The organism is Chitinimonas lacunae, from assembly GCF_042650885.1.
GTDB lineage: Bacteria > Pseudomonadota > Gammaproteobacteria > Burkholderiales > Chitinimonadaceae > Chitinimonas_A > Chitinimonas_A lacunae.
This window is the reverse complement of sequence record NZ_JBHSBU010000003.1, coordinates 1-57,671: the sequence shown is the minus strand read 5'-3', so window position 1 is coordinate 57,671 and position 57,671 is coordinate 1. Positions and strand designations below refer to the sequence as shown.

General features: G+C 56.9%; 33 protein-coding genes and 5 pseudogenes (1 of these 38 running past the window's edge). 23 read left to right on the top strand and 15 right to left on the bottom strand.

The genetic code is table 11. The annotated features are described in order from the left end of the window. The 6 genes from ACFOW7_RS21615 to ACFOW7_RS21590 form a co-directional block, all read left to right on the top strand. Positions 1-637 carry part of the coding region annotated (locus tag ACFOW7_RS21615) for a type VI secretion system Vgr family protein (protein ID WP_378168622.1) on the top strand (this coding region is incomplete at its 5' end). 545 nt of the annotated region lie to the left of the window's left edge, so 637 of the 1,182 annotated nt are shown. A gap of 15 nt (positions 638-652) precedes the next feature. Next, positions 653-1,672, top strand: a complete 1,020-nt coding sequence (locus ACFOW7_RS21610) for a DUF2169 family type VI secretion system accessory protein (protein ID WP_378168620.1) — start codon at positions 653-655, stop codon at positions 1,670-1,672. 13 nt (positions 1,673-1,685) lie between these two features. Next, on the top strand, positions 1,686-6,617 hold the full coding sequence (locus tag ACFOW7_RS21605; protein WP_378168618.1) for an RHS repeat-associated core domain-containing protein: 4,932 nt from the start codon (positions 1,686-1,688) through the stop codon (positions 6,615-6,617). A gap of 16 nt (positions 6,618-6,633) precedes the next feature. Further along, on the top strand, positions 6,634-7,239 hold the full coding sequence (locus tag ACFOW7_RS21600) for a hypothetical protein (RefSeq protein WP_378168616.1): 606 nt from the start codon (positions 6,634-6,636) through the stop codon (positions 7,237-7,239). A gap of 260 nt (positions 7,240-7,499) precedes the next feature. Continuing rightward, a complete protein-coding gene (locus ACFOW7_RS21595) occupies positions 7,500-8,432 on the top strand; it encodes an IS5 family transposase (protein WP_378168613.1) in 933 nt (310 codons plus the stop codon). Between the two features lie 659 nt (positions 8,433-9,091). Beyond that, entirely contained in the window at positions 9,092-9,526 is a 435-nt protein-coding gene (locus tag ACFOW7_RS21590) for a hypothetical protein (RefSeq protein ID WP_378168611.1), read from the top strand. Between the two features lie 171 nt (positions 9,527-9,697). Here ACFOW7_RS21590 and ACFOW7_RS21585 read toward each other — a convergent pair whose 3' ends face one another. From ACFOW7_RS21585 to ACFOW7_RS21570, 4 genes are all read right to left on the bottom strand, one after another. Then, on the bottom strand, positions 9,698-12,784 hold the full coding sequence (locus ACFOW7_RS21585) for a type I restriction endonuclease subunit R (protein ID WP_378168609.1): 3,087 nt from the start codon (positions 12,782-12,784) through the stop codon (positions 9,698-9,700). Between the two features lie 7 nt (positions 12,785-12,791). Next, on the bottom strand, positions 12,792-14,099 hold the full coding sequence (locus ACFOW7_RS21580; protein WP_378168607.1) for a restriction endonuclease subunit S: 1,308 nt from the start codon (positions 14,097-14,099) through the stop codon (positions 12,792-12,794). Between the two features lie 7 nt (positions 14,100-14,106). Continuing rightward, positions 14,107-14,727: an N-6 DNA methylase gene (locus ACFOW7_RS21575; protein WP_378168605.1), complete on the bottom strand. Its 621-nt coding sequence runs from the start codon at positions 14,725-14,727 to the stop codon at positions 14,107-14,109. A gap of 133 nt (positions 14,728-14,860) precedes the next feature. Further along, complete coding sequence (locus tag ACFOW7_RS21570; RefSeq protein ID WP_378168603.1) at positions 14,861-15,193, bottom strand: hypothetical protein; 333 nt, start codon at positions 15,191-15,193, stop codon at positions 14,861-14,863. A 508-nt stretch (positions 15,194-15,701) separates the two neighbouring features. On the opposite strand from ACFOW7_RS21570, the gene ACFOW7_RS21565 reads away from it, so the two are divergent. Continuing rightward, positions 15,702-15,968 carry a hypothetical protein gene (locus ACFOW7_RS21565; RefSeq protein ID WP_378168601.1) on the top strand — a complete coding sequence of 89 codons (267 nt, stop codon included), beginning with the start codon at positions 15,702-15,704 and terminating at the stop codon, positions 15,966-15,968. Positions 15,969-16,276: 308 nt separating this feature from the next. Next, positions 16,277-17,749: a hypothetical protein gene (locus ACFOW7_RS21560; RefSeq protein ID WP_378168599.1), complete on the top strand. Its 1,473-nt coding sequence runs from the start codon at positions 16,277-16,279 to the stop codon at positions 17,747-17,749. A 697-nt stretch (positions 17,750-18,446) separates the two neighbouring features. On the opposite strand, the gene ACFOW7_RS21555 is transcribed toward ACFOW7_RS21560, so the two are convergent. Then, positions 18,447-19,627 (bottom strand): IS3 family transposase gene (locus tag ACFOW7_RS21555; RefSeq protein WP_378168597.1). Its coding sequence is split into 2 segments (ribosomal slippage): positions 18,447-19,360 and positions 19,360-19,627, totalling 1,182 coding nucleotides; the frame shifts between segments, so codons are not numbered across the junction. A 1,981-nt stretch (positions 19,628-21,608) separates the two neighbouring features. Here ACFOW7_RS21555 and ACFOW7_RS21550 point away from each other — a divergent pair. The 4 genes from ACFOW7_RS21550 (at position 21,609) to ACFOW7_RS21535 (ending at position 38,162) form a co-directional block, all read left to right on the top strand. Continuing rightward, entirely contained in the window at positions 21,609-36,920 is a 15,312-nt protein-coding gene (locus ACFOW7_RS21550) for a polymorphic toxin-type HINT domain-containing protein (RefSeq protein ID WP_378168595.1), read from the top strand. An 11-nt stretch (positions 36,921-36,931) separates the two neighbouring features. After that, the gene (locus ACFOW7_RS21545) at positions 36,932-37,354 is read left to right on the top strand and encodes an SMI1/KNR4 family protein (RefSeq protein ID WP_378168592.1); all 423 of its coding nucleotides are present in this window, start codon (positions 36,932-36,934) and stop codon (positions 37,352-37,354) included. After that, complete coding sequence (locus ACFOW7_RS21540) at positions 37,347-37,667, top strand: hypothetical protein (protein WP_378168590.1); 321 nt, start codon at positions 37,347-37,349, stop codon at positions 37,665-37,667. Before ACFOW7_RS21545 ends, ACFOW7_RS21540 begins: the two co-directional genes overlap by 8 nt. A 93-nt stretch (positions 37,668-37,760) precedes the next feature. Then, on the top strand, positions 37,761-38,162 hold the full coding sequence (locus ACFOW7_RS21535) for a helix-turn-helix domain-containing protein (RefSeq protein ID WP_378168588.1): 402 nt from the start codon (positions 37,761-37,763) through the stop codon (positions 38,160-38,162). On the opposite strand, the gene ACFOW7_RS21530 is transcribed toward ACFOW7_RS21535, so the two are convergent. Both ACFOW7_RS21530 and ACFOW7_RS21525 read right to left on the bottom strand, forming a co-directional pair. Beyond that, a complete protein-coding gene (locus ACFOW7_RS21530; protein ID WP_378163322.1) occupies positions 38,074-41,043 on the bottom strand; it encodes a Tn3 family transposase in 2,970 nt (989 codons plus the stop codon). The genes ACFOW7_RS21535 and ACFOW7_RS21530 overlap by 89 nt on opposite strands. A gap of 2 nt (positions 41,044-41,045) precedes the next feature. Next, entirely contained in the window at positions 41,046-41,606 is a 561-nt protein-coding gene (locus ACFOW7_RS21525) for a recombinase family protein (RefSeq protein WP_378163324.1), read from the bottom strand. Positions 41,607-41,877: 271 nt separating this feature from the next. On the opposite strand from ACFOW7_RS21525, the gene ACFOW7_RS21520 reads away from it, so the two are divergent. Continuing rightward, positions 41,878-42,144 (top strand): hypothetical protein, encoded by a 267-nt coding sequence (locus ACFOW7_RS21520; protein ID WP_378168586.1) that lies wholly within the window; start codon positions 41,878-41,880, stop codon positions 42,142-42,144. 250 nt (positions 42,145-42,394) lie between these two features. Here ACFOW7_RS21520 and ACFOW7_RS21515 read toward each other — a convergent pair whose 3' ends face one another. Next, positions 42,395-42,907 (bottom strand): GNAT family N-acetyltransferase, encoded by a 513-nt coding sequence (locus ACFOW7_RS21515; protein ID WP_378168584.1) that lies wholly within the window; start codon positions 42,905-42,907, stop codon positions 42,395-42,397. Between the two features lie 176 nt (positions 42,908-43,083). On the opposite strand from ACFOW7_RS21515, the gene ACFOW7_RS21510 reads away from it, so the two are divergent. From ACFOW7_RS21510 to ACFOW7_RS21495, 4 genes and pseudogenes are all read left to right on the top strand, one after another. Beyond that, on the top strand, positions 43,084-43,344 hold the full coding sequence (locus ACFOW7_RS21510) for a DUF3761 domain-containing protein (protein ID WP_378168582.1): 261 nt from the start codon (positions 43,084-43,086) through the stop codon (positions 43,342-43,344). A gap of 409 nt (positions 43,345-43,753) precedes the next feature. Beyond that, positions 43,754-44,761 (top strand): annotated as a pseudogene (locus ACFOW7_RS21505) (IS30 family transposase). A gap of 59 nt (positions 44,762-44,820) precedes the next feature. Further along, on the top strand, positions 44,821-45,204 hold the full coding sequence (locus ACFOW7_RS21500; RefSeq protein ID WP_378168580.1) for an immunity 22 family protein: 384 nt from the start codon (positions 44,821-44,823) through the stop codon (positions 45,202-45,204). A gap of 88 nt (positions 45,205-45,292) precedes the next feature. After that, positions 45,293-46,258 (top strand): annotated as a pseudogene (locus ACFOW7_RS21495) (IS5 family transposase). Here ACFOW7_RS21495 and ACFOW7_RS21490 read toward each other — a convergent pair. Continuing rightward, positions 46,215-47,165: an IS481 family transposase gene (locus ACFOW7_RS21490; RefSeq protein WP_378168578.1), complete on the bottom strand. Its 951-nt coding sequence runs from the start codon at positions 47,163-47,165 to the stop codon at positions 46,215-46,217. The pseudogene ACFOW7_RS21495 and the gene ACFOW7_RS21490 sit on opposite strands and share 44 nt — an antisense overlap. A 654-nt stretch (positions 47,166-47,819) precedes the next feature. Between ACFOW7_RS21490 and ACFOW7_RS21485 the strand changes: the two are divergent. Continuing rightward, positions 47,820-48,185, top strand: a pseudogene (locus ACFOW7_RS21485) (transposase); the annotation flags it as partial. Here ACFOW7_RS21485 and ACFOW7_RS21480 read toward each other — a convergent pair. Then, the gene (locus ACFOW7_RS21480) at positions 48,181-48,426 is read right to left on the bottom strand and encodes a helix-turn-helix domain-containing protein (protein ID WP_449252247.1); all 246 of its coding nucleotides are present in this window, start codon (positions 48,424-48,426) and stop codon (positions 48,181-48,183) included. The pseudogene ACFOW7_RS21485 and the gene ACFOW7_RS21480 sit on opposite strands and share 5 nt — an antisense overlap. 41 nt (positions 48,427-48,467) lie before the next feature. Next, positions 48,468-48,785, bottom strand: coding sequence for a type II toxin-antitoxin system RelE/ParE family toxin (locus ACFOW7_RS21475; RefSeq protein ID WP_378168574.1), 318 nt, complete (start codon positions 48,783-48,785; stop codon positions 48,468-48,470). A gap of 287 nt (positions 48,786-49,072) precedes the next feature. Between ACFOW7_RS21475 and ACFOW7_RS21470 the strand changes: the two are divergent. The 3 genes and pseudogenes from ACFOW7_RS21470 to ACFOW7_RS21460 all read left to right on the top strand — a co-directional run bounded on the left by ACFOW7_RS21470 (position 49,073) and on the right by ACFOW7_RS21460 (position 51,276). Continuing rightward, positions 49,073-50,044 (top strand): annotated as a pseudogene (locus tag ACFOW7_RS21470) (IS3 family transposase). Between the two features lie 155 nt (positions 50,045-50,199). Continuing rightward, a complete protein-coding gene (locus tag ACFOW7_RS21465) occupies positions 50,200-50,433 on the top strand; it encodes a zinc ribbon domain-containing protein (protein ID WP_378168572.1) in 234 nt (77 codons plus the stop codon). A gap of 660 nt (positions 50,434-51,093) precedes the next feature. Further along, entirely contained in the window at positions 51,094-51,276 is a 183-nt protein-coding gene (locus ACFOW7_RS21460) for a hypothetical protein (RefSeq protein WP_378168570.1), read from the top strand. 441 nt (positions 51,277-51,717) lie between these two features. Here ACFOW7_RS21460 and ACFOW7_RS21455 read toward each other — a convergent pair whose 3' ends face one another. The 4 genes and pseudogenes from ACFOW7_RS21455 to ACFOW7_RS21440 form a co-directional block, all read right to left on the bottom strand. After that, positions 51,718-52,845 carry a replication initiation protein gene (locus ACFOW7_RS21455; RefSeq protein ID WP_378168568.1) on the bottom strand — a complete coding sequence of 376 codons (1,128 nt, stop codon included), beginning with the start codon at positions 52,843-52,845 and terminating at the stop codon, positions 51,718-51,720. Positions 52,846-53,078: 233 nt separating this feature from the next. Beyond that, a complete protein-coding gene (locus ACFOW7_RS21450; RefSeq protein ID WP_378168566.1) occupies positions 53,079-54,056 on the bottom strand; it encodes a ParB/RepB/Spo0J family partition protein in 978 nt (325 codons plus the stop codon). After that, entirely contained in the window at positions 54,043-54,885 is an 843-nt protein-coding gene (locus tag ACFOW7_RS21445; RefSeq protein ID WP_378168565.1) for a ParA family protein, read from the bottom strand. The genes ACFOW7_RS21450 and ACFOW7_RS21445 overlap by 14 nt, the downstream gene beginning before the upstream one ends. A gap of 412 nt (positions 54,886-55,297) precedes the next feature. Then, positions 55,298-55,632: pseudogene (locus tag ACFOW7_RS21440) on the bottom strand (Tn3 family transposase); the annotation flags it as partial. Positions 55,633-55,972: 340 nt separating this feature from the next. On the opposite strand from ACFOW7_RS21440, the gene ACFOW7_RS21435 reads away from it, so the two are divergent. Then, a complete protein-coding gene (locus ACFOW7_RS21435) occupies positions 55,973-56,428 on the top strand; it encodes an AP2/ERF family transcription factor (protein ID WP_378168563.1) in 456 nt (151 codons plus the stop codon). A gap of 187 nt (positions 56,429-56,615) precedes the next feature. Beyond that, positions 56,616-57,671: type VI secretion system Vgr family protein (locus ACFOW7_RS21430; RefSeq protein WP_378168561.1), on the top strand; the 1,056-nt coding region annotated here is incomplete at its 3' end.

The window sequence follows — 57,671 nt, the reverse complement described above, 5'->3', positions numbered from 1 at the left end:
CCGCACCGAAACCGTGGATCGCGACGAAACGATCACCATTCACAACCACCGCAAAGAGCGGGTGGACCATAACGAGACGATTTCGATCGGCGACAACCGCACCGAAGATGTCGGCAAGAACGAAAAGATCACGATCGGCCAGAACCGCACCGAGGACGTCGGTCGGAACGAAACCATCACGATCGGCAGCAACCGTACCAAGACGGTCAAGGCGAGCGAAAAGATGAAAATTCGCCGCAACCAGAACATCAACATCGGGCTGATGAAGACGGAAACCATCGGCATGGTCTCGATGAAAAACGTCGGCATCGCCCAGATGACCAATATCGGCGTGGCTTACAGCCTCAACGTCGGCGCGACCATGAACACCGTCGTCGGCAATACCTCAAACGAGCAGGTCGGCCAGACCAAGGGCGTCAACGTCGGCAAGATGTTCAATATGGAAGCCGGAAAGATGATGCGTCTCACGGCCGGCGAACAGATGACCCACAAAGCTGGCGAAGCCATGGTGCTCGTCTGCGGCAAGTCCAAGATCACGCTCGACGCCGATGGCACGATCACGTTGCAAGGCGTCAGCATCAAGATCGAGGGCAGCGAAGTCGTCGATGTCGACAGCAAACTGATCGACCTCAACTAACAGGCGGCCCCGACCATGACACGCATCGTCGGCTATAGCCGTCTTCCTTTGCTTGCCTATGAACATCATTATCGTCCTGACGAGCCGTCACACTGCCTGGTGATCAAGGCGGTGTACCAGTGGGACGACGAAGGCCATCTGACGCTGCTGCCGCGCCAACCCGACTGGGTATTGCAAGACCAGTTCGAAGGGGAACCGTACCGCAGCAGCTTGCGCGTGCAGAGCGATCTGACGCCACGCAAACCGGCTACCGACGTCACGGTCGTCGGCAAAGCCCGGCCGCGTGACGATAAGCCTGTGCCGGCGTGGCTCGCGGCACTCGAAGTCGGTCCGATCAAGAAAGTGCTGCGGCTGACCGGCCCGCGCGCCTGGCGCTGGCGCCTCACGGGCGGCTGGAAGCTCGATGCACCCGAGCCGACCGAAGCCGTGCCGCTGTGCTTTGAACTCGCCTATGGCGGTTTGGTGGAGACCGCAACGGGTCGGCAGGTCTTTGAGGCCAATCCCTTGGGACGCGGGTTTTGGGGCGAGGCGGAACCCCCGCGCGATCAAGCGCATCCTGCCGCGCAGATCGAATCTCCAGATAACCCAATACAATCCATTTCTAAAATAGCCCGTTCTGTATCTTGCAGCCCTCTGGCGGATTTTTTTTCTGATCGATGCCAGTTCGCGGGAACGCCTACGGATGACCCTACGCCTCCCGACGATTTCCAACTCGACTTCTGGCAAAGCGCGCCGCTCGACCAGCGTGCGGTGCCGTATCTGCAAGGCGGCGAAGTGCTGCGGCTGATTGGCTTCACCCCTAACGGCGAGGTGCGGTTGAAGCTACCGCAGTACCGCATGCGCGCGATTCTCAAGTGGACCGATACCCTCCGCGAGACCCAGCTACTCGACCTCGACACGGTCCAGGTCGATCTCGACGCCCGAACCTTGAGTCTGCGCTGGTATACCGCGATACCGTTCGACGAGCAGCTCGAAGAAATCGCGGTGCTGGACACGATTGATCTCCTCGCCGCCTCGCGCGCCGAGAACGCCTGAGTCGGGAATTGTTATGGGTCATTCCATCAAAGCCGAAAGGCGCAAAGAGCATTTCGCGGTCGTGTTGGGGCCGCTGTTTCGCGCAGACGACCACTACAGTCAACGTCGGCTGCCCACCGTCCCGGCGGTGACGTTCGAGGCTTCGGAGAAGGTCGCCAAGAACGTTCAGGGCAACAGCTACGCCACCATTGTGCAAGACACGGTCTGCCTGGGCACGCCCAAGGGGGATGTCTTTTTGCCGGGCGAGTGGAGCGAAAGCGAGCGCTCGGATAAGCGCTTCGTCTGTTTCCATGGTCACTACGGCCTGTACCTTCCCAAGGGCAACGGTCCCGGCATTCCCGCCGCGATCAACTGCGGCGTGCTGTCGGGCGATGGCGTGGATTGCCTGGGTGACTTGGAGGACGTGCTCAAAAAGCTGATGGCCAAGCTGGAGAAGGAACTCCAGGACAAAGACAAGTTTCTGCGCGAGATGGTCGGCGGCTTCAAAGCCGAGATGGATGCGATTGCCGACGGCTATGCCCAGATTCTGGACAATCTGCAAAGCCCCGGTTTCTGGGGCGGGTTGTGGGATTCGGTGCGGAAAATGCCCGGCAAGCTCGCTGATGCTGCGCAGGGGGCGTATCAGTCAGCCAAAGCCGCGGCACAGCAGGCGGGTCAGATTTACGATGCCTTAAAGGAACTGAGTCCCGAGCAGATCAAGGAAGCGATTCTCGACTGGTTGTTGGAGCTGCTCAATGAGATTGCCTGTAAAGCCAAATCGCTGCTCGAGGACCTGATCAACAGCAAGGATAGCCTGGGCAAGATGCTGGGCGGGATGCTCGGCAATCTGACGGGGGAGGTGGCCGAAACCGCGGCGCTGGCCGCGGTCACGGCCGCGACGGCCGGCGCGGCGGGGCCGCTGGCGGTTTCCATCAAAGCGCTGCGACTGTCGAGCAAGGCCGGCAAGATGGCCGGGGCGATGGGCAAGTTCAAGAATCCGCTGGCCCACCTGAGCAAGACGGCCGAACGCGTTCAGAAGGGGGCACGGCAGGGGAAGGACTGGGTCAAGAAAAAGCTCGAGCAGGTCAAGCGGAAGAATCGGGATGATTCCAATCAGGGCCATGCTGACGCCGGCACCGCCTGTCCGAGTTGCCCGACAACAGACTCGCCTGTTAACCCCGTACTTGGTTGTAAGGTTTTTGCCGATGATCGGACGGTGGATTTTAATCTTCCGGGCACTCTGTCATTCGCCTGGCAGCGTAACTATGCCTCGAATAACCCAGAGATAGGTCTGTTAGGGCAAGGTTGGCGTTTGATGATCGAGCTGGAGCTGCGCGTTCAGCGCAACGCGCCAATGCTGATCGACCAGTTTGGGCGCGAAATCCGTTTCGCCGAATTGGCCGTCGGCGGCCAGACCTTCCAGCCGTTCGAGCAACTGACGCTGCATCGCGACAGTGAAGTCAGTTGGCGTCTGGTGACGCCAGAAGGACTGACCGCGCTGTTTGTCGGTTTGCCCGACGGCTATCGCCACCCGCTCTCTGCCTTGTTCGACCGCAACGGCAACCGCATCGATATCCTGCGCGAGCCACTGACCGGCTTGCCGCGCGAGCTGCATACGGCGACGCGCCGTTACCGCTTCGACCTGGTGCCGACGGCCCAAGGCACGCGGCTGGGCGCGGTGTTCGAGCTGCCGCAGGACGGCGAACCGATTCCCTGGGTCCACTACACCTTCGATCCCGTCCATGGCGATCTGCTGAGCGCGACCAACGCCGACGGGGTGACGCCGCATCGCTACCGCTATAAAAACCATCTGCTGACGGCGTATGCGACGGCGGCCGAAGTCGAGCATCAGTACGTCTACGACCAGTACACGCCTAAGGGCAAAGTGCTGCGCTATCGCTCCAGCGAAGGTCAGCAGCTTGATTTCGCGTACCGCGACGACCACACGGTCGTGACGAACCTCGACGGCGCCAAGACCACCTACCACTTCAACGCGGCAAGGCGCTGGACCGGCACCACCGAACCTGACGGTGCCAAGACCGACTTCCAGCTCGACGGCTTTATGCGCCCGACCGCCACGGTCGACCCCCTGGGCCGCAAGACCAGCCAAGTGCTCGATGGCCTGGGTCGGCCCATCCTGATGGAGGATGCGACCGGGGCGGCGACCTATATCCGCTACCACCCGGTCTTTGGCGAGCCGATTGCCGTGGTCGATGCGGAGGGCAACACCACCGAATTCGACTACGACGCGCGCGGCAATCTGGCCTTCGTCCGGGACGCCGCCGGCGCCGTGACGCGCTACGAATCCAACGCCCAAGGTCTGCCCGAACGGATCATCGACCCGCGCGGCGGCGTGACCCAGCTCGCCTGGGATGCGGAAGGCCGGCCGCTGGTCCATCGCGACTGCTCGGGCCAAATCACCCGCTACGACTACGACAGCGTTGGCCAACTCGCCGCCGTCACCAACGCGCTCGGCCAGGTCACCCGTTATCAGCACGACCGGATGGGGCGACTGCATCGCGTCCAATACCCCGACGGCGCGCAAGAGAAGCTGTCCTACGACCTGCTGGGCCGATTGACCGAGTACCGCGATCCACTGGGGCGGACCACCCGCTACCACTTGCGTTCGGACGGCCAGCCTGTGGAGCGGATAGAGCCCGATGGCAGCCGGCTGGGCTATCACTACGACCGGCTGGGGCGCTTGTCGCGGCTGGTGAACCAGAACGGCGCCGCGTATCGCTTCGACTACGATCAAGCCAGCAACCTCATCAGGGAAACCGGCTTCGATGGCTTGGTAACGCGCTACACCTACAATCGCGCCGGTGAATTGATCCGCCGCGATGGTGCTTCAGGCAGCGTGGCCTACGTCCGCGATGCAGCGGGGCGGGTGGTCGAGCAGTTCAGCAACGACGACCGGGTGCGTTTCGACTACGACCGTTTGGGGCGCATCACCTCGGCGCGCAATACAGTCAGCCGCCTGGTGTTCGGTTACGGCCCACGCGGCGAATTGACGGCGGAAACGCTGACGGTGGCCGGGCAAAGTTTCACCATCACCCACCGCTACGACGGCTTCGGCCAACGGATCGAAACCACCACGCCGCAGGGCCGCAAGCTGGGCGTGCTCTACAGCGGGCCAGGGCGCTGGCATGATTTGCTGCTCGATGGCGAAAGCCTGTGCGCGGTCGAACGCGACGCCCTGCACCGCCCCATCGCCCGCCGCCAAGGCCGGCTGACCACGACCATGACCTACGATGTGGCCGGGCGACTGACCAGCCAAGTTGGCGTGTTGGACGGCTTGGCGGTGATCGACCGCCACTACCAATGGAACGGTGCCGGCGAGTTGCTCAGCCGCAGCGACAGTCGTCGCGGCACGACCCACTACGAATACGACCGGCTGGGACGCTTACTGCGAGCGGTCTCTCCCCATCACGACGAACGTTTCGCTTTCGACCCGGCGCATAACCGCATCGATCTGGCGGCGAGCCGTCGTTATGATGCTGAGCGGGCCCAGGCCGAAACGCTGCCTGAACGGCTGATCCAGCGCCATCTGCTCAACGAGGCACTCAACGATCCGGACTGGAACCCGGTGACGCATCCGCTGCCTGACCCAGCGACTTGGCAGGCGGCGCAGACGAGAAAACGCCAGGAAGAAACGGGGGTGCTGGGCCGTTACCTCGACAATCGCGTCAAAGTGATGGGCGACACCGTCTATGTGTATGACGCGGCGGGTCGGGTAGTGGAAAAGCGTAAGCCTGGGGACGTACTCAAGCTCACGTGGGACGACCAGGATCGGTTGATCCAAAGCGAACGGATTCGGGAACAGGGTAGCCAGATCACCCAGTACGCCTATGATCCGTTCGGGCGGCGGGTGGTGAAGCAGGACGAGACGGAAACCCGCTACTTCGTCTGGAGTGACGATGTGCCCTTGCAGGAGTTGATTCCGGATGAGGCGGGGTTGACGGTGAAAACCCACGTCTTCGAGCCGGAGAGCTTTGTTCCGGTCGCGCAGATCGTCGAGCGGTATGGTCCGCAGCCGGTCAAACCGGTGTTGCCACGTGAGGTGGTGGCGGGCCATCAACCGACGCCACTGCCTGTGGTGGCGGACCCCAATCATCGTTGGCAGAAGCTTCTATTGGGTCAACAGGAAGAGCTAAAACAGATTGATCCGGAGCCAGAACTTAGCCCAGCTCAGTCTTATCGTCTGCAGGTGTTTCATGTCCATTGCGATCATCTGGGCACGCCCTATGATATGACTGACCCGCAGGGGCGGTTGGTATGGGCGGCGGATTATAAGGCGTGGGGAGAAATAGCCCGGTTAGCCGCACTTGAAGGGATTGAGCAGCCGTTTAGGTTTCAAGGTCAATACTCAGACCAAGAAACTGGATTCCATTACAATAGACATCGTTACTTCTCTCCAGAAACTGGGCTCTTCGTTACCTCAGACCCCATTGGGCTAAAGGGTGGGTATAACTTTTATCAATACGCCCCCAACCCAAATATCTGGATAGATCCAATTGGATTGGCAAAGTTATTCCAATTAGGTACTTATGGTGGCCTCAATGGTTCAGACCACGTGGGCGATGACTTACAGGCGCATGAATTAATTCGGCACAAATTTCTTGAGACGCAAGGATTTGCTGTGGGAGATTGTCGTATGTCAGACAACCCATCTATTGCACTAGACCTTGATCACCACACAAGAGGCCCAGAAAAAGACACCAGAGGGATCGGTGGAGCACATTGGCACGAAAAAGAGATTCGCCGAGACCATTATCAGTTAGATAAGAATCAATTTGCCACCTCCATAAAAAGAGAGCTAGACATTACGGCTGGGGGCCTAAGAAAAGCCGGTGTACCGGCTAGTCGTGTTAAGAAATTAAGAAAACAAGCCGAACGTTTTTATCGAGACTTGAAAAAATCCAAAAAAGCTTGTAACACACCAGCTACGCCGACCGCCACCCCTTAACTAGAAAGAGGAAATCATGCAAATTCAAGAAATAGTATTAGATGCTCAAACTAGTTGTTTTGAGGCGAAGCTAGGTGGAGGGGCCTTAATTGCGGAGAGCGATTGGCCTAAGAATCCTGACGGAGACAATCTCACACTGATTCTTTCTCTACCCTGTAAATGGCTCAACAAAATCATTAATACTTCGTTGCCAGAGGAATACTTCCTGTCAGTTTTTTCTACTTACCTACCTAAAGATTATTTTATTGACAAAATTACATATAGTGGAGACCCACAAGAGCTATTGGACATAAAGGCAGGATACACCAAGGTTGTTCTACATAGACCAATGGCAAAAGAAATCAATTTGTCAGAGTACCCTATTGCAGAATCCGCTATAAAAGTTTTTCCAAAGTCGATTGAGGAGGGTTGTGTTCCTCTCCTTTCTTTCTTCTCTGAAGAGAAACCACGTATGACACAAAATAAAAATATGGAATTGAGTGGACTAAGATTTGTTTGTCAAATATATGCAGGAAGGCTGCCTCAAGCACTAGAAGGTATTTTTGATCTTTCTGATGCGGTCGGTTACCTGTTTCTGGATGAAAGCAATAATAACGGACTGTTTTTTGTTCAAACAGCTTAGAGCCTGTTATGAACTATGGCTGCGACCAGCGCCACACCTTGATCTAACCCCAGGGCAATTGCACTCGGATGTCATAAAGGGATAAGTCCAAGCATCGTTGAGCGGATATCGTCGTCCCAAGCGGCGCGCTTGCGTTTCTTGCTGGGCCCGCCTTTAAAAGAATCCGAGTTATCGGAACGGGTGAGGTTGAGGACGATCTTGCGTGGCTTTGTTGCATAACCCCGCCCTGCCAGACTTGACGCGGGTTGTAAGCTAGTCGGATGAAACCGCCGAAGCCCCGCTACCGCACGACGAACTGGTCTGAGTACAACCGCAGCCTGCAAGCGCGAGGCGATCTGACGATCTGGTTCTCGCCGGACGTGGGGTGGCACGGCAACGAGCGTGAAGGCCAGGTTGGCGCGCCGACCCAGTACCGCGATCAGGCCATCCAGATCATGCTGACGCTGAAGGTCTTGTTCCAGCAGGGTTTGCGGCAAGTTCGTGGGCTCACCTGCAGCCTGGTGCGGCTGATGGCCTTGGATTGGGTGGTGCCCTGCTTCAGCACGGTCAGTCGGCGCCAGGCGAGCTTGTCGGTGCAGATTCCGGTGCGCCGCAGCCCAGAACCCTTACATCTGTTGGTAGACAGTACCGGCATCAAGATTCACGGCGAAGGCGAATGGAAGGTCAAGCAGCATGGGCCCGAGTATCGACGCGGCTGGCGCAAGGTACATCTGGCGATCGACGCACAAACGCAGGAAATTCAAGCGGTGGAAGTGACCGACCAACGCCAGGCGGACGGTCCGCAGATCGAGGAACTGCTGTCGCAACTGCCGCCCGAGACGGTGCTCAGCAGCGTGGGCGGCGACGGCGCCTACGACAGCCGGCGCGTCTATCGCGCTGTGTACGCACGAGGTGCTGAATTGCTGGTGCCGCCGCGACGGGACGGCAAGCCTTGGCGGGAACATGCCGCTTGGGCCACGAGCCGCAACGACAAGCTGGCGGCGATCAAGCGGCTGGGGCGGGTGATCGGGAAGCACTGGAGTGGCTACCATCGGCGCAGCTTGGTGGAAACCGCGATGCATCGCTTCAAGCGGCTCGGCGAACGGCTGCTGTCCCGCCGGCCGAAACGGCAGGTCGCGGAAGTCCATGTGCGCTGCGCGATCTTGAACCGCTTCGTCCAGCTCGGCATGCCCAAAACCGTGGCTCACGCCTGAAATCCATCTGGGGTTGGGGGGCTCAGTTTGAGATTGGGTTATGCAACAGAGTCAATTGAATTCGCCCCCCTTCGCCCACTGGGTGGATCGATCCGCTAGGTTTAAATCGAAAGACTCCACTCCAACGTGCAGCCGATCAGGCGCAATGTGCCGGCAAAGATCACAAGGTTATTGCCGAAATTAAAGTCAACAAGTACCGTCAGATCGACTTCAGCCGCAGCTCACACGGTAAGCTCCATCCAGAATTACGTAAAGCGCTAGACTCAGTGCCTGAGTCAGAACGCGAACCTTGGCACGGCCATTGTGCTGAAATCGGTTGTATTAATAAACTGTTGAAGCGTGGTATAAAACTCAACGGTGGCACTTCAGAAGCACTCAATCTCGGTAACACTGGACGAGGCCATGGCACACAGAAACCGGTGTGTCGGAGCTGCGCGGTAGTGTTAAACTATTTTGATCTATGCGATCTTTACGAATCACCGAAGAGAGAATGACCATGTCAGTCTCTCAAGTATCGCTAACGGTGCGTATTAAACTTTTGGTAAAACTTACACAGCCTCGGAATTTTTATAAAGAACTTAAAGTAAGAATTTTACGAAAGCTAGAGCCTGTTATGCATTCTTGCTGGAATCCGTCCCCTATACTTACAACATGATCCGATGAAAACTGCTCATAACGCAACGTCTGCTCCCTGGGAAAATAGAGATCTTTACCAACATCTAGATTCAGCTGACGCTTACCGTAAATTTATTGATTTTCTGCTCGATGCCATAGTTTTCATTGAGGACGATTGTCCTCCTGTCGCACAGCGTGCCTTAGCGACAGCGCGCGATTACTGGAACAATAGCGCGACGGAAGCCCAACTTACTCAAGCTCGGGTTGAGTGCATCCGTTATCTTCAAGCTAAAGACGAGATGCGTAATCCGCAGAAAAAGGAATTCCAACGTGTTCGGGCAGTGCTCTTCCTTCTTTATGCCGAACCCCGCTCTGACGACATCGCTGAACTGGCGCAGTGGTTTGTGATGTTTATGAAAAATTGTGGCAGTTCAGTCAGCCAGCTAGGCAAAATGTTTGAGGTGGCTTTCTCAAACTAAGTGTTTAGTACCACCAGGAGAGATCGCGAGAGCTGGACCGAGCAACTACAACGGCAAGGGCAGATCCAGCTCTACCAAGTATTGGTTCTACTATCACTCATGCAGTGATCGACTCGGCGGCATCATAAGATCCGTATGAGGGCTTCGATATCACCTATTACCACACTCGCGTCAAGCCCACGCCTCACCAAGCGCCTGCGCCTGCTTCAACACCAACTCCACTGCACCATCCTGCATATCTGGCGGGTATTTGTACTTGCGCAAGATGCGCTTCACCATCAAGCGCAGCTGGGCGCGCACGCTCTCGCGTGCCGACCAGTCCACAGTCATGTGCTTGCGCAGGTTCTCGGTCAGTTCGTGGGCAATCTTCTTCAGCGTCTCGTCTGAGAGCTCGCGCACGGCGGATTCATTGTTGGCCAACGCGTCGTAGAAGCGGATTTCATCCTCGGTGAGGCCCAGCTGCTCACCACGATTGGCGGCAGCGCGGAATTTCTGCGCCATCTCGATGAGTTCTTCGATGACCTGCGCGGTCTCGATGGCGCGGTTCTGATAGCGGGTCACCACGCTGGCCAGCAGTTCGGAGAACTTCTTCTCCTGCACCACATTGCCGGCAAAACGACTTTTGATTTCGCCTTCCAGCAGACGCTCCAGCAGTTCCACCGCCAGGTTGCGCTCAGGCAGATTACGCACTTCGGCCAGGAAGGCCTCATCGAGAATGCCGATATTCGGCTTGTCGAGTCCGACCGCTTCGAACACATCCACGACCTTCTCGGACACAACCGCCGAGTTGATAATTTGCCGGATAGCGTGGTCGCGTTCCTCGTCGGTTTTCTTCTTGTCGCTCAGCTCGCGCTTGGTGAGGATGACCTTCACGGCCTGCATGAAGGCGACCTCCTCGCGAACCGCCTTGGCATCCTCCAGCGTACAGCACAGCGTAAAGGCCTTACTCATCATCAGTGCCGTATCAGCAAAGCGCTTCTTGCCGTCGTCCAGGCCCAAGACATGGTTGGCTGCGCCGGCCAAGCACTTGTGGCCGCCGGTGAGAAAACCGCTGTAGTCATAGCCATGGAGCATGCCTCGCAGGATGTCGAGCTTCTCCGCCAGCAGGGCATAGGCTTCGGCCGCATCCACCGTGGGGCGGCCACGTCCATTGCTCGCGGTGTATTCCTTGAGCGCGCTTTTCAGCTCATTGGTGATGCCGATGTAATCCACCACGAGCCCACCCTGCTTGTCCTTAAACACGCGGTTGACGCGTGCAATGGCCTGCATCAGGTTATGGCCCTTCATGGGCTTGTCGACGTACAGCGTATGCACGCACGGGGCATCGAAGCCGGTCAGCCACATGTCACGGACGATGACCAGGCGCAGGGGATCGGCGGGGTCTTTGAAGCGCTTTTCAAGACGCTTCTTCACCTGGCCACTGTAGATGTGCGGCCGCAGCAGCGCCTTGTCGCTGGCTGAACCTGTCATGACGATTTTGATAGCGCCCTTTTCGGGGTCTGCATCGTGCCAATCCGGGCGCAGCTTGATGATAGCGTCGTAGAGGTGGACACAAATCTCGCGGCTCATGGTCACGACCATGGCCTTGCCGTCCTGTGCCTTGTTGCGCTCCTCGAAGTGGGCCACCAAGTCAGCAGCCACTGCAGCAACCCGTGGCTCGGCGCCGACGACCTTCTCCAAGGCAGCCCAGCGGCTTTTGAGCTTAGCCTGCTGGCCGTCTTCCTCGTCTTCGGCCAGCTCGTCAACTTCCTCGTCGATATGGGGCAGCTCTTCGGCTTTGAGGGAGAGTTTGGCCAAGCGCGATTCGAAATAGATGGCGACCGTTGCGCCATCCTCCTTGGCCTGCTGCATATCGTAGACGTGGATGTACTCGCCAAACACGGCGCGGGTATCACGGTCCTCGCTCGAGACCGGTGTGCCGGTAAAAGCCACGAAGGTGGCGTTAGGCAGCGCATCGCGCAGATGCTGTGCGTAGCCGACCTGATATTTCTCCTGGCCAGGCTTGCCCTTCAATTCCGCTTCAAAACCATATTGGGTGCGATGGGCCTCATCGGCGATAACGACGATATTGTTCCGGTCCGACAGCACCGGAAAAGTATCTTCATCCTCACCCGGCATGAACTTCTGGATGGTAGCGAACACGATGCCGCCGGAGGGGCGGTTGGCCAGCTGTGTGCGCAAATTCTGCCGCGTGGTGGCCTGTGTGGGCTGCTCGCGTAGCAGGTCTTGCGCCAGGGAGAACACGCCAAACAGTTGCCCGTCCAGGTCATTCCGATCGGTGATAACGACGATGGTCGGGTTCTCCATCGCCGCTTCCTGCATCACGCGCGCCGCAAAGCAGGCCATGGTAATGCTCTTGCCGCTGCCTTGCGTGTGCCAGACCACGCCGCCCTTGTGACTGGCACCGGGGCGGGAGGCCGCCACCACATGCTGAATGGCCACCCGTACCGCGTGGAACTGGTGGTAGCCGGCGATTTTCTTGACCAGTTGGCCGTCATCCTCAAACAGCACAAAGAAACGCAGGTAGTCGAGCAGGTATTGCGGCGCCAGTACGCCACGAATCAAGGTTTCCAGCTCACTGAACGCACCCAGCGGGTCGAGCACACTGCCATCGATGGTACGCCACTGCATGAAGCGCTCGGCATTGCTGGAAAGCGAACCCAGACGTGCCTGCGAGCCATCCGAGATGACCAGTACCTCGTTGTACTGGAACACATCCGAAATCTGCGCCTTGTAGGTCTGAATCTGCTCGTAGGCTTTCCAAATGTTGGCATTGGCATCGGCCGGGTTCTTCAACTCCAGCAACACCAGCGGTAGGCCATTGACGAACAGGATGATGTCCGGCCGGCGTGTGTGCTGCGCGCCCTGAATAGAGAACTGATTCACCGCCAGCCATTCGTTGGACATCGGGTTGGCCCAGTCCACCAGGCGCACGAAATCACCGCGCGTCTCGCCATCCTTCTGGTATTCGACCGGTACGCCGGCCACCAGCAGTTGATGGAAGCGCCGGTTGGCCGATAGCAGCACAGGGATGGCCAAGTCGCGCACCTGCTGTATCGCAGCTTCTCGTGCCATGGGCGGCACCTGCGGATTCAACCGTGCAATCGCCGCCCGCAGCCGCTCGACCAGCAGCACTTCGCGGTAATTGGCCCGCTCGGCATTCGTGCCATCGGGGGCTAGGTCGGGGCCGAAATGACGGAGGTAGCCGACCTCGGCCAGCCAGCCTAGTGCTTCCTGTTCGAGTTGGTCTTCGGTCATGGTGTCTTTAGGCGGTGAGCACTTCGGCCTGGGGCAGGCGGAGTTGGCCGGAAATCAGGCGTGGGAGGAGCGCATCCCGAACTGAGGAAAGAGCTTGAATCCGCTTTGCATTGCTAAATATCTTGGTAACCAAGGGCGCCGAGAGTTCATCAAACCTACTAAGCACTTTGTCGCTTGGCACCAGCAGTCTTTGCTCTTTAACGTCAGCCTGATTGATTCCTGGGATTGCCGCTTTGCCGCCTCGATGCTTGAGTTCGTGCATGATTGAATCGCTCCACAACCAAAGATAGAGGAACGTTTGATTAAAAGGAGGATTCAATCTCACCCTAAAGACGTGCTCGTTAATCCCACAGGTTTCGAATGGAAATCCGTCGCCGAACATCGATACGCGGGGCAAGAATACCCCTGGCTTTCCTCCGTCCTTGTAGAGCAAAACGTCATGTGACTCTAGTGCGCCGGATTTCATCTTTTCGAAAAACTCCTCGGAGACATACTTAGTCTTTGAGTAATCGAACTGGCCAATTCGTGTAATGCTTTCCGCCCCGATACTGGGGATACCCTCTTCAATAGCACCAACACCACCCTTTGGTCTTCTTCCCGTCTCAAGTACCGACAACCAACTCCCCAAACTGTCAAATCGCCACCCTTGTGGTACGGGTTCCGACTCTTCAAACCGATCGGGAAACAGCGCAGCGGTGGCTTCATCCATGCCTTCAGGCGCACGGCCTTCCTGCTTGGCTCGGACGGGGTCGAAATCGACGAACCAGGACTTGAACAGCGCCTGCGCGATGGCTTCCAGCGTGGCATTGGTTTCGCGCAAGAGAGTGATGCGGTCATCGAGGCCAGACAATATTGCTGCAGCAGCTTTTCGTTCATTTGGTGGTGGAGACGCAAACTCATATGCGGCAATCGACTGCCAAGAAACACGCTGACGGCCTGATGTGCCTTCCATACGACTGATCGCGTACTCCCGGAAAGCAGGAGTTCGGCAGAGGTAATATATGAAGTCGTTTTCGGCCGGATTCTTACCACAAAGAACAATGAATTCAGTCGACCCCTCGCCGACAACAAAGTCATCCAAGCATCTAACTTGTGCTGTTTTACCGTTCTCAAGGCAAGGCGTAATTCGTGCAAGTAGCGTGTCGCCATTTCTAAAGTGCGCTCCAGCACCCTTGGCCTCACGCCTCAACACACTGTCCACGCCAATGTCTCGTGAGCATTGAGGAAGCGCGGCCATTTCCACAAAAGGTACGATGTCCCCCTTACGCACCTTACGCGGTGGGTTTATCTCAGCAATTTGGTCCAGACGCATCATTGGCCACTCAGAACTCATACCCCAGCCCCCTCAGCTTCTGCCGAATCAACTGGTCCAGTTCTGCACCCTTTGCCATCTGCTCGCCCAGCTTCTCGGTGAGCTTATGCATCTTGTCAGCAAAGGCTTCGTCGTCGTCTTCGACTTCCTCGACACCCACATAGCGCCCCGGCGTAAGGACGTGGCCGTGCTCGGCAATCTCGGCCAGCGTCACGCTGCGGCAATAACCAGGGATGTCGGCGTAGACCTCGGCACTGTCGCCCCGCCATGCCGCCACGGTGGCAGCAATACGATCAATGGTCTCTTCGGTGAGTTCGGCCTGCACACGGCTAATCATGCGGCCAAGCTTGCGGGCATCAATGAACAGCACTTCGCCCTTGCGGAGGGTTTTCTGCTTGGCCAAGAACCATAGGCAGGCAGGAATCTGCGTGTTGAAGAACAGCTGGCCGGGCAAAGCCACCATCACTTCCACCACGTCGGCATCGACCATGGCGCGGCGGATGTCGCCCTCGCTGTTCTGGCTGGAACTCATGCTGCCGTTGGCCAGTACGATGCCGGCACGGCCGCTGGGCTTGAGGTGATACAGCATATGTTGCAGCCAGGCGTAAGTGGGCGCGAAGTAAACAGCCATTTTATCCAAGTTGGCAGATTCACGGGTTTGCCACTGCTTGCCGAGCAGGTAGCGGCAAAGCGCACTAAAGCTGCGACAGCGGCAGATAGCAGGCCGCAACGCTCAGCCAGTGCGACATTCATGGTTAGCGGTCCTACTCAGCGGCTTGACGCTTAGCTAGCTCTTTATCGGCATAAGCGTTGGCATCGCTAGCTAAGGCGATGGGGAAGCGAATGTCGCCCTTGGCGTGGTGCTCCACCATATAACGGATGGCCAGCAGTTCACGCAGCACAGCATCCAGCGCGGGGGCGCTATAGGCATCGCGGAGGCGTTCAACCCCCTTAGTGATCTCGTCAGCCGCCAAGCCCTTGGCGATAAGGTACATACAGTATTCCGACAAGTTCATGCGCCGCTCACCGGCCCATTGCTGCAACTGGGCCTTGGTGGCGGGATCAGCGTAGATCGAGATGGGTAGAGATTTGCGCATAGGCAGACTGGGCTTACGTTAACAATGAATGTCAGTATAAATCTGCTTGTAGCCTACCACTGCAGGCTGTTTTATATCACTAGTGAATTTACGATAAAGCCATAGTGACATTCACCGCTGAGTCCGTAGCAATGCGGTGTCACGAGCCGCAACGCCGTTGCGTGATGTGTGATGGACATGAGATGGACATGAAGGGGCGCGGGTCTCCCGCAATATCAGCCAAAATATTGATTTAATAGGATTTTTATCAAACACATAGATTTTACGAGTCGACTGTTCTAGGTGCGTTCGTAGAACAGACCTAGAACAGCGGAGGCAGCAAAAAAGCCGGGGCGGGGGAATCCGGCACCGGCTCGAAGCCGGGGAAATCGTGGTCTGTCCCTATGGTTTGCAAACTACAAGACCTGACCACTTTGGCTTATATCCGGATGACAAGGTACGTCGACGGAAAGTAGACGGCATCCCGGTACAGGTCATCGAGTACAGCCTAGCCAGGCCCAGTGGCGAATTGACCCGCTATCGCCTGCTGATCACCTTGCCATTGGCCGAGACCTCTCCAGTTGCCGAGCTGGCGGCGTACTATCACGCGCGTTGGCAGGTCGAGGCAATGGTCGAGCAGCTCAAGCCCCATCTGCAGCAGGGACGCCGCACACTACCGTTCAAGACACCCGAACTGGTGCGACAGGCGTTCTATGGCTGGGTGCTGACGCCCTACGCTGTACACTGGCTGATGCATCAGGTAGCAAGCGAGCATCGAAGTCATCATGGTCAATGATCGTTTGTGGGACATAGGCAGTTATTGAGATGTATCCAACCCCTGTCCGGCGTCTTTCCCCCCAGGACGGGCAGGAAGCAGGTGCTGGTTTCATAAGTGACTAGCGGTGAGTGCGTGTTGGCGAGCTGTGCGTACCATTGCGCCTAGGCAGAGGAAGCTACGGAACTCACCTTACGCCTGACACGACCTTCGCTACCCGCGAAGGCAGAAAAAGATGGCCAGAGCAGACAGAATTCAGTTCGGAACAAAACGCCAGATCGTATTGCTACCCTCTCTGACTGAACCTGAGTTCGCCAAAGGAGAAGTCATTGACCACACCACGTCATAACAAAAAGATCGGCCTTGAAGGCCTTGGCTATCGAAGCCGTCATTTCGATCAGCTTATTGAGCAGACCTGCCCTGCGTTCAACACGCTCGCCTCTCACGAAAAGGCCTATTTAGCTGCCGTGTTATGGGGGTGTGCCCTCCGGCGCAATGATCATCGGCGAGGGGAGAATGGACTCGTTCAGTTTCCTTGGGAGCAGAAGCAAGAGATATTCGGCAGCGCCAAGCGGTTCAACGAGATCAACGCAGCCCTGAACTGGTTCATGCTGAAAACCCGCGCCATCATTGGGAAGCGAACACAAGGCTGGGCGCTGACCACCACCAGCAAGAAGCTGATCGATCACTATGTACAGCGTGCTCGACAACCTCACGCTACCGCCCCAGAGAAGTCAACGACAGGCCTCATCAATGCAGATGGCACGGCTTATCGCCTACAGTCCGACGGCATCAGCTCGAAAACCCGAACAGGCCGAACCGCCAAGCATCCCCGCCATCTCATCAGCGCCGCCGTCCCGATCAATGATGAAGCGCTACAGGCCTTCGACGAAGCCGCGAGTATGTGGCTGAAACATCGATGTTGTCCGCCACGGTTCGAATGGGCTGCAGAAAAATGGCAGGATCTTCGCTACCGGCATCGCCAGCGCCAAGACTACTGGTACACCCCCAATCGCGTCAGAAACGTGCAAATCCAAGCGGTGGCGCTACGCGACATTGCACGGCAAACCCCTTCCGCCGGTTTTGTTATCCCAACGCGGTATGTCGAGAGTGAAGCCGGCAGGCTTTACGCAGATGGCCTGTTTAATCTGCAGACTTGTTACGGAGAAGTGCGCCGTGCCGCGTTCACGGGGTTCTTCGACCTCGACATCGAGAACTGCCATTGGACACTGCTCGCACAGATGGCTACGCGGGAAGGATTGCAGGTGCCCGCGATCGGTTACTACCTTGCCCATAAGAAACAAGTTCGTCGCGACCTGGCACACACCGCAGCGATCAGTGAAGACGACGCGAAATTCGTTCTGACAGCATTGATCTATGGCGCCACGCTCTCGGCGAAGATCGACCAGAAATACTTGGCAATCTCGCGGCAGATCGGCCAGGAGGCCGTAGAACATGTCATGCGTTTTGAACCGGTCATCGCCTTACAGCAGGATTTGAAACGGGCCAAACAAGTCACCATCGCCGCTTACCAAAAACGCTCACGTAAGAAACAGGTACTGGTCAATGACTTTGGCAACGAAATCCGCAACACGGCCAACCCAAAACAGATCCTGGCCCACCTTCTTCAAGGCGCCGAGGCCAAGGTGCTCAGCGTCCTGATGAAGCAGCTTAACGACGAGGTGGTGTTGCTTCAGCATGATGGGCTGACCTGTCGAACGGCACCGGACAAGCACGAACTGGAAACGGTCATTCTGAAAGAGACCGGATATGCCCTGGTGCTCGACATTTCCGCCCTGTAACGCCTGTTCCTGCGAGAAACAAGGAAGATCAGCTGTAACCCGCATAACAGCTGGCTTACAGCCACAATGTCCAGCAGGAAGTCAGAGGTTAATACTCCTGCCTTCTGCCTCTTCTCCTCTTCCTTCCTCCTTCCTTATGGGTGGGGTAAGCAGCGTCTCCGCGGCCCTTCCTCTCCAACGCTTGCATAACGAGGCGGATTTCACACGCGGGCGCCCCTACCACCACAACGGGAAAAACCGACGACATCGAAGTTCTACGCAGCGTCGAGCATCCGCCGCAACCGAGACGCAGACGACTGCCGGCGCAACCGACCGGTCAGAAGCCGTGTGGAAGGGAGGGGGGTCAAATCTTCAGGGCTTTTCACCCAAGGAACCGCATCCGCCCCTTTTTACGCATGGCCGCGAAATGGAAGATTTTTTCTGCGATGCGAAGGCAGCAGGGCATGCATGCAGCTACGGCAAGGCTGAGGGCGACGACTGCACGATTCAGCAGCTTGCAGACTTGGCCGGCATCCACCGCCCCGATCGATGCGTCGAAGGCATTTCATGCGCTGGTGGAGGCCCAGGTCATCACGGCGCACAAAGGGGGTTACGGTCAAATCGTCGCGATCAACGACCCGATGAAGTGGGACTTCTCCCCGTGGCAAAACGCTACGCCGACCACTACGAACGTAGCAAAACGCTACGCTTGTGGTGGTCAAGTATTTTCGGACACGACGATAGGGTGTTTTTCTGTCCAGTTACGCTCATAAGCGTTGGGCGACAGATAGCCCCGTTTCGAGTGCCGGCGCACGCTGTTGTAGAAGCCGACGATGTAGTCGGTGACGTCGCGTTTAGCCTCAGCCTGGTTGGCATAGTCACGCTGCCAGACCCGTTCCATCTTGAGGTTCAGGAAGAAGCGTTCCATCACGGCGTTATCCCAGCAGTTGCCTTTTCGGCTCATGCTCGCGCGCAAGCCATGGCGTTCGAGCAGGCGGCGGTGAGCCTCGCTGGCATACTGGCTGCCTCGGTCAGAATGCACGATCAGACCGGGTGCTGGGCAACGCTGGGTGATAGCCCTCTGCAGCGCGGAACAGACCAGTTCGGCTGGCATCGTCGGCGCCATGGCCCAGCCGACGATCTTGCGCGAGAAGAGGTCCATCACGGCGGCCAAGTAGAGCCAGCCGCTGCGTGTGCGTAGATAGGTTATGTCGGACGCCCAAGCTTGGTTAGGCGCCGCTGGTTCGAAATGCCGGTCCAGCACATTGGCCGCCGTGGGCAGGCCGTGCCGGCTGTCCGTCGTGTGACGGAATTTGCGTTTCCAAGTGGCCTGCAACCCGTGAGCACGCATAAGACGACGCACCCGGTGGCGGCCCAGCTCGATCCCTTCGCTACGCAGCGTCGCCTGCAAACGCCGACTACCATAGCAACGCCCTGAACGGACAAAGGCCGCCTGCAGCCGGACGCTGACTGGGCATACCTTGGTTTTCCGGCCGCTGCGCCGTTGAGCCGCGTAGTAACCCGACCGGCTCACTCCCAGAACCTCGCACATCCTCGCCACGTTGCCGGCCTTCTTCTGCAGTTGGGCGATGCGCCGGTAGATCACTTCAGTTCCCGGGCGAAGAAGGCCGATGCTTTTTTTAACAGCGCGTTGTCCTCGCGTAGCCGCCTCACTTCCGCCTCCAGCGCTCGAATGCGCTGCCGCTCCGCCGTCAGGGGCTTGCCGATTCCACGCTGCCCCGACAACTCGGCCTCGAACTGCCCCAGCCAGCGACGGACCGCCGTCTCACCAAGGTCCAGGTCACGACAAACCTGGCCGACACTCAGCCCCTCGTCCTTGATCATCTTCACGACCTGGAGCTTGAACTCCGCGTCGAACGTTCTGCGCTTTTTACTCATCCATTTCTCCTCGCTTGGTGAATCATCCACCTATCGAGGTGTCCGGCCAAATTAGACCACTACAGCTCAGCCGTCGCAAAACGCTACGCACAATAGATAACTCGATGCGTTCTGGGCGGTCTACCAAAAGCGCAAAGGCAAAGCGCTGGCGCAGAAGGCTTGGCAGAAGCTGGCGCCTGATGCTGACCTCAGACTGGCAGCGCGACAACGGGCAATTCATCCCACACCCTGTTACCTGTCTGAATGCCGCTGGCTGGCTCGACGACGAAGTTGTAAATGGGCAAACAAAGTATGGGAGGCGTACCCGTCGATTGCCGGCCTCGCCGAGAAGACGTGCCTCGACACCAAGACCGTTAAGACCTGCATGCGTCACCTGGTCGTCACCTGGTCGTCGCCGGGGCGATCCGGGACACCGGCGAGCGCAAAGGCGCGACGCGCCAGATTCCCGTCTACTACATCGACCATCACGCTGAAGAATTCGATTGGGACACCGCCATCAAAGGAGGCCAAAAACGGACTCCTTCAAATGATGGCGAAGAGGCCCAAAAACGGCCCTCTTTCGATGCGCAGGCAAAGGAGTCCGTTTTTACCCCCCTTACCGATGATGCTGAAGAAGCCCGGTGCCGGCCGCGATCACAAAAATCAGCAAAGCTAAGGCTGCCCCACCTCCTACGCATGAACGTACCCCCTCCTACGTTTTAACGGAGGAGCTCCTACGCGAAATCGGGAGGACGTATATCTCTCTAGCTGCGTAGACGACAACGTCAGTGATAGGTGCGAGCGTTCGTCGTCACCTTGCCCGTCCTCACCCCTGACCCCGGCTTCCGTCCCGGCGCCTACATCGAGCCGAACGCCGAAGATCGACCTAATCCAGGCCCGCGCTATCGAGCTGATGTCGCTACTGCATCAACGCGGCGCCTCCCTACCTACAAGCCCTCGACATTGCCGACCAGCAGCGTGCAGCCACAACCAGCGCTCAGCCCATCAGCTCAATCGACAGCAGTAAAGCAAGGGGACCCTGGGAGTCTCGGACTGTTGCGGGCTATCGGACCCGCGAGTTTTTGCTAGGCACAGCGCCCTATAGGGGGTTCCGCTTCCGGTTTTACTGAACCTTGATCAAAAACAATCAGTTAAGAAAAATCAGTCTCGAAAAACCGCAGAAATTTCTGCAGGAAGTCGGAAGAGGGGTTCCGGTTTAACGTCCAGGGGGAGGGGGCATAAAATCCTTCGCAACCACGACCAGAAGGTCGAACGAGCGCTTCGGCACATTTTTATCGCCGCGAAATTAAATTTTTGGGGTGCAGAAAATACGACGCGTTCCCGGCTCGGCACACGCGGCGGACAAACCTGCTTTGTCACGTCGAATCCTCTGCAACGCTCGTTCACGACCACTAAGACCAGTCCATCGTAGGTGACCACCCTTTCCCACCGCCGAGCCCACGAAAGCTGGTGGTACTTGACCATCATCGTTGACCTGTTCTCGAGGCAAGTGGTGGGTTGGTGGTCCATGGGCAACCGCATCGACACGATATCCGTACGCAGGTAGGCATAGACAGCGCGGGAAGCGCACTCGCCTGCTGTTTTTACCGCCCCTCACGTTATTCTTGGTGGCGTAACAAAAAAATGGCTTCTCCCTAAACTACTGACGGGTTGCTTACGACCTATTAGGTAGAAGGGGAAGATTCCCCCAGCTTGGGACAGTCCAGCTGTTGCTGAGTGGAGCATTATCTGCCGACGTTGGTCGGTGACTTGTTTGAGGATGGAAGGTTTTTCATGCAGTCAGTCTATCGACTTCCTTATATGGCAGCGGTCTCACTTCTGGTCGCCCCGCCACTTCTACCTATTCGGTAGAACCTTCGTTTTGTCGCGCAGCCTTCCTGCGCCCTCTGCACACGCTCAACGCTTAGTCATCACCAGGAAATAAATAATTCCGCCTTTACAGGGCGCCTCTTTTCTTGGACATATAAAGATAGGAAAAATTATGGTCGCGATTGTTGTCGGTCAAGGTACGGGTTTGTTCGAAGGCAAAGTGGCGCCAAGCTTCGGCGGCAGCCTGGGGACAGCGCAGCACGGACGAGGCAAAGAGAATGTCTACGTCAACGCGGCGCACGGCAACTTGGTGTTGCAGCGTCAGGACGAGTGGTTGGTGGGACGAGGCAGTAGCGTAGCGATGGTTCGCACCTACAACAGCCAAGGCCAACTGCAGGACGACAATAGCGATCGCTGGTGGTTGTCGGATTATCGGCGCATCACCCTTGATCCCAAGACAGGCACCCTCACGCGTATTACCGCTGATGGTTCGGCGCAGCGCTTTACTGCCGAGGGCGACCGCTATATCAGTCACGATGGCGACGGCGCCCGCGATACGCTGAGCCAACCTGATGGCTCAACTTATCTCTGGACTGAGGGCAGCTCGGGCATCACCGAGACTTATACCGCCGTTGCGAATCCGGACAATCCGGATCAGCCACTCGCATATCGTTTGACCTCGCGCACCGACCGCAATGGCAATACGACGACCTATCGCTACGATGACAGCACGGGGCTACTGAGTTCGGTCGTAACGGCCAATGACGAAGTGGTGGAGTTCTTCTACCAAGGTCGTCAATTGGTCAAAGAAGATGTGCTCTACCACAGCGAAGACGGCCTCAAAAGACGGACAAGCACCCATTACCGCTATGACGCCCAAGGCCGCCTTGACCAGGTCACGGTGGATCTGACCCCGGACGATAATGACCTCAACGTCGGCGGGACCTACACCACCACTTACGAATATCAGTCGCTGACGAGCAATACGCTCAAATCGATGACCCAGACCGATGGGACGCGGTTGGTCTTCGAGTACGCCACGGGCGCCGATGGCCTCGAGCGTATTCAATCGATTACCGATGCCCTGGGTCGACTGACCCGCTTTGACTACGACGTAGCAAAGCGCGTCACGACGGTGACCGATCCGATGGGCTATCAGACCCGTTATGGCTATGACGCGGCCGATCGCTTAACCTCGGTCGTGGGGCCGACGGTTGAGGGCGTTGCCCAGACTTTCTCCTACCAATACGACGACCAGGGCAATCTCACCCAGTCCGTCGAACAAGGCGTAACCGTCGATTACGACTACGACGCCAACGACAACCTGATCGAAGAGCGCAATCCGAGCACGATCATCTTGCGCCGATACGGCGCACAGAACGAGTTGCTGCAAGAAACCGTCAAGTCCACCAAAACCGACGGTTCGCCGACGCTGACTAGCCGGTTGATCTACGACGCCCACCAGAACCTGCGCTTTACCGTCAGCGCCGAAGGCCGGGTTGTGGAATATCGCTATAACACTCAAGGCCAGCGTACCCAACAGCTTCGCTACGCCCAAGCGCATTACGATATGGGGGCGCCGACAAGCGACACCGTATTCACCCTGGATCAGCTCACCACGTGGGCCGCGACAAATTCGGCCACCGCGACAGAACAAGAAAGCTACGAGTACGACCTGCGTGGCCAACTCAAGACGGTGACCACCGCGCCGGGGACCGATCATGCCAACAAGACCCAGTTTGTCTACAACAGTGCTGGTCAGTTGCTGACTCAAATTGACGCCAACGGCAATCAGACCAGTTTCAGCTTTGACGGCTTGTGGCGGGTCACTAGCACCACCAATGCGCAGGGCGTAATAACGCAGACGATTTACGACGATGCCGGCAAGCGGATCGAGCGTCGTTTCGGCGAGATGAAGCAAGACGGTCAGGTCATCGCCCATGCTATTCGCCTCGATACCGAAATCTACGACGCGACCGGGGCATTGCTGAGTAAAGTCCAGGGTGGGCGTTTGCCGGATGCGTCGGAATTGACCGTCGGCACTGAGCTGACAGCATTACCTACCGCGCCCCTGGGCAAGTCGGGCGTCATTGAGTCAACGACGGTTCAACGCATTGGCTACGACCCCAATGGCCAGGTTCGCTTCATGGAAAGTGGCGATCCCAGCCAACCCATTCGCACGCACTACCTCTACGATGCCATGGGCCGTCGTGTTGCCGAAATTGACGGCACGGGGGGCATGGTCGAGTACCGCTACGATCGCCACGGTCGTCAGCGGCAACGGATTGCCTATGCTGAACGGCTTTCCTCTGAGCAGTTGGCCCGCTTGCTTGACGACGAACAGCGTGCGACGTCGCTCGGTGGTGCGGCCGCAGTCCCACTGAGCGTGGCTGATTTACGCCCCGTCGCGGACCAGGCGCGCGATATGGTGCAGTGGACGTTCTACGACCGCGCCGGCCGGCAGACCAAACAGCTCGACAGCTTGTTGTATCTGACGGAAAAGCAAGTCGACGCCGCTGGTCGTGTGATCGCCGAAGACCAGTACGACCGTGCCCTCAATACCGACACCGCCCCGGTCAAAATCGATCTAGAAAAGGTGGAGTTTGCTGACGAGGTGTTTCTGCGCGAAATCAGCGCATCACGCCTGACCCGCCACTTCTACGACGACGATGGCAAGCTGATCGGGGAACTCGACGCTGCGGGCTATCTGACCCGTTTCGAGTACGACGATGCGGGCCGCTTGTGGCATACCGTACGTTACGCCACGGCGGCGAACGGCACATCGGACGCCCATGGCAAGCACGGTACGCGTCGAACGATGACACTGGCGCAGTTGGTGCCCGCTGAGAATGTGGAGCAGGATCAGCATCACTATCGCGTATTCGATGATCGCGGTCTGCTGATCGGCGAGATTGATGCCGAGCGCTATCTGACGGAGTACGAATATGATCTGGCCGGCAACAAGACGGCCCAGATCCGTTACGGTCATCCTGTCGCAGCCGTACCGGCGAGTTCGCATGTCGCGATAACGACCTTGCGTCCAGCGGATACCAGCGCACAGCAGCGGACCCACTTCACTTACACCACGCTCAACCAACTTGCCGAGACGCGGGAGCGCCAAGACGGGGAATCCCTCAACCTCAGCACACGCTATAGCTACGACCGCTTGGGCAATTTGGTACTGACCGCGCAGGGCAAGAGTGGGGAGAACGACGAGGCGAGCGTTATCGCCTTGTCGGAGGTCGATTACCACCAGCGTCGAGTCACGCTGCGCCGTTACGATCTGCAGGGCCGCGTGATCGCTGAAATCTCTGGTGAAGGCGTCAAGGCGCTACAAGCCGCCCTTGATGAATCAGCACGCGATGCGATCTGGCTGCAATACGGCACCTTCCACCAATACGATAGCGCCGGCCGCAAGCTTGCAAGCTTAGTGCGCGATCCCGAGCAGCCCAGTCGGATTCTACGGACCACGTTCTTCTACGACCCTGCTGGGCAGTTGTTGGCAACGGTCAATCCTGACGGAGAACTGACCACCATTCGCTACGACGGCCAAGGCCGGGTGCTGGAGACACGGGCGTATGTCACCCGTATTGCCGCGGCGGTGGTGAACGAACTGCGCGGTGGTGTGCAGACGGAACGGGTACTGTTTGGCGATGGCAAGAACCAGCCAGGCTTGCTGAAGCTTGCGTCACTCGAAAGCGCCACGGATCGGATCGTACGCTATCGTTACGACGCTCGCGGTCAACGGGTTGAAGTTCGCGATGGACTAGGGTTTGCCACGGTCTCTGAGTACAACGCCTTCAATGAATTGAAGCGGACGAAACAAGCTATCGCGTCCGCGACAGACGACCCCGTCACAGGGAAGCAGCCCGCCAAAGTGCGGGTGACTGACTACGATTACGACGCACGTGGTTTGCGTACTCAGATCACTGAAGCACTGCCGATCGAAGGACAAAGTGGCAATGCTGTCGCGCCCGAGAAGCAACGTATCAGCTTCACGGTTTACGATGCTTTTGGTCGCGTCGTCGGCGAACTTGATCCGACGGGCGTCGTCACTCAGCGCAGCTATGACCGATTGGGCCGGACCTTATCGATTACGGTCGGTGGCACGGTTAATGGAGAAGGCAAGGTGGTGGGCCAACAAAGCCGTTCCACCATTGAGTACGATGCCTTCAGCCGCGTGCTCACCAAGCGCGATGCTCTGGGTAATACCACCCGCTACCAATATTCGACCAACGCCTACCAGTCTTCTGGCGCCTATCGGCAGACGTCGATCATCAGCCCCGAAGGCGTGGAAACCCGGCGTCAATACGACCTGTTTGGCCAGCTGCTGATCGAAGAAGTCAACGGTGGTGAAGCTCGCTACCGCTATGACCTCAATGGTCGGGTCATTATGGCGTCGCGCCTGGAGCGCATCCGTGCTCACTGGGAAGATACCCCCTGGTCCGTGTCGGAGATCGATCAGCCCGGTAAAGAGGCGTATACCCAATGGAAGATCGCGTTTCCCAAAGAAGGCGAGTCGGGCGAGAGCCAGGCCATTGATACCCAGACCAAAAAATTCTATTCAACTGAACGCTCTTTCTACGATGCGCTGGGGCGGCGGGTTCTGAGCATCGAGACGGTCTCCCTGCGGGAGAAGTGGGACGACTCAAATGATCGGGATTATCTGATCGATGCCGGCCCGGAGTACGAACGGGCCACGGTTCGACGTTTTGATGCAGCCGGTCGGGTGATCGAATCAATCTTGGACCCGGCGGTGCCACAGAACCCCCACGGGCTCAACCGTAAGACCCGTTACCAGTTGAATGGTCTAGGCCAAATCATCGAGGAAACAGCACCGAACGGTACGGTGACACGCACTGAGTATGACGCCAATGGCCGCGTTACAGCCGTGGTGGTTGATCCCGCAGGCCTCAACCTACGCACCGAATTTCAGTACGACGGCGTTGGTCATCAGATCCGCGTTATCGAAGGCGTGATGGCGCCGGACAAAGCGCCTGTGGGCTATGAGCCCAAGGTCACCGAGTATGAGTACGATTTACTGGGCCGTCGTTATCGCGAAACCGTTCGGGGCGATAAATACACCTTCGACACCGTCACCACCTATACCTACGACGCCGCTGACCGAGTGATTGCCCGCGTGGTTCAGCAAGCGAGCAATATGGATGGAGGAACCGCTGACCGGACGCTCTACGTCTACGACGACCACGGCCGCAAGACCCATGAAATCAATGGCATGGGCGAAGTGACCGAGATGGTGTATGACGCAGCCGACCGTATCGTAACCTTACGTCGCTATGCCAACCGCTATAACCCGCAGACCCCGATCAATACGGCGGCGGCGCGGGCCCAGTTCTTGGCGAACCTCAAGCCCAACAATCCATTCGACCAGGTTACCCATTCCCTCTACAACCGTGATGGTCAGCTCTGGGTCACGATTGATGCCGAAGGGGGGGTGACAGAGCGACAATACGGCGCCCAACGGATCGGCATGAATGGGCCAGGCTTGTTGGCAAAGGAAATTCGTTACGCCAAGCGTTTCGAGTTTGACATCACGATGCCCACCACGACGCAGTTGGACCCGCAATTAGTCCGGAACTTCTTGGACCAAAACCAGCGGAGCGCCGAGGCACAGGTCACGACATATCAATATGATCTGCGGGGCCGCCAAATCGACGTCAGACGAGGTCGCCTCGACGAGAGGATGCCTACCCGGGTGTCCTTCAGTCGTTACAACTATTTTGGCGAACTGGAATACACGGAAGACGCCGCCAAAAACCGTACCGAATACCGCTACGACGCCGCCGGCCGCCAGATTGAAGCCACGGATGCCCTGGGCAACGTCACGCAGACGATCTACGATGATCGCGGCCGTACTCGTGAAGTACGGCAGTGGAAGCTGCCAAGCCGCGTATGGGGTAGTGGCACCCTCATCTACCGTCCCAACGGGCTGGCGACTTACTACGGGGCACAAGGCGAGCGTTTTACGATACGCGTGGGCGCGTCAACCGATAACCCCGGTGGTTTCCCGCCACCGATCCTGGGGGAAGGCGGTGGTTTCCCACCCCTGGGCCTCAACGGCGGTATGCCCTCGCCCAACAGCGAGCCCATGCCCCTCAATTTGACCCAGGGTACGCCGGATGAGCTGGCTCGGTTACTGGCTAACGCCAGTCCGACCTTACGTACCTATCTCGCCCAGCAGTTTGGGATTCGCTTTCGCTATGTCTTGTCCTCACTTGGCGGCCAAGCAGAGGTCGATACCAGCGTCGCGGCATTACGCGCTGCTTGGACTGCGGTCTTCCAAGCACCGGTAGAGGGTCCAGCCAAGCTGCGGGTGACGGATCGTAATGGTCAGCGGGTCGATCTGCTCGAAGGCCAGATGCATACGAATGGCCAACTCAGCGTGCGGATGCCCAATGGCGAGGAGCGCCTGTTCCACGCCCACGACGATATCGTGACGCTGCTGACCCAACTGCCCCCCTTCGCTCGCAGCGTCCAAGCGGCGTTGGGACTGGAAATTCACTACGACACATCGGTTAACGCCGCCTTGCTGGACGCGATCAATACGATCAACAGCACGCTGGAAACTGCCAAGACACAGGCCACGAGTCCAGTGTTGCAACAGGAATTCGCCTTTGGCAAAGGCCGGCTGCGTTGGACCAGCGAATACCGCGACACGCCAGTCATCGGTGAGGAGGGTCAGCCACAGTATCAGTACTGGAATTTCGCAGATCGCTTTACCTACCTTCCCGACGGTCAGACCGATGCCATTGATCTGGGCGACCGCTTGTATGAGTGGGAGGTAATGCAGGCCATGCAGGCCGCGAAACCTTTCAAAGACGCCATGGCCGAAGGGTTCGGCCTAACGCGGCAATGGCAACAGGTGCTGGATCAATCAGCCCTGAGTGGGAATGGCAAGTTCGCCTCGGCAGAAGAGGCCATGGTGGCGTGGGCGAACCAAATCACCGAGATCTTGCCGCCCCCGGTGCATGAGGCGGGCCAAGACCAGGTGGTCCGCTCTGTCTATGACGCGGCTGGCCGTCTGGAACGCACGCTAACTGGCCGTGGCGCCGATGTGGCTTCGCATTGGACTGCTCAGCAAAGTGATGGCCAAGTACTGGTAGAGAAGTTTGGCTACACCGCGCAGGGCCAAAAAGCGTGGTACCAGAACACGCGGGGCGGGATCACCAATTATCAATACGACCGTCAAGGTCACTTGGTGTATGAGTTCGCACCCAGCGAGCGGATGCTGTCGCGCACCAGCGTGGACAAGCCTTACGACCAGATGAACCTCAACGAGTCGAGTCTGGTGAAATGGTATCGCTACGATGGCGCAGGGCGTCTCAAGAAGATCGTGCAAGGTCTGGAGAAGGTCCCTGACAGCGTCTCCCATATCGATCCGTATGCGCAGGTCACCGATTTTGGCTACGATGCGGCTGGGCGACAAAACACCGTCGATCGGCAGTACAACCATTTCACCAGCCCCATCGACTACACCGAACGCCTGGGCCTGATTGCTGAGACTGGCAACCGCCTCAAAGCCTTCTTTGCCTTCAACCACAATGGCGACGCCGTCAAGAATCCGCTCAGTACGCTGACGCAGTTCGATGCCTTCGGCAATGCCATCATATTTACCGACCAAGCGGGCAATACGTCTTACAAGACTTACGACCGCCTGGGCCACGTTCGCTTCGAAATCGATGCAGAGGGCGGCATCACTGAGTACCGCTACGACACCTTCGGCAACCGTACCGAACAGATTCGTTATGCAGTACAGCTCGACGCCACCCAACGGCTCTCGATCCAAGGTGCGCTACAGAACGGCAGTGCGACCAAACTGATCAGCGACATACTCGCCAAGACTTCACTGCCGAACCGCAAGCTGACTTATGTCTACGACGCGTTCAACCGCGTAGAAAAAACCATCGAGCCACAAGCTACCCAGTTCTCGCTGGGGGCTGATGGTCGGAGCCAATTGGCACTGCTGAGCGGCAAAACCACCCAGAACCGCTATGACGCACGCGGTTTACTGACCAAACAATCGGTGTCGGTGGATGCCAAGTTGGTCAATGGCGTGGAGGAATTGGTCTTTGCGGATACCTATTTCTTCTATGACGAGTTAGGTCGCAAGGTGGGGTCGATTGACGCTGAGGGCGGCGTCAGCGCTTGGGTTTACAACGACCGCGGCGAACTGAGCCAAGAAATTCAGTACGCGACCCGAGTGGAAGTTGGCGCTTGGCTGGATACGGCCACACTCGAAGATGTGCTGGGTAAGGTCATCCCTATCAATAGCCCCACGGGACAGCGGACACGGATTGCCACCACAGAGTACGACGCCTTCGGCCACGCCATCAAAACAAAAGGCTTCGGCGAGGTATACGCCACCGAGCGCCGCTTCGACCCAGCCGGCAATGAAGTCGTTACCATCGATGCGCGCGGCAATGAAACCTTCCGCTTCTTCGATCAGTTGGGCCGCGAGCGCTACACCCTGACCGCCAGTGGTGTGCGTAATGGGGAAGTGGTGTTTACTGCCACCCGCACGCTCTACGACCCCAACGGCAATCCGGTCGACATCGTCCGCTTCGGCCAGACCTATCCACGTAGTGCCTTGCTGGCACTGGCGAACCAAGGCCCAATTGAGCAAATCCCGTTGGCTGTGCTCGACCAGCTAGGCTTATTGCGCAATAGCAAGGGCGAGATCGACTGGCGTGTGGTGGATCCTAACAGCCGTACCGAACAGCGCGAATACGACCGCTGGGGACATGTATTGTTTACGCGGGTGTCGCAAGGCAATGCGGCGACCAATGATTTTGCGACGACCCAAGTCTCGGCATTCACCTACGACATGTTGGGCCGTGTGTCGTCTGAAATCAACCTGGTGTCCGATGAGGTGCCCAAAGACAGCTCGCTGAGTGGGCTGGGTCGTACCGAAGGCAATCACCAGATTCGGCTGTTCAAGTACGACAAAGTAGGTCGTCAGATCGCCACGCGAGAGATGTGGAATTCGCTGATCAACGTACCGCAAGCGCCGACTACCTCGGGCCCAACTCCCACGCCGACACCAACTCCCACGCCAACGCCGACACCAACTCCGACACCAACTCCGACACCAAGCCCGGTGCCGACGCCGGAACCCACGCCGACACCGGTTCCGACACCGAGTCCCACTCCAACGCCGACGCCGACGCCGGATCCGTATCCCAAGCCGACTCCTGACAGTGTGGGGGGCGGGCTCCCATTGGCCGAGGAGGCTGCCAAACAGTTGGCCTTACCTCATGCACACCAGTTAGAAACGACCGTCACCTACAACGCATTCGGCGAAATCGTGTCACGCCAAGTGGGCAGTAGCAAAATAGGCGAAGCCCTACAGCATCAAGAGGTCGCTCACTATGACTTCGATGACGCGGGCCGCCTGTGGCGCAAAACCGAGAACGGCATTACGAGCGTCTACTTCTACAACCAGTCCGGCTGGGAAACAGCGCGCGTCATTGCGAACCCAGACGCCCAGGATACGGCGCGGGCCGACCTGCTGAAATCGGGGGATTATGCCCAGACAGTCGCTTTGGTGGACGATGCGGTTCGAGATGTGGAGGGCGTAAATGCCAGTTTCCGCCGGGTTTACAGCCGCTACGACCACCTGGGCCGCAAAGTCGAGGAGCGTACGCCCATTTTCATCGACAAGGTCAACACAACCACGCCGGGCCTGGACTTAAAGCCCGCCGAAATGGCAGAACCGAAGTTCACCGTACTGCGCTATAGCACGCCCTACGATTACGGAAATCCGAACGATGCGGACAAAGTCATCAAGTATGAAGTATCCGTTGAACTGCCAGTGCCGCCGAATAGTGGAGCACAGAGCTATCTAATCAACGGGGTGATGGTTGCCACCTTGGCCGGCACCCCATACCGGTTCGCTTTGGTTCAAAAGGCCCAGAGCTCAGCGCAGAGTAGCGACCGCCTGCAGTTTGAATTAACGCTGGCGACGACCCTCGACAATCCTAGCCAACCGCTGCCGCCTGTGCTGATTGACGCCGTAATCAACCAACGCACGCCCATCACATGGAAGGTAGAAAGTCCGGTTTCGATTAAGCAGCAACAAAACGGTCAATGGGTGGACCTGCCGACCCGACAACAACCCACGGTGAGTTTGCCCGCTGAGCTGGCAGACGGTCGAGCGGTATGGGTGCGAGTACAAGACGGGGCGGGGTGGAAGGTGATCCCACCCAAAGCGGGCCATCAGGAAAATGGCGGCTATATGGCCAACCTGACCCTGGATGCCTTTGGCCTCAATCAAGAAGGTGAAACGCGCGTGGTGCAGTTGCTCGCCGTGGCGCCGGGTATCCAGATCACGTCGGATATAAGCGATACCGCCTTGGCGGCCCTGGTGACAGGCCACGCCGAATATATCGTCAGCCGTCAAGCCAATAAGGCTGTGGTCAATACGGCGACGGTCGCGATGACGTGGGAACGTAAGCTACGTCCCATCCAAACCACCCGTTACGACCGCTGGGGCAACGTATTGGAACGGGTCGATGTCGATGGCGCCAAACGCACCTGGCTCTACAACGACCGCAATCAGATTGAGGAAACGCGCGGCCCGAAAGTGGGCAGTGTCGATCGTAGGGGCATCTATCGGGAGGCTTCACAAATCCTGAGCTACCAATACGATGCGTGGGGCAATCGAACTGAACAGGTCGATGGCAATGGCAACCACTTAGTCACCGCCTACGACCGTTTCAACCGCCGCCTTGCGGAGACGCGCCTCAACAGCACCGAGCAGCTGAAAGCCTGGACTTATGACGAATTCGGTCGTCTCGCGACCGAACAGCTCGACAACGGCTTGGCCGCCACGAACTACCACTACAACGCGCTTGATCAGGTGATGGAATCGTGGCGCGAAGCCTCGGCCAACGATCGCATCGATACGTTACGGCTGGTGACGCGCTATCGCTACGACGGCTTGGGCCGTCGCATTGAAGAGCGTCGCTATGCCACCAGTGCCGGGGCGTATGTGAATACTGGGCAAGCCAGCGATATGGACATCAACTCGTCCAATCAGCAGATCCTCAGCTATAGCTACGACACGCTGGGTCGACTGGTCCAGAGCGACACCACAGAGCTGTCGGCAGAGCGACTACTCGCCGGCCAGAGAATCAATACAGACTACGGTGTCCGTCGTCAGTACGACTATGATGCCCTCGGTAATAAGATTGCACAGCGCGACTTCAATATCGATCACGATGGCAACCTGATAGATCGATCGAAGAACCATCAGCACCCAGCCATTGCCACACAGTCCTGGCATTACCTTGCTGGGACGACCTTGCTCGATAGCTATACCGATCTGGGCGGCAACCGCCACGACTATCGCTATGCCGCCGGTACCGGTTTGATGCAGAGCGAATCTGTCCAGAATCTAGACAAGACGACAGGGAGCAAGGTTTATCGCTATGACAGTGCCGGCCATCTGGTGGAAGTAAGGGAGGCCTCCACAGGCCAAGCAGAGAAAGTTCAAACCACCCGTTACGACATCCAGAATCGCGCGATCCACGAGCAAGTAACGCAAGGCCACGTCAGTTGGGCACAGAGTAGTCAGTACGATGTGGCCGGTCGCTTGACGCAGGTGGGTGCCAAAGGCGTCGCCACTTACTATCTCTACGATCGAGCGGACAACCGCCGTGCCATCTTTGGCCACGCGCAAGAAGAAAACACTTGGGGGGGATCTGCCAAGTGGTATGACTATGACGATCTTAACCGCCTCACGATTAGCCAAGGGGCCTTGACGAGCGCGGGGGTCGCCGCGGCAGATGGGAATCAGTACTGGAAGAGCTCGACTTCGTCCATTGGGTTAACGCTCAAAGATGGCCAACAAGTCACGGTCACCGACGTGGACTTTAATCCGGCAGCCTTGGGAAGTGGTGGCACTTTGATCACCTACCGAGGCAGCGGCCAACGCCGTGACACGATGCATATCGGCAAGATGGCGGGTGGCACATGGTCACAAACGACCATCTATCAGTACGACGGCTTCGGACGATTGGTGAAACAGGAACTGGGCTGGAACGGCGGAAACAAAGACGTCCAACAGTGGCAGTACGACTACCAGAACCGCCCGGTGCGCGAAGACCAGGAAAGTTTCCAACTGGGCACTCGGGTTAACCGCAGCCAGCGCTTGAATTACTACGACGCCGACGGCCGGGTAGTGAGGCAATACGCCAATGCAGAAAAGGATGGCGCGCAACTGGTCTGGAACGGCAACAGCGAAAAGCTATCTGAAAAACCCGGTGCTGCCGAACTGCAATACGTTGAATACTTCTACGCGGGGGATCGCCTGGAGCGCTATGCCATTAAGGGCGGTAAGAACTCCGACGGCACACCGGCCAACGACGAAAGGCACGAGTTCTCTTATAAGGGCTTCAATTCGTGGCGCGAAGCCTCGCACTATCGTAAGTCGGAAGGACCGGCTACGCCGACGGGGCCAAGGGAAGGGGCGTCCAGCTCGGTATTCGATGCCTTTGGCAATGTGGTGCTCATCAATGACGACTTCGCGTATTACAACGAGCGCCGTCTCTATAACAACACTGCCGGCCAAATCATTGCCAAGGTGGAATATGGCTCGGAGATCCTGCCGGCTACCCCGACCTCCCCGGGAGGCCGTGGACCGCAAGTACAAAAGGTACAAACCTATGCCGTGGTCAACGGTGCAACGGTGGCATCGAACGGCGAGGGAGTGGGAGGTACTGAGTTCGACTGGAACTACATTGGCCCACAACAATCGGTCGGTCCACTGACGAGCCAGTCACGCTATACAGTCAAGCGCGGTGACACACTGGAAACCATCGCAGGCTCAGTCTGGGGTGATGGAAAGCTGTGGTATCTGATCGCCGATGCCAATGGCCTCAAAGACCGTAAGGAGGGATTGATCGAAGGGCTGCAATTGCAGATCCCGAACGTCGTCAATGCGGCCAACGATGCCAGCGTGTTCCGACCACACCATCCTAACGAACTCATCGGCAGTACTGAGCCGACACTTTCGCCACCACCACCATTCCCTCGTCCTCAAGGCTGTACGACAGGACAAATCGTCATGATCGTTGTGGCGGTTATCGTGACAGTCTGGACACAGGGAGCCACCTCTAACTATTTCACGAGCTTATTGGGCAGTGAAATAGCTGGTGCGGCTGTCGCGGGGGCAGTTGGTGCCGCGGCCGGCTCGGTCGCCAGTCAAGGGGTTGGCATTGCAATCGGCGTACAAGACCGCTTTAACTGGAGTCAGGTAGGTAAAGCCGCCTTGTCGGGTGCCATCTCGGCTGGGGTGGCAGAGTACATGGGAGCCGGAGGAAGCAGTTTCGGCAAGGAGTTCTTTGATAAGGTCGATGCGCCAGGCTTCGTGCGACAGATGGCGACTGCGGCAATCTCTCGAGGATTGACGGATGGCTTGATGTCTCTTGCAGGGGTTGGCAGCTTTAGCTGGCGCAACGTGGCTGCCGCTGCGATAGCCGCTCCTGTCCGTGGTGCGATTGGCAATTACTTGCTGGGCACTGATCCATCTCATCCTGGGGCTGGATGGGTAGGTAACAAGTTCATCGGCAATTTCATGGATCGGCTAGCAGGTGGCGCTGTTGAGCGCACCGTACAGGTCAAATTGGACGGTGGTGGCAAGATCGGTTTTGGGCAAATTGCAGCCAATGCCTTTGGTGAAACCTTAGGTAATGATTTGCTCGGAGTCTCAGGCAAAAATCGAACTTACTATTTACCAGAAGCCAATAGAAGAGAGATTGCTGCTCAGGCACAGGGTGATGGTTCATTCAGAACAGGGGAGGATTTGACCAATCCCTATATTGATGCGCTTAACGCTGGCAAAGGCATCAACCCACCGTCGGCAGAACAAAGAAATATTTCGGCAAAAGGCAAAGGCTATCTAAAGCTCTATAACGAGAAAACAGGAGGATGGGATTACCTCCCCACTTCCCAAGAAGAGGGCACCATTAAGTGGAGTGCGGATCAAAGCGCCATTGTAAAGGCTGGCCCCAATAAAGTTATCGCTTATACAGAACAAGAGCTAAGTCGGTTGCCAGATAAACCTGTGCAATTGGATGAAGTAAGTATCTCCAGGCCAGATAGTATTTCGCTAGGAGAAATCAAGACCAATGGTACAAATCTTGATGCAGCAATTGAGGAGCTCAAGTATAGAATTGCTCATACTGATTATGGCAATACCTCAACGCCCTTTGGAGTATATGGCCCAGATGATGGTATGAACAATATTCTGTTGGGAAAACTCAAAGACTCAACAAAGAATTTTATTGCCGAGACGGGAAATTGGTTTGAGAAACAAGGAGGGATAGTTGGTACGGTTGGCCATGCCTTAGCAGGCGCAGGTTATGTTACCGCAGAAATCCTACAACCTGGGAGCCTTCGAGACGCTAAGTTAATGGCTGCGGCCCCTTACCTTGGGAAGATGATTTCTCCTGCTATTAGCTTGGCTAATAAGCTTCCTATACTGGGCGCAGATGTTGGCCAGGGAATCGCCCGTCTCTCAGGGAGTGCTAGTGAGCGCTTGGCATCTGCTTGGTGTCAGGTTAGCTCCCTCGATTCAGTACAGGTTTTGCGTAAGATCTGGAACCCCGGCGCGTGTTTTGTGGCCGGCACTCTAGTGCACACGAAAAGTGGTCTAAAGCCGATCGAGGAGTTGATTGCTGGTGAGCTAGTACTATCTCAGCCCGAAAATTCAGGGAGAATAGGTTGGCGTAGGATTGTTAAAACTCTTAGGTTTGAAGATAAGCCCGTTGTGGAAGTGGCTTATCAAAGTGAATCTGGCCAAATCGAAAGAATATTAGCAACCCCGAATCATCCATTTTGGGTACAAAATATTGGCTGGACAGCTGTTGAACAGCTTGAGCCAGGAAACAAACTGGAGCTTATTGAGCATCAGCCAGCCACAGTCATCACTGTAGAAGCCACAGGAACACTACAAACCGTCTACAATTTCGAGGTTGAGGGCTTCCATACTTATTATGTAGGTGAGTTGGGAGTATGGGTACACAATACAAACTGCCTTGAAGAAAGGCTAACAAAACTTGCTGGGATGGCAACGCCTCTTGATCCAAAAGGATATAGCGTAGTCTATGAAACCAGCCTGAGTAGCGAAACACTAGCTATCCGATCAAGGGGAGCTCACTTTAAAGCAGCAAATGAGAAACTATTAAACGACGTTAACAACGACAATCAACTGGATGAAATGATTGAACTCATGATTCCGAACTATAGAAAGAGAATAGAAGGTACAAGAGTAGTGGCTAAATCGGTTAGCCCTAGCTCCGACTTTACATGGCATCACGTCCCCGGTTCCACTAGAATGCAGTTGGTATGGCGATACCAGCATGAGCAAGGAAAAGGTATCCCTGAATGGAATGCTGCTTGGCAACAACTATTCCACCCAGGCAATCGTGGTGGGTATGCTGATGGGGCAGCAGCAGAATGAGGAAAAAGAAGATGAACTGGGAAGACTACGGAATTGCAGAAGATCGCGGAGTAAATAATACCACCATAAAAATGGTAGAGGAAAAGCTACAAATAAAATTTCCTCCGCTTTATTTAGATTTGGTAACTTTCTGCAAAGAGCCTATGCCAGAATTCGCGAATTTTGCATATGACAATGAGGAAACTGCAATTAGCGAATTCTTTGAATTCTCACCAGATGTGAGGCCTTATACCGTCGCTTGGTATGCCCGACCAAATGCAATTCAAGGCTTGCCTAAAAACATTCTCCCTATAGCCAGAGATGCTGGGGATTATTTGATCTGTTTCAACTACAACACTCCCAATTACGAAATATGCATTTATGACTCTACCGAGAGAGTTTTAAAGCATGTGGCTGATAATTTTGATGAGTTCGTGAGGCTATGGCATGAGTGATGTAAACCGATACGAAGGTAAGCCTTTTCTGAAATTTCTAGAGGCATACATATTGTGGGCGATAGATGAACTACCTGAAGAATTAAGCGACCAATTAGTCGCCATGACCCCTCATTTACGACGAGTTTATAAATGCACGGGTGACTGGCACTCTATCGTTGCTCAGCAAATGGATTTTCCGGACTCTTTACCTGCGCTAATCAGAGAGATTTGGGAGAAGAGCAAAAAAACTTCCAAACAAGAAGGATGGACATTAAGTCCAGAAGCTTTTTCCATTAATTTCGTCAACGTTAATTTCCCAACAGAGGATTGACAAGTAACCCTATCGAGAAGTGAGTAGACACAGATTTACCTGGCGGGCTCAAATCTGAAGTGCAACACCTTGCCAAGCAGGTAAGGTTTGCCCATGAGGACCAAGCACTATGAACATTTGCAGCCCGAAGAACGGATCACTCTTGCCAGCCTGCGGCAGCAAGGGCATAGCATCAGAGCCATCGCCCGCGCCCTCGGGCGCAGTCCCAGTGCGCTCAGCCGCGAACTTTGCCGCAACGCCCTTGACGGCCAGTATGTCGCCCAGCAGGCGCAGCAGCGCATGAGCCAACGGCGTATTGACGCCCGCCCCTGGCCCAAGCTGCACCCTGAACGCGGGCTCTGGCTGATCGTCTGCACTTGCCTGGGCTGGTATTGGGGTCAGCTCACGAAACGGAAAAAATCGTACGCTAAGCCTCGCCTGGTATTCGTAGCGGCCGGAATTTGCCTTGCTCAACCTGCTTGTTCTGCCGCCAGATGTAGTCGCCGGTCAGGTTGATGTGCTCCCAGCCCAGCGGCGAAAGATGCGGTAGCAGGCGCTCGTCGATGTTCTTTCCCGTGTCGCGCAGCGCCTGGACTGCCCGTTCCAGGTAGACCGTGTTCCAAAGGATGATTGCCGCCACCACCAGGTTGAGGCCGCTCGCGCGGTAGCGTTGGTTCTCGAAACTGCGGTCACGGATTTCGCCGAGCCGGTTCAGGAACACAGCGCGAGCCAGCGCATTCTTGGCTTCACCCTTGTTCAAGCCAATCTGCACGCGACGGCGCAATTCGACATTCTGCATCCAGTCGAGCGCAAACAGCGTGCGCTCGATGCGTCCCAACTCGCGCAAGGCTACCGCCAGGCCATTCTGGCGCGGGTAGCTGCCGAGTTTCCTGAGCATCAGCGAGGCCGTGACCGTGCCCTGCTTGATTGAGGCGGCTAGCCGCAGGATTTCGTCCCAATGGGCGCGGATGTGCTTCACGTTGACGTTGCCGCCGATCAGGCCGGCGAGCGTCGGGTACTGTTTGGCGTCGCCGTGGATATACAGGCGCTTGTCGGCCAAGTCGCGGATGCGCGGAGCGAAGCGAAAGCCCAGCAGGTACATCAGCGCAAACAGGTGATCGGTGAAACCGGCCGTGTCGGTGTAGTGCTCCTCGATGCGCAGGTCGGATTCGTGATACAGCAGCCCGTCCAGGACGTGGGTGGCATCGCGCACCGTGGCATTGATGACCTTGGTGTGAAACGGCGCGTACTGGTCGGAGATGTGGGTATAGAACTGCACGCCCGGTTCCTGACCGTACTTCAGGTTCACCTGGCCGGCAGCTTGGCCACGGCCGCCGGCCTTGAAGTTCTGGCCGTCCGATGACGACGTGGTACCGTCTCCCCAGTAGGCGGCGAAGGGTTGGCGGAACTGGGCATTGACCAGCTCGGCCAGACCCGCCGAATAGGTGTCGTCGCGGATGTGCCACGCTTGCAACCACGTCAGTTTGGCGTAGGTCACACCGGGGCAGGACTCGGCCATCTTGGAGAGGCCCAGATTGATGGCATCGGCCAGGATGGTCGTCAGCAGCAGATGCTGGTCTTCGGTTGGTGCGTCACTCTTGAGGTGCTTGAAATGGCGGCTGAAGCCGGTCCAGCCATCGACTTCCAAAAGCAGGTCGGTGATCTTCAGATGCGGCAGCAGGTTGTACGCCTGCTGCATCAGCGCCTCGGCCTCGTCGGGCACGGCGTTGTCCAGCGGAGAAATCTTGATTCGCCCGGTGCTGGTGATGGCCGCACTGGGTAATTCGTTAGCGGCGGCCAGCCGCTCGACTGTCGCCAGTTGCTCTTGTAGCACCGCAAGCCGGGCTTCCAGAAAGCGTTCGCAGTCGGTATCGACGGCCAAGCCCAATTCACGTTGGTCGCGCTGCACCGCGAAACGCGGCGGCGGCAACAGGTAGTCCTCGAAATCCTTGAACTGGCGCGATCCCTGCACCCAGATGTCGCCGGAGCGCAGTGAGTTCTTCAACTCGGACAGCACGCACAGCTCATAGAAACGCCGGTCAAATCCATCTTCCGTGCGCACCAGGCTTTCCCAGCGCTTGCGAACGAACGACGTGGGCGCGTCGTCAGGCACTTTGCGCGCCTGACGGTCGTTCATTCCTTTGAGCACTTCGACGCCGGCCAGCAGTTCGCGCGCTGCCGGCGCGGCCTTCATGGTTAGCGCTTCCAGCAGGGTCGGCGTGTAGCGCCGGAGCTGGGTGAAGCCGTCGCCGACCAGGGACAGAAAATCGAAGTCTTCCGGCCGGGCCAGCGTTTCCGCTTCAGAAATACTTTCGCTGAACGCATCCCAGGGGATGATCGCCTCGATGGCGGCGAACGGATCGTCGCCCGACTGCTTCGCTTCTAGCAGGGCGCGACCGATGCGCGAGTACAGCCGCACCTTGTCGTTGATCGCCTTGCCGGACTGCTGGAAACGGTCGGCATGGTTGCGTTTGGCCTTGCTGAACAGCGTACCCATGAAACGGTCGTGCAAGTCGATGATCTCATCGATCAGCGTGGCACGGGTATCGAGGATCACCGCGACCAGGGTCGCAAAGCGACGGCTCGGCTCTAGGTCGCGCAGGTGCTGGGCTGTCATCTGTCCGCCTTCGCGGGCGAGCTTCAGCAGGCGGTTTTGGTGAATGACGTGTTCTAGGCCGCCTGGCAGCGCCAGGTCGCGGATGGTCTTCAGCCGTTCCAGGTGGGCCAATACATGCTTGGGCTTCGGCGGGCCGGGCGGCTGGCATAGCCAGATTAGCCCGCTGCCCTTGGTGCCCTCGCGGATCGACAGCAGCCCGTCAAGCGCACCGCGGTGGAAATCAGCGAGCGGCGCGGTGAGCGCCTCATAGACCCGGCGCGTGCCGCGTGTCAGCGCCTCGCTGCACACGCGCTCGATGACATCGACGGTCGGAAGGATGATGCGTGCCTGCCGCAGCAGCTCGACCAGCGCTTCGGCCAGCACGATACCCCGGTCGGTCTGCTGGGCCAGATCAGCGAGCTGGTGGACGAAGTGCCGATAGTCCGCGACAGCGAACGGCTTCAGCTTTAGCCACGCCTGCAATTCCAACAGATGCTCGCGCCTCGTTTCCGGCCGCTGCGCGTATTGCGGCCAGATGTCCGGCTCGATGCGCAATTGGCGACTGACGATGTTCAGCAGGGAGGCGGGGGGATCTGCGTCAGTCGGCAGGGCAAAGCCTGGATAGCGTAGGTAGCACAACTGCACCGCGAAGCCGAGGCGGTTGTGACTGCCGCGCCGCTGGTGAATCACAGACAGGTCGGGTTCGGCAAAGGTGTAATGCTGGATGAGTTCGTCGTCGGTGGCCGGGAAAGCGAGCAGGCCAATACGCTCGGCGGGCGTCAGCAGATTGCGGCGCGGCATGGTCAGTCGTCCGTTTTCAGGTACTGGTAGAGGGTTTCGCGGCTGATGCCGAACTCGCGGGCGAGCTGCGCCTTCTTCTCGCCGGCAGCGGTGCGACGGCGCAGTTCGGCCACCCGCTCCGGCGCGAGCGCCTTCTTGCGACCCCGGTAGGCTCCGCGCTGCCTAGCGAGCGCGATGCCCTCGCGCTGCCGTTCGCGGATCAGGGCGCGCTCGAACTCGGCGAACGCGCCCATCACCGACAGCATCAGATTCGCTATCGGCGAGTCCTCCCCGGTGAAGGTCAGGTGCTCCTTGACGAATTCGATGCGCACGCCGCGCTGAGTGAGACCCTGCACCAGGCAGCGCAGGTCATCGAGGTTGCGCGCGAGACGATCCATGCTGTGCACCACCACCGTGTCGCCTTCGCGCACGAACCCGAGCAGCGCATCGAGCTGTGTACGCTGCGTGTCCTTGCCCGATGCCTTATCGGTGAACACCTTGTCTACCTGGACGTGTTCGAGCTGCCGTTCCGGGTTCTGGTCGAAACTGCTGACGCGAACGTAGCCGATGCGATGCCCCTGCAAGATGCCTCCCGAGCTGAAAGTGTCAGGCAGAAATCTATGGCCTTGCGCGGCATGCGTCAAGAAATTGAAAAATCGGCTCTATCCTGACGTTTTCGACTGGGTCGGCCTGACATCAAGTTAGGGTGTACCTCAGCCGGACATGGCTTAGCGTACGATTTTTTCCGTTTCGTGAGCTGACCCCAACAAGCCCCCCATTTGCGGCAGAGTCTTCGTTAGACTAGAAAGAACTCGGCACGCTCCTAATCGAAAAATCTACCAAAGGCAAGTTCAAATGTTGATTGGATTCTTGAGAGTAATCCGTGCAGTTTTTGGATTCTTATTTGCCCTCCAAGCAATTGGCATACTCTCAGCCATTGGAGATTTAGGTTCCCCATCAATAGATCAAGAAAAGCTATTTGTTGTTTTGTTTGTAAAAATTATTGCGGCACTAATTTTCGGCCCCTTATTTTTTGGGTTGCGGGCACTCATAAACAAGATCCACACTAAAAAATATGGATCACCACATCCTTTGCTAGGAAAAAGTACTTGGGCGCTTTGAAATACAAAAAATCGCCGTAGCGGGCTTTTCATTGTCCTAACTTCTACGTCGCCGCCAACGGCAACCAGATCGAAGGCATGGCGGCACTGATCGAGCATGTATTGCGAGAGGCTGACACGCTGAAGCCGAGCGGGTGGTTGGCTTTGATTATGCGGATGAAGGAACTGAGTGGCTGAAAGATTTTATTTTTCCTGTTCGGGACTCCTGTCCTGAACAGGAAGACTTATTAACCCCAGCATTCGAATAACACCTAGCTTGGCGTGAATAATAAATTGCCATTCTGCCAAGAATCTTCCTTATTCAATATCCCAGTTAGCTGCCACCCCTTTTTTCTCAGCATCCTTATTGATCTTTCATTTTTAGAGTCAACGACAGCAACGGGAATTTTTCCCTCAGCCTTTAAGCTTGACTCCAAGAAGTCAACAATTTTACTTCCATTACCTTTCCCCCAAGCACTTTTCACCATAACGCAGTATATCTCCCAACGGTCCTCACCAGAAGATTCTCCGCCATCAAACCTCATTGCGCCACAATATCCCAAAAAGGCGTGGGTGCAAGAATCAATAATTAGCAATAATTGATCATTGGCGATTGGCGGATCTGGCCACTTTCTTGCATTCTTACACTCCTCTTCCGACCACGGTGTCCCAAGATACTTTTTAACTTCCGCATCTTTCTGAAGGACCAAATACTCACCCCAATATTTATTACTAGGGTACTCCAAAATAACACCATGGATTTCGGCCCGAGTAATATTAAACATAAGTATCCTTTCACTCTTCAAAATCAAGAGATCTTACTATAGTATTCGTCTTAAAAAAGCGCTCTTCCACGCACTCAACAGCAAATACACAACCGACAAACGGTCCTACACCACCCTAGTAATCCTCCGCATCCCCGCTACAGTGAGCTGAAGAATAGAAGAAGCTCGGAGACTGTATGCGTCCTGTCTACCTAGCGCTCGCCGTTCTGTCGGTGCTTGTTGCTGTTCCAGCAGAAGCCCGTGGCCGCCACGGGAAGTCGCACTCGTATACCCACACCTACAAGTACAAGCAGCCCAAGCACGTGCAGCCGGCGCCGCAGGTTGAATCGGATCGGCCGAGCGGTGCGACGGCGAAATGTCGGGATGGAACGTACAGCTATAGCCGGAGTCGGCGAGGGCCGTGTTCACGGCATGGTGGTGTGAGTCAGTGGCTGTGAAATTCACCTTTTAGCGGGAGGAAGAAATGGCTAGAAGCAATATAACTTGTGGGGTTGTGCTTCATGAATCCGCAAGGGCCGTGAAGGCATTGCAGAGCTATATAACCGAAGGCACTGTTGGCCCTTATATATACTGCAACTCCACATCTGAACAAGGCCCTTTCCTTGAAGTTAAGATACCTGAAATCAAGGAAGGCCCGAGGGCTAGATGCGCTATGACCTTATCAATTCCATTTTGCTACATTCAGCTAATCGTTACCCCCGAAAATGATGGCTGGATTGGTTTTATTGAAGGCCAGGAATAGAAAATCACCCCAAGGAAACAATCATGCCTTATGTTAAACCTGAAGAAGGGCGCGCTCTAAAATGAAGTGCAACACTCAGCCGGATGGCATGGCAGAGTGTCGGCATGAAAAATCATTACAGCCACTTGGTAGCGGCAGAGCGTAATCAGCTCCAGAGATCATTATTGACGGGGGAGAGTTTGCGTACGATCGCCCGTCGGATGAATCGCTCAGTCTCAACGCTGTCACGGGAATTGAGGCGTAATGCGCCGACGGCGGAGTACGACGCGGTGCGTGCTGGACAGTTAGCTCATCGGCGCTGGCGCCGTGGTGCGGTAAAGCTGAAACCGGCGTCTTCACTGATGAACAAGGTGATCGACAAATTGCGTCAGGGCTGGTCGCCGGCGCAAATTGCGGGCAGGCTACCGGCGATGTACCCGAATGATTTGACGATGCGTGTGTGCCACGAAACCATTTACCGGACGCTGTATGCGATTCCTCGCGGCGAGCTACGCAAGGAATTGATTTGATTACTACGGAAGTCGCATAAATCGCGCCTCCCCCGTGCGCGAGGCACCGACCGGCGCAGCTTGATCGACATGATCTCCATTCACGATCGGCCAGAAGAGGGGCTGTCGCGCGCCATCCCGGGTCACTGGGAAGGTGATCTCATCAAGGGCGCCTACAATCGGAGCGCTGTCGGCACCCTGGTTGAGCGAACCAGCCGGTATGTCCTGTTGGCGAAGATGACGGACGCGACCGCTGACGCGGCGTTGGAAGCCTTTACACGACGACTTCGCCATATGCCCGCCAGCGTCCGTAAGACGCTGACCTACGATCAGGGCAAAGAGATGGCTCATCATGCCGAACTGGCTCGACGGCTCAAGATTCAGGTGTATTTCGCTGACCCTCATAGCCCTTGGCAGCGACCGAGCAACGAAAACATGAATGGCTTCATCCGCGAGTACCTGCCCAAAGGGATCGACCTGTCTGTTTTCTCTCAAACCTACCTCAACGACATTGCGCGAAGCCTCAACACCAGGCCTCGCAAATGTCTGGGTTTTCGTACCCCTGAAGAAGTATTTCAGGAACATATCAATCGCTTGAAGGCCGGTGTTGCACTTCAAACTTGAATTCACCAGCCGAGTGCTACTGAACCCCGGGGGACGTCGAACCTTATCAAGGAGAAAACATGAGAAAAGACAACGTTGTTTCAGTATGGTTAGGAAATATACCTACCTCTATTGACATAGAAGAGTATGTCTCCAATGAATACGATGAGGACGGAGAATTTCTAGGTTCAAAGTTCTCTGCGGATTTCAACATTAGCTATGTGGATGATGATTTTCGAGAGGCCGTTCGCTTCGACCTCACAAAGGATGTGCAAGAAATATTCAGGCATTTCTCTTATGGGGAAAGAATTGCATCTGAGTTTTCTCAGAAAAACCTGACGCTGAACGTAGAGGTCAATTCAGCGATACTTTTGTACCATTTTGACTATGGTGGCGACAGTAAAGAAGCTGATTTAGCCGAAGGAAAGTTTCTTTTTGTAGGGGCAGTACCTTACAGAGGGTGAATATTTTTTAATTCAAAGTTTATCGCTATGGCAGACCTTGTTGCATAACCCCCCGAAGCCAGGCTGACGCCGGTTGTAAGCTAGCAGAATGAAGCCAGCCAAGCGCCGCTACCGCATAACGAATTGGTCCGCCTACAACCGCAGCCTGCAAGCGAGGGGCGATCTCACGGTCTGGTTTTCGCCGGACCTTGCCTGGCATAGCAATGAGCGTCCAGGTCAGGCGGGCGCCCCGACGCGCTACAGCGATCAAGCCATTCAAATCATGCTGACGTTGAAGGTGCTGTTCCAGCAGGGACTGCGCCAAGTCCGCGGGCTCACGTGCAGCCTGGTGCGCATGATGAATCTGGCGTGGTCGGTGCCGTGTTACAGCACGGTCAGCCGGCGGTAGGGCAAGCTGGCGGTACAGATTCCGGTGCGACGTCGTGCCGAGCCGCTGCATCTGCTGGTGGACAGCATCGGCATCAAGATTCACGGTGAGGGCGAATGGAAGGTCAAGCAACACGGGCCGGAGTACCGACGCGGCTGGCGCAAAGTGCATCTGGCCGTCAATGCCGATACGCAGGAAATTCAAGCGGTTGAGGTGACCGACCAGCGTCAGGCGGATGGCCCACAGGTTGAGGAGCTCTTGTCGCAACTGTCCCCCGAGACCGTGCTCGCCAGCGTGGGGGGCGACGGGGCTTATTACACCCGTCGGGTCTATCGCGTCGTCCAGGCGTGGGGCGCCGAACTGCTGGTTCCGCCTCGCCGAGATGCTCAGCCTTGGCGGGATCAGACCGACTGGGCAGCTCATCGCAACGACAAGCTGGCCGCGATCAACCGCTTGGGGCGGGCGATCTGGAAGCGCTGGAGCGGCTACCATCGGCGCAGTCTCGTGGAAACCACGATGCATCGCTTCAAGCGACTTGGCGAGCGACTGCTGGCCAGACACCCCGAACGGCAGGTCGCCGAAATCCACGTTCGCTGTGCGATCTTGAATCGTTTCGTGCTGCTCGGCATGCCCACAACAGTGACTAATTGTTTAGTCCCGGCATTTGATGGATCGGATCAACCCTGAAGCGATGTGGCTCAGAAGTCCACTGTTTGCAGGTGAATTCGTAGGGCGTCAGCCCTTTGAGAGTCTTGAGCTTTCGTCCGAAGTTATAGGCATTGATGAAATCGATTAGGTGTCGTCGCAGTTGCGCATGATCGTCGTAATGAAAGCGCTTAACAGTGGCGTCCTTGATAGTCCGGTTCATTCGCTCGACCTGCCCATTGGTCCAAGGATGTTTGACCTTGGTCAGTCGATGAGCAACGGCATGCTCGTCGCAGACGCGATCAAAAATGTGCTGGAAAGCGTATTGATCACAATGGCGGTTCGTGAATTGGATGCCGTTATCGGTGAGCACTGTATGGATGGTGTAGGGCACCGCCTCGATCAAGTTGCGCAGGAACTGTGCAGCAATCATTTTTCCGGCTTTGGTATGGAGTTCGGTGAAAGTGAACTTGGAGGTGCGATCAATCGCAACAAAGAGATAGAGCTTACCCTCGGCTGTCTGCATCTCGGCGATGTCGATATGAAAGTAGCCGATCGGGTAGCTTTTGAACCGCTTCTTGACCGGCTTGCTACCCTCGACTTGAGGCAGTCTCGAGATGCCGTGGCGCTGAAGACATCGGTGCAGAGATGAGCGCGTCAGATGCGGCATCATCGGTTGTAGGGTGTAGAGGCAATCATCCAGGGGCAGCAATGTGTGCTGGCGAAAGGCAATGATGGTTGCCTCCTCCTCGGCTGACAGAACGCTTGAGCAAGACTTTTTGGGGCCGGTGGGCAGATCAGCGACTGAGGTTCGCTTCTTCCACTTGGCAACAGTCTTCTGATTGATGCCGTACCGCTTGGACAGTGCTCTCAGACTCTCTTGACTATTTTGTATTGCTCGACGGATTGCCTCTGTCGTTGTGGCGCTTCCGTGTAGAACCTGGCCCATAGTGCTTCCTTCCAGTGATGAGAAAAGATTGCACCATCAAATGCCGGGACTAAACAACTAATGCCTGAATTCCGTCTGGGAAAGGGGACTCTCGATCTCAGATCGGGTTATGCAACAAAGCCTCGGCGCCGCTGCAACAATTCGAAAAGCTGACGGGAATGATGCAAGTCCATCATTTAATTGGAATTGCACTTCAAAATTGAATTCACCGTGTTATGTGTCAGGTTTCGTTGTATACAAGTGACCTTGTGCTTATGAGCATAAAATTTACTCCTGTGAGTGATAGGGTGTCTTATTTGTTTTCTGTTGATGGGGAGTGTTTGGGTTTTCAGGCGAAGATTGTAAGGGATGATGGGATTAGAGGGGTTATAATTGGTGAGGAATTGGAGGGGTTTTTATTCTTGTTTTGCCCGTTTAATCCTTTAATAGCAAAAAATTTAATTAAATTAACCTGGGATGTCGTTGATGGGAAAGAGTTGTTTTTTCCATTGAAAATACAATCAATCACAGGCGGTTAAATTTGAATGTGGCGCATACTTTATCAAGTAATCCAGCGACAGCCGATTTGGAGACTGTAAATTGAACTGTGTAACTGCCGTTTGAGATGATGCGGCCTTCACCGCGAGGAGCCGTTACATGGCGCTTACGCCAGAGATGTTGGACGAGCTGACGCGAGGCTGCAGGACGTCCGAGGCTGTCAGCCAGCTGTACGCGCAGATGCTGCAGCCCATGATCAACCGTAGTCTGGCCGCGGAGATGGACGCCCACCTGGGCTACGACCGCCACGACAAGGCCGAGCCCGGCGCCAAGCGAGGCAACACCTGCAACGGCAAAAGTTGCAAAGCGGTGCAGAGCAAGGTGGGCGAACTGGTCATCGAGACGGCGCGCGACCGCGAAGGCGCCTTCGAGCCGCAACGGGTCAAAAAACGTCAGGTGCGGCTCGCCGGGATGGAGGACAAGGTACGACAGGGATTACCGCCGGTTTATCCGAGAGCTCCCCTGACGCGGGTTTTGACTAGCTGTGCAAGGCGCGGATGGCGCTTTGCGGGTCGGCATCCACGATGCGCAGTAAGGCACGCGCCGGGCCGGTCGGGTGGCGTCGGCCTTGCTCCCAGTTCTCTAGCGTGCGCTTGCTCACGCCAATCAGCCGAGCGAAGCCCATCTGCGAGAGGCCCGTCTTCTCGCGCACAGCTTGCACTGCCGGCTCGGCAATTTCTGTCACCCGGCCAGCCTTGAGCTCGCCGCGGGCGATCTTGTCCATTTCCTCGACGCTGGCCAGCAGTTCATCAAACATCATCTTGTTCATGGGTTCCACCTTTCCACGATCTTTCTCAGTGCTTCGGTCTGCTCCGGTGTCAGGTTTTCCTGCTTGCCCTTGGGGTAGACGTACAGCATGCGTAACTGGTCATCAGCCACCATCCAGTAGTAAATCACCCGCGTACCGCCGCGCTTGCCCTGGCCTTCCAGCTTCCAACGCACCTTACGTAGGCCACCACTGCCGGGGATCAAGTCACCCATGTCCGGGCGGCTGACCAAGGCTTCCTGCAATTCGCGGTAAGCCTCGTCGCTCATCAGTTCGCGGATGAGCCGGGTAAAGATGGGGGTTTCAACAATCACCATTTAAGTAAGTATACGCCATTGACGTACATCATGCATCTACGGAGAAGGCATCACTGGTGATCCTCTTCTTCCTGCGCTTCCTGCTCCAGCGCCGCCAACAGGCCCGCCAGGTCCACGGCAGACGGCGCCTCGGCCGGGGTGTCGGCATGCTCAGGCCAGTGCCTGATCGAGTGCGTTCTGTTGCCGTGGCCTGATCGGCTTGCCCGGATGGGTGGCGGTATGGATGGCCTGCAAGGCCCGGATGCTCACCTGGGTGTAAATCTGCGTGGTATCCAGCTTGGCATGGCCTGGATGTAGCCGAGGGCAAGCCCCGGGCACAGGTTGCACGCGAACTGGGCATTTCCGAGCAGACGCTCACCAACTGGCGTAAAGCCCACGAGGCCAGCAAGTTGACCGCCGACACCGGCAAGCCGGTCTCGCCCGAACAGATGGAACTCTCCCGCCTGCGGTCCGAAAACGCCCGCCTCAAGAGGATGCTCAACATCCTGGGAAAAGCAACGGCGTACTTCGCGAAGAAGTCGCAGTGAGGTACGCCTGGATCGACAAGAGAGGCGACACCTATCCGTTGCAGTCGTTGTGCCGCGTGCTGTCCGTCAGTACCAGTGGCTTTGCCGACTGGAAAGGCTGCAGCGGTCCAACACGGTGGCTGTTCGATGCCCAGCTTCTGGCGCTGATCCGTAGCATCCATGCCGAGTTCAAAGGTGCTTACGGCTCGCCCAGAATTTACCCTGGATCGGCAGTTCGCCGTAGCGGCCCCGGATCAGGTTTGGACGACCGACATCACCTACATTCCGCCCCGCGAGGGTTGGCTGTATCTGGTGGTGGTCATGGACCTCTACACACGAGCGATTGTTGGCTGGGCGATGGACAGCCGGATGACGCGGGTGTTGGCGATGGACGCGTTGCGGAGAGCGCGTTTCCGGCGCAAGCCCGCACCCGGTCTGCTCCACCATTCGGATCGCGGTAGCCAGTATTGCCGTCACGATTACCAAGCGCTGCTGGCTGAATACGTCATGCAGGGGTCGATGAGTCGCCAGGGCAACTGTAGGGACAACGCGCCGATGGAAAGCTTCTTCAACAGTTTAAAGAACGAGCGCGTCTTCCACGAAGATTACGCCACGCGGGCGCAAGCCAAACAAGACCTCTTTGAATACATCGAGGGGTTTTACAATCGAAAACGCCGCCATTCTTCCCTTGGGTACCGAACCCCGGAACAGCAGTACGCCGCTTGGTTCGAGGCAGGAGGCCAGGCGGCATAGGCGCTACGTCGGTATCCGGAAACCCGCCCAAGCTCACCCTAGAGCTATTAATTTTAACGGATCGGCCTAGACAGCGAGCCTCGGCATTGAGTTTCGAAACCGATTCGAAACCGCAAAGTCGAATAATCCAAATCCAATCGCGAGGAGAAACAGCCATGGCTTTGATGACCTGTCCTGAGTGCAAACACTCGGTTTCGAGTACAGCCCCAACATGCCCAAGTTGCGGTCATCCGATTGCTGGAAGCCAAGGCGTACAAGCCGAAGCCGTCAAAGCGGCCGGGAGAATGGGGGCAATCTGGGTGGGCGCCCCCTGGGCAGCTCAGATAATAGTGGGCGGCCTAATGGTGGCTGGATTTCTAGGCGTAATGATAATTCTGGCCACCCAATAGATATCCAAACTGGAAGACAGCGTCAGCCATGGCGCCCCACTGCTGACGCGCGAAACCGGTCTGTAAATCGCTGGCCAGGCCGAGCAGCGCGGCGGATGGCGTACTGATCCACCGTGAAACACCCGCCCCGCGTTCTAAGCGGCGGCCCCTTTCCTCGCAACGCCTGATCCTGCCTACCTCGCAGCCCCACCGCCACTGTGTCGGCCGCGACCGTTTCACGGCGGTGGCGTGCCTGTCGCCCATGAAAATTCCATAATGGGAATTATTGGGAAAACAGGATTGTTACTAAACATAATTAATCATGTATGGATGTATATGTTAACTATCCCCTTCAGTATTACGTCAAATAGACAGAGTTTATAAGGGCCGCTACGGCGATAAGAACTCGGCATCGACGCGATAGCGTTTCAGGGCGCCCGAAAAAACCAGGGAAGGCGAGCGGATACGGCGGCGAGGCGGCCGCCTATGCTTGAGGCTCGATCAACAGCAGGGAGTTTGAGGTGCAATGGAACGGAAAACGCAGTTAAGCCATTGTCATTGTGCAACAGGGTTCAGAGCGGCTCGGCGCTTCCCAGCCATATCCGACGGCCTGGAAGCCTATTTGGGGTGGAAGCCCGGCACGAGCGTGCAGTCTGCCGCCAGCTCCATAAGGAGAAGGCAATGCCCGAATACATGGTGCATTTCACGTTTACCGACGGCAACAACCCAGTCTCGGTGTCGCAATGGGCAAAAGCAGATAATGAAAACGCTGCCATTATTGCCGCGCGGGCCAAGATGGTAGCGGATACGCCAGACTGCGCGAACCGCGATTGCGACGTCAAAGTCGAACTCTTCGCTGGCTGAGAAAAATAAACCCCCAATCGGTGCCGGGGGGCGGTTTGCTCTTGCGTAGGAGAGCAGATCCCAGCCGCCATACGCACCTACTTCCCGCCAAACAACGCCTTCAGGACCGAGAACAGGCTTACCGACGTTCAAGAATAGAGACGGTTGTACGCCGCCCGCTTCGGGTTCGTGAGCCACCCCCAGCCTTCAGTCCTAGGCTATGCCGGACCACCCGCTTCACCGATATTCGGGCGCCAATCATCTTCTTAATCGGCGGCTGTCTGACGCCGAATTTCATATTGGTTTCCTCTCCCGTGGTTGAGGGCAGCAAGCCCGCGCTTCGAGGATAGAGCAGTTCAACATTGGGCGTCAGTTCTATGAGAACCGCCAACACGTCGACGACGTTCTCAGGCAGATTCTGTCGAGTTCGACCACAGCAAGGCACGTCTTCGCCGACAGCCGCTACAGGTCCGGAAGCGGCAAACCAACTGGCAGTAGATAGGATATAGCTATCGTCTCACCAAAGACCCTGCCCGCACTCTGCACAGCAGATATCTGATAGACAGCATTTTTAACATTTTGTTGATGGGTTACCTTTTCCTCCTGCAGAGGCTCAGTCGATGGCACTTGAGGCAGTTCAAGAAGATCCCGATAAGCTGCAACCGTCTGTCGAACAACCCCAGCAATCTTGGCAACGGCAGTCAACGTGACGCGCTCGCCAGTCGCGACCAACTGCCGACATGCTGCGGCAATCCGTTCAGCCGTCGTGGTGCGTCGCTGCTCGTGCGTACGTGTGGCTGCAAGCCGTTGGCGTTCGACAATAGAAAGGTCGGGATCGAGCTGCATCACCCTGGGCGGCTTCCCGCTACCCGTATAGCGATCCCACGTCCACCGTGTGATGGATCGCACTGTCGCTCGGATCGACGACAGCGGCAGATCGACGGAAAATCCACGCCGACGAAAGTTGTTGAGGGCATGTGCCTGGGCCTCGACGAGTCGGCAGAAACTGCTGAAGGAGCCATTGGCCCGTTCACGGTTGACGATGCCATAGGCGAAGTGGCGCAGCTGTTCGAACAGCAAACAGTGCCGGGAGTGCACCACCAGATCGAGCTGCGGTCCTTTCCCCCAGGGCGGTGCGCTGGTCAGCTCGACAGTTTCGGCCAACTCGGCCAGGTCGTAGACGTGCGAATGCAGCTCGGTAGTCTTCCAGGCTGGATGTCCCGGTGTCTTCGCGACTGGGCCGGAATACGCAAGGTCAGCCTGTAGGCGAATCGCCATCGCCTCGTAGACCGAGCGCATGTACGCAATAGGCCGGCTCTGGGCGCGCTCACTCGTGCAGACGGGGGAAATGGCGTAGAAAAGTTGGCTGCGGCAGGTCTTCGGGTCGCTGACGATCAGATTCGGTTCGCGCAGGCCCGTGTCGGCCCAGATCCACGGATTGTCGTGATCAAGGTCGAACACCAGCCACGACACCATCCCGCCCCGATTCACCTGCATATAGCTGCGACGAATCGCGTACTCGCGCGGGCGCACGAGCGCGGCCGTCTTGTTGTCCGAGCAACGCGGGAAATAAGGCGCTTCGTCGAGCACGCGCGCTAGCGCAGTGCCGGGCTGAAAATACCGTGCGTGGGTCGCCGGCGATTGGTGTGACATGTCCTCCCCCGCTGGGTTTCGTAGGCGCGAATACGCCCGTGCTTGACCCGAAACAGGGAGACAACTACAGTACGAATTGACCGTTGTACCGATAGCGCTGTCTCTCTGCTGCGCTGTCAAACCGGAGCCCCGTGATTAGCCGTCGCGGGGTTTTGGCTTTCTGGGTTCTGTTATTCCTTGGGTGCTATCGCATCCGATTCCTTTTTCTCAAGCGACGCCTGGCGAGCGGCCAGCGCCGCCTTAAGCAGCTCTAACACATCAGCCGGATCGATTCCTTCGATCAGGTCGATCGTGATCTTCTTGCCGACCGCTCGAGCGCGGCCAATCTCAACACCTGCCGCCACCACCGGAGTCACCGTTGGCACGGCGCGGCGCGGCGCGGCGGATGCAGTGCTGAACTTGCGCGTCAGAGCGGCCACCACCTTGGAAGGTGCAGACCCTTTTTCGCCTTCGGCACGGATCAGCTTCGCGACTGCATCGGCGTCCGCACCCTCACATAGCCGCACCACATCTTCGATAGTGGTCGCCGTGACGGTATCCGGATAGGCACCCACAGCCTCAAACACAGCGGGTGGCAAAGCATGGAATTTTCGAAGCAGGCGTACGTAGCTTTCAGCGCGCCCCATCAATGAGGCGGCGGTGTAATTGCTGGTGGCCGCGCCCGTGTCCAGCAGGATCTTTACGGCATTGGCCTGCTCGATCGCACGAAGTCCTTCGCGTCCGATAAAAGACAGGGCGGAGAGCTTGGCGGCCGACTGGTCGTCGCAGGCGATAACAAAGGCCGGAATCGTCGCAGCCTTCAAAATCCGCTCATGCGCCTGTAGGCGGCGTTCGCCGTCCAGCAGTTCGTAATCGTGATCCGGATCGCCTTTGATCGGTCGTAGCTCAATAGGCTGGCGCAGTCGCCCCACTTGTCGGATGTTGTTCGCCAGATCCTGTAGCGCGCTTTCGTCGAACAGCATGCGTGGTTGATACGGCGACCGGCGAATCCTTGCGATCGGCGCATCGATCATCTCGTGCGTGCCGCCCGGGCGAATCATTTCCATTGCCGCCTTGCGGGCGTCTTCAGCCCGTATACCTTCAGCGGCTTGGCGCTGTTTGGCGGCCTGGGCAGCTTCCACCTTCTTCAGGAAATCATTCCTCGCCATTGCAGGCCTTTCTCGATGCAAAGAGTTTCGCACGCTCAGCAATCAGGTCGGCCAGCTCGAAGTAAGCCTCGACGACCGTAGCCTTGCGCTTATACGAAATGACGTCCTGCCGCACCATCTGGGACTGTAGGATGTGGGTGGACTCAGGAATAGTCACCTTAAAGACGGCTTCTTCCCCCACGCGGGCGCGCAATGCGGCCGCCATCGCGCGCTTCGCGTTTTCTCGCTCATCGTGTTTGGTCAGAACGTGGCCCAAGACGGAAATTTTGGGGTTCACACTCCGCTTGATGTCCCCCACGAACGTAAGCAGATCTTCCATCCCATCGAGCGAGAACTGAGCACCCGACTGGTGGGGAATGATCAGATAGTCAGCGGCCGCGATTCCATTCACGCTCAGCAGGTTCAGCGCCGGCGGCAGATCCAGCAGGATAACGTCGTAGCCTTCGCGCAGAATGTCGATCGCTGGCCGCAGGATAACGGCCGGGGTATAAGACTGGCGCAGCTTGTCCAAAACAGCCTCAAGCTTCAGCCGGCTGATGATGATGTCCACGCCTTTGACGGTCGATTTCAGAACAGCCGGCAACGCCTGGTTGGGGTCCAGCAGCACTTCGCGAATCGTGGTGTCGATCGCGCCGATGTTCTCCGGCCCGATCTGCTGAGACAGGTTGCCCTGCGGGTCCATGTCGATGACGAGCACCTCATGCCCGCGTCGAGATAAGGCGGCGGCCAGGCTGGAAACGGTGGTTGTCTTGCCAGCACCGCCCTTGTGGTTATGCACTGCAATCACGACGGCCGGCGGTTGCGGCGCGGTATAGCTCTCGTCCACCATGCGGAGTTTTCCGTTCTCAAAAGTATATGAATTCTTTCTTGTTAATAGTTCACAGTCAAGAAAAATTCTGAAAAATGAATTCTTATAAAAATCAATAACTTACAATGCGCAATTATTGCGCACTCATTTCAAACAAGAAACAGGAAGACAAAGGCATGCGATTTTGGCAGAAATATCTGTGAGTGTTCCTATTACTCCGCAAGAACGTGAAGACGCCAACATCGAAAAATCAATAAATTAAGAAAATCCTTATTTTTGTTCGACCATTTCAACAATCCTATCTTCTAGAACAAGTGCCAGTACTCCCTGTCAGCCTCATCAGTTGCTACTGTTGCACCGATTCGGCCCTCTTCCGACAGCTCGAACCGAGCCCTATAGAGAGGTCAGCTCACGAAACGGAAAAAATCGTACGCTAAGCCTCATCAGACATTCGTAGCGCCCAGAATCTGCCTTGCTCGCCTTGGTTGTTCTGCCGCCAGATGTAGTCGCTGGTCAGATTGATATGCTCCCAGTCCAGTGGTAAAAGAGGCAGCAGCAGCCAGTCGTCGATGTTCTTGCTCGAGTCATGCAGCATCTGGACGGCTCGTTCCAGGTAGACCGTGTTCCACAGTAGGCTTGCTGCGACCACCAGGTTGAGACCGCTAGCGTGGTAGCGCTGATTCTCGAAGCTGCGGTCGTGGATTTCACTGAGCCGGGAACTAGCACGTCCTTCGTTTCCCCCTTGTTCAAGCCAACCTGCACGCTGCGCACCCCATGAACCCCCCGCCGACCGCTAGCGGCCTTTCTCTCCACAACACTTGATGCTGCCTACCTCACGGCGACGTCACTGTTGTGATGGCCACAACCGTTTCATAGCGGCGGGCAGCCAACCCTCTGTTGAAGCGCCATAACGCTGAGAGGGAGGAAGGGCAGAAGAAGCACTGAGGTCTTTCCCTGGTTGTATGGCTCAGCCAAAGCTGCTGCAATGGCTCAAGGCATGCTTGGTAAGCAATTGTTGTGAAGGGGAAATGTTGGTGGATGAATGGCTGAAGTAGACTTTTATGGCTTAACTCGGACAACCCACCGTCGGACGGGTACGACTGCTTAGGTGGTCAGCCTGACGCGACGCGGTGTCAAAGTGTTCAAGAATTTTGCTGATCGCAAATATGGTGGGTCAGAACAAGCGCTGGTTGCGGCACGTACCTACCGCGACCAGATTCTGCAAACGCTCCCGCCCTTGGACCGACGAGAAATACGCACGATCGTGCGCACCAACAACACCAGCGGCATTCCCGGCGTTTGTCGTTACCTTGTCGCCGGCCGGCCAGTCTGGGCTGCTTCCACCCGGCTACCGAATGGTCGTCGGCGCTGCCGTACCTTCCGAATTGACCAATATGGCGAGACGGAAGCGTTGCGTCGTGCTATCGAGGCTCGCCGTGACCTGCTGGCGGAGATTGAGGGGCATTTTCTGCATAGCCAGCAGGCGCGCAAGCTGTGTGCTGCGCATCCTGTCCAGGCCATCGAGCAGCTTCCCTTGGCTCGCCCACACTGCAGGGGTCGTTAAACAGGCGCTCAGCCGTTCCACCTAGCCCTGCCCAGGCAAGACTGCTTGTTGCGCCGGCATCAGGATTTTTCCGCCTTGTTTTTTGGGGCAAGGCATGATGCAATTGACATTTTGTGCGCTTAAGCATTTGTTGCACATCAGGAAAAATTTGATTGCGGTTCGATTCTGGGTGGAATGAGGTTAATCGATGCAACGGCTTGTCACATTTTATTCGCCGCTTGGCGAGGATGCTTTGTGGTTCCGCAAACTCCGGCTCAGCGAACACCTGTCGCAGCCGTTCGAGGCGGAGGTCGAGTTGCTGAGCCGCGAGCCCCATATTGCGGCCAACGCAATGCTGGGCCAGTCGGTCACCATCAAACTGGAAACCCACGCACCGCAACCACGTTTCCTCAACGCCCACGTCGCTCGCTTCGCCCAGATCGGGCGGGACGGTCGCTACTACGTCTACAAGGCCGAACTCCGGCCGTGGTTCTGGTTCCTCCAGCGCACAGCGGACTGCAAGATCTTCCAGAACCTGTCTGTCCCCGAAATCGTCCGCGCGGTCTTCGGTGACCACCCGATTGCCCAGTTCACAGAACGTCTCGCCGGCAGCTATCCCAAGCGCGAGTACTGCGTGCAGTACAACGAGTCCGACTTCAACTTCGTGGCGCGCCTGTTGGAGCAAGAAGGCATCAGCTATTGGTTCGAACACCAGCATGGCCAACACAAGATGATCCTGGGCGATGGCATGGGTGCGCATCAGCCGATGCCGGGCTATGAGGAGTTGCTGTGCCGCCTGAACCCGAGCGACGGGCTGACATTAGAGACCGAAACCGTGGCGAGCTGGCAAAGCTATCGCGAAGTGCTGACGGGTCAGGTCGAGATCAACGACTACGACTTCTTGAAGCCGCGTGCCGATCTGACCAGTCGCGGGATGGAAACCCGTCCGCACGCCTTGGCCGATTACGATGTCTACGGCTGGCCCGGCAACTATGTCGATCCGGGCAATGGCCAGCGCTACGCCCAGATTCAGATCGACGAGCAGCAAGCTCGCCATCAGGAAATCCACGCCGCAGGTCCATTCCGGGGCATCTCCGCAGGTCGCCGCTTCAAGCTCGTCCAGCACCCCCAGGCCGATCAGAACCAGGACTATCTGATCGTTGCCAGCGAATTCACGATCAGTGAGTCCAACTACGCCTCGGGCGGCGAATCGACGTGGGAAGCGCACACCCACTTCACCGTGCTGCCCTGGCAAGGTAATTAC

What these genes read in the sequence shown, in the direction of transcription:
- ACFOW7_RS21550 (WP_378168595.1), top strand. Translation starts at nt 21,609, where the DNA reads ATGGTCGCGATTGTTGTCGGTCAAGGTACGGGTTTGTTCGAAGGCAAA.
- ACFOW7_RS21595 (WP_378168613.1), top strand. Translation starts at nt 7,500, where the DNA reads ATGAAACCGCCGAAGCCCCGCTACCGCACGACGAACTGGTCTGAGTAC.
- ACFOW7_RS21515 (WP_378168584.1), bottom strand. Translation starts at nt 42,907, where the DNA reads ATGTTTAATATTACTCGGGCCGAAATCCATGGTGTTATTTTGGAGTAC.
- ACFOW7_RS21480 (WP_449252247.1), bottom strand. Translation starts at nt 48,426, where the DNA reads ATGGACAAGATCGCCCGCGGCGAGCTCAAGGCTGGCCGGGTGACAGAA.
- ACFOW7_RS21575 (WP_378168605.1), bottom strand. Translation starts at nt 14,727, where the DNA reads ATGGCTGTTTACTTCGCGCCCACTTACGCCTGGCTGCAACATATGCTG.
- ACFOW7_RS21540 (WP_378168590.1), top strand. Translation starts at nt 37,347, where the DNA reads ATGAGTGATGTAAACCGATACGAAGGTAAGCCTTTTCTGAAATTTCTA.
- ACFOW7_RS21535 (WP_378168588.1), top strand. Translation starts at nt 37,761, where the DNA reads ATGAGGACCAAGCACTATGAACATTTGCAGCCCGAAGAACGGATCACT.
- ACFOW7_RS21585 (WP_378168609.1), bottom strand. Translation starts at nt 12,784, where the DNA reads ATGACCGAAGACCAACTCGAACAGGAAGCACTAGGCTGGCTGGCCGAG.
- ACFOW7_RS21605 (WP_378168618.1), top strand. Translation starts at nt 1,686, where the DNA reads ATGGGTCATTCCATCAAAGCCGAAAGGCGCAAAGAGCATTTCGCGGTC.
- ACFOW7_RS21450 (WP_378168566.1), bottom strand. Translation starts at nt 54,056, where the DNA reads ATGGCGAGGAATGATTTCCTGAAGAAGGTGGAAGCTGCCCAGGCCGCC.
- ACFOW7_RS21475 (WP_378168574.1), bottom strand. Translation starts at nt 48,785, where the DNA reads ATGGTGATTGTTGAAACCCCCATCTTTACCCGGCTCATCCGCGAACTG.
- ACFOW7_RS21490 (WP_378168578.1), bottom strand. Translation starts at nt 47,165, where the DNA reads ATGGGCCAGGTTCTACACGGAAGCGCCACAACGACAGAGGCAATCCGT.
- ACFOW7_RS21500 (WP_378168580.1), top strand. Translation starts at nt 44,821, where the DNA reads ATGAGAAAAGACAACGTTGTTTCAGTATGGTTAGGAAATATACCTACC.
- ACFOW7_RS21510 (WP_378168582.1), top strand. Translation starts at nt 43,084, where the DNA reads ATGCGTCCTGTCTACCTAGCGCTCGCCGTTCTGTCGGTGCTTGTTGCT.
- ACFOW7_RS21580 (WP_378168607.1), bottom strand. Translation starts at nt 14,099, where the DNA reads ATGATGCGTCTGGACCAAATTGCTGAGATAAACCCACCGCGTAAGGTG.
- ACFOW7_RS21590 (WP_378168611.1), top strand. Translation starts at nt 9,092, where the DNA reads ATGAAAACTGCTCATAACGCAACGTCTGCTCCCTGGGAAAATAGAGAT.
- ACFOW7_RS21570 (WP_378168603.1), bottom strand. Translation starts at nt 15,193, where the DNA reads ATGCGCAAATCTCTACCCATCTCGATCTACGCTGATCCCGCCACCAAG.
- ACFOW7_RS21460 (WP_378168570.1), top strand. Translation starts at nt 51,094, where the DNA reads ATGCCCGAATACATGGTGCATTTCACGTTTACCGACGGCAACAACCCA.
- ACFOW7_RS21600 (WP_378168616.1), top strand. Translation starts at nt 6,634, where the DNA reads ATGCAAATTCAAGAAATAGTATTAGATGCTCAAACTAGTTGTTTTGAG.
- ACFOW7_RS21520 (WP_378168586.1), top strand. Translation starts at nt 41,878, where the DNA reads ATGTTGATTGGATTCTTGAGAGTAATCCGTGCAGTTTTTGGATTCTTA.
- ACFOW7_RS21530 (WP_378163322.1), bottom strand. Translation starts at nt 41,043, where the DNA reads ATGCCGCGCCGCAATCTGCTGACGCCCGCCGAGCGTATTGGCCTGCTC.
- ACFOW7_RS21545 (WP_378168592.1), top strand. Translation starts at nt 36,932, where the DNA reads ATGAACTGGGAAGACTACGGAATTGCAGAAGATCGCGGAGTAAATAAT.
- ACFOW7_RS21465 (WP_378168572.1), top strand. Translation starts at nt 50,200, where the DNA reads ATGGCTTTGATGACCTGTCCTGAGTGCAAACACTCGGTTTCGAGTACA.
- ACFOW7_RS21445 (WP_378168565.1), bottom strand. Translation starts at nt 54,885, where the DNA reads ATGGTGGACGAGAGCTATACCGCGCCGCAACCGCCGGCCGTCGTGATT.
- ACFOW7_RS21610 (WP_378168620.1), top strand. Translation starts at nt 653, where the DNA reads ATGACACGCATCGTCGGCTATAGCCGTCTTCCTTTGCTTGCCTATGAA.